At 42.1% G+C, this 57671-nt stretch carries 59 protein-coding genes, 1 pseudogene and 1 riboswitch (1 of these 61 cut by a window edge); of the genes and pseudogenes, 50 read left to right on the top strand and 10 right to left on the bottom strand.

Features of this window, described 5'->3' with window-relative positions; genetic code table 11:
- The 19 genes from NST39_RS15800 to sufB all read left to right on the top strand — a co-directional run.
- Positions 1 to 2050: the 3' portion of a 3-hydroxyacyl-CoA dehydrogenase NAD-binding domain-containing protein gene (locus NST39_RS15800; protein ID WP_341029176.1), read on the top strand. 338 nt of this gene lie to the left of the window's left edge; only the last 2050 of its 2388 coding nucleotides appear in the window; its start codon lies off the left edge, out of view; it ends in the stop codon at positions 2048 to 2050.
- A gap of 12 nt (positions 2051 to 2062) precedes the next feature.
- Positions 2063 to 3238 carry an acetyl-CoA C-acetyltransferase gene (locus tag NST39_RS15795; RefSeq protein ID WP_217012153.1) on the top strand — a complete coding sequence of 392 codons (1176 nt, stop codon included), beginning with the start codon at positions 2063 to 2065 and terminating at the stop codon, positions 3236 to 3238.
- Positions 3239 to 3252: 14 nt separating this feature from the next.
- Positions 3253 to 5034 carry an acyl-CoA dehydrogenase family protein gene (locus NST39_RS15790; protein ID WP_341029172.1) on the top strand — a complete coding sequence of 594 codons (1782 nt, stop codon included), beginning with the start codon at positions 3253 to 3255 and terminating at the stop codon, positions 5032 to 5034.
- Between the two features lie 308 nt (positions 5035 to 5342).
- Positions 5343 to 5699, top strand: a complete 357-nt coding sequence (locus NST39_RS15785) for an arsenate reductase family protein (protein ID WP_341029169.1) — start codon at positions 5343 to 5345, stop codon at positions 5697 to 5699.
- Positions 5700 to 5765: 66 nt separating this feature from the next.
- Positions 5766 to 6149, top strand: coding sequence for a glycine cleavage system protein GcvH (gene gcvH, locus NST39_RS15780; RefSeq protein ID WP_003213614.1), 384 nt, complete (start codon positions 5766 to 5768; stop codon positions 6147 to 6149).
- A 44-nt stretch (positions 6150 to 6193) separates the two neighbouring features.
- A complete protein-coding gene (locus NST39_RS15775) occupies positions 6194 to 6430 on the top strand; it encodes a YusG family protein (RefSeq protein ID WP_106066273.1) in 237 nt (78 codons plus the stop codon).
- Between the two features lie 128 nt (positions 6431 to 6558).
- Positions 6559 to 6903: a toprim domain-containing protein gene (locus NST39_RS15770; RefSeq protein WP_341029985.1), complete on the top strand. Its 345-nt coding sequence runs from the start codon at positions 6559 to 6561 to the stop codon at positions 6901 to 6903.
- A 12-nt stretch (positions 6904 to 6915) separates the two neighbouring features.
- Positions 6916 to 7218, top strand: coding sequence for a thioredoxin family protein (locus NST39_RS15765; protein WP_341029165.1), 303 nt, complete (start codon positions 6916 to 6918; stop codon positions 7216 to 7218).
- A gap of 120 nt (positions 7219 to 7338) precedes the next feature.
- Positions 7339 to 7680 (top strand): SCP2 sterol-binding domain-containing protein, encoded by a 342-nt coding sequence (locus NST39_RS15760; RefSeq protein WP_003212918.1) that lies wholly within the window; start codon positions 7339 to 7341, stop codon positions 7678 to 7680.
- Between the two features lie 102 nt (positions 7681 to 7782).
- A riboswitch (SAM riboswitch) is annotated at positions 7783 to 7891 on the top strand.
- A 154-nt stretch (positions 7892 to 8045) separates the two neighbouring features.
- Positions 8046 to 9071 (top strand): methionine ABC transporter ATP-binding protein, encoded by a 1026-nt coding sequence (locus tag NST39_RS15755; RefSeq protein ID WP_341029163.1) that lies wholly within the window; start codon positions 8046 to 8048, stop codon positions 9069 to 9071.
- A complete protein-coding gene (locus tag NST39_RS15750) occupies positions 9064 to 9732 on the top strand; it encodes a methionine ABC transporter permease (RefSeq protein WP_044140880.1) in 669 nt (222 codons plus the stop codon). The genes NST39_RS15755 and NST39_RS15750 overlap by 8 nt, the downstream gene beginning before the upstream one ends.
- Before the next feature lie 14 nt (positions 9733 to 9746).
- Positions 9747 to 10568 (top strand): methionine ABC transporter substrate-binding lipoprotein MetQ, encoded by an 822-nt coding sequence (metQ, locus tag NST39_RS15745; RefSeq protein ID WP_044140879.1) that lies wholly within the window; start codon positions 9747 to 9749, stop codon positions 10566 to 10568.
- A 118-nt stretch (positions 10569 to 10686) separates the two neighbouring features.
- A complete protein-coding gene (locus NST39_RS15740; protein WP_429782132.1) occupies positions 10687 to 11040 on the top strand; it encodes a carboxymuconolactone decarboxylase family protein in 354 nt (117 codons plus the stop codon).
- Positions 11041 to 11255: 215 nt separating this feature from the next.
- Positions 11256 to 11393, top strand: a complete 138-nt coding sequence (locus tag NST39_RS15735) for a hypothetical protein (protein WP_162839378.1) — start codon at positions 11256 to 11258, stop codon at positions 11391 to 11393.
- 210 nt (positions 11394 to 11603) lie between these two features.
- Positions 11604 to 12389 (top strand): Fe-S cluster assembly ATPase SufC, encoded by a 786-nt coding sequence (sufC, locus tag NST39_RS15730; RefSeq protein ID WP_044140878.1) that lies wholly within the window; start codon positions 11604 to 11606, stop codon positions 12387 to 12389.
- An 18-nt stretch (positions 12390 to 12407) separates the two neighbouring features.
- Positions 12408 to 13721, top strand: a complete 1314-nt coding sequence (gene sufD / locus NST39_RS15725) for a Fe-S cluster assembly protein SufD (RefSeq protein ID WP_268453979.1) — start codon at positions 12408 to 12410, stop codon at positions 13719 to 13721.
- Positions 13721 to 14941, top strand: coding sequence for a cysteine desulfurase (locus NST39_RS15720; protein ID WP_106029292.1), 1221 nt, complete (start codon positions 13721 to 13723; stop codon positions 14939 to 14941). Before sufD ends, NST39_RS15720 begins: the two co-directional genes overlap by 1 nt.
- The gene (sufU, locus tag NST39_RS15715) at positions 14931 to 15377 is read left to right on the top strand and encodes a Fe-S cluster assembly sulfur transfer protein SufU (protein WP_003212941.1); all 447 of its coding nucleotides are present in this window, start codon (positions 14931 to 14933) and stop codon (positions 15375 to 15377) included. Before NST39_RS15720 ends, sufU begins: the two co-directional genes overlap by 11 nt.
- A 17-nt stretch (positions 15378 to 15394) precedes the next feature.
- The gene (sufB, locus tag NST39_RS15710) at positions 15395 to 16792 is read left to right on the top strand and encodes a Fe-S cluster assembly protein SufB (RefSeq protein ID WP_003213112.1); all 1398 of its coding nucleotides are present in this window, start codon (positions 15395 to 15397) and stop codon (positions 16790 to 16792) included.
- 64 nt (positions 16793 to 16856) lie between these two features.
- Here the strand turns inward: sufB and NST39_RS15705 are convergent, their stop codons facing one another.
- Entirely contained in the window at positions 16857 to 17507 is a 651-nt protein-coding gene (locus NST39_RS15705; protein WP_341029154.1) for an FMN-dependent NADH-azoreductase, read from the bottom strand.
- An 83-nt stretch (positions 17508 to 17590) separates the two neighbouring features.
- Between NST39_RS15705 and NST39_RS15700 the strand changes: the two genes are divergently transcribed.
- Positions 17591 to 18523 (top strand): helix-turn-helix transcriptional regulator, encoded by a 933-nt coding sequence (locus NST39_RS15700; protein ID WP_341029152.1) that lies wholly within the window; start codon positions 17591 to 17593, stop codon positions 18521 to 18523.
- 76 nt (positions 18524 to 18599) lie between these two features.
- Here NST39_RS15700 and NST39_RS15695 read toward each other — a convergent pair whose 3' ends face one another.
- Positions 18600 to 19799 (bottom strand): DUF418 domain-containing protein, encoded by a 1200-nt coding sequence (locus tag NST39_RS15695; protein WP_341029150.1) that lies wholly within the window; start codon positions 19797 to 19799, stop codon positions 18600 to 18602.
- A 247-nt stretch (positions 19800 to 20046) separates the two neighbouring features.
- Between NST39_RS15695 and NST39_RS15690 the strand changes: the two genes are divergently transcribed.
- The 9 genes from NST39_RS15690 (at position 20047) to NST39_RS15650 (ending at position 30352) form a co-directional block, all read left to right on the top strand.
- Complete coding sequence (locus NST39_RS15690) at positions 20047 to 20742, top strand: response regulator transcription factor (RefSeq protein WP_341029148.1); 696 nt, start codon at positions 20047 to 20049, stop codon at positions 20740 to 20742.
- Positions 20729 to 22036 carry a HAMP domain-containing sensor histidine kinase gene (locus NST39_RS15685; protein ID WP_341029146.1) on the top strand — a complete coding sequence of 436 codons (1308 nt, stop codon included), beginning with the start codon at positions 20729 to 20731 and terminating at the stop codon, positions 22034 to 22036. Before NST39_RS15690 ends, NST39_RS15685 begins: the two co-directional genes overlap by 14 nt.
- A 37-nt stretch (positions 22037 to 22073) precedes the next feature.
- Complete coding sequence (psiE, locus tag NST39_RS15680; protein ID WP_065098066.1) at positions 22074 to 22502, top strand: phosphate-starvation-inducible protein PsiE; 429 nt, start codon at positions 22074 to 22076, stop codon at positions 22500 to 22502.
- A 582-nt stretch (positions 22503 to 23084) separates the two neighbouring features.
- Entirely contained in the window at positions 23085 to 24968 is a 1884-nt protein-coding gene (locus NST39_RS15675) for a glycosyltransferase family 2 protein (protein ID WP_341029144.1), read from the top strand.
- A 497-nt stretch (positions 24969 to 25465) separates the two neighbouring features.
- Positions 25466 to 26374 (top strand): alpha/beta fold hydrolase, encoded by a 909-nt coding sequence (locus NST39_RS15670; protein ID WP_341029142.1) that lies wholly within the window; start codon positions 25466 to 25468, stop codon positions 26372 to 26374.
- 139 nt (positions 26375 to 26513) lie between these two features.
- On the top strand, positions 26514 to 27470 hold the full coding sequence (locus tag NST39_RS15665; protein WP_226803994.1) for an ABC transporter substrate-binding protein: 957 nt from the start codon (positions 26514 to 26516) through the stop codon (positions 27468 to 27470).
- 70 nt (positions 27471 to 27540) lie between these two features.
- A complete protein-coding gene (locus NST39_RS15660) occupies positions 27541 to 28557 on the top strand; it encodes a FecCD family ABC transporter permease (protein ID WP_065098069.1) in 1017 nt (338 codons plus the stop codon).
- Positions 28550 to 29587, top strand: a complete 1038-nt coding sequence (locus NST39_RS15655) for a FecCD family ABC transporter permease (RefSeq protein WP_003212627.1) — start codon at positions 28550 to 28552, stop codon at positions 29585 to 29587. The genes NST39_RS15660 and NST39_RS15655 overlap by 8 nt, the downstream gene beginning before the upstream one ends.
- A gap of 21 nt (positions 29588 to 29608) precedes the next feature.
- Positions 29609 to 30352 (top strand): IucA/IucC family C-terminal-domain containing protein, encoded by a 744-nt coding sequence (locus NST39_RS15650; protein ID WP_341029141.1) that lies wholly within the window; start codon positions 29609 to 29611, stop codon positions 30350 to 30352.
- A 15-nt stretch (positions 30353 to 30367) separates the two neighbouring features.
- Here NST39_RS15650 and NST39_RS15645 read toward each other — a convergent pair whose 3' ends face one another.
- On the bottom strand, positions 30368 to 31246 hold the full coding sequence (locus NST39_RS15645) for an endonuclease I family protein (protein ID WP_341029140.1): 879 nt from the start codon (positions 31244 to 31246) through the stop codon (positions 30368 to 30370).
- Between the two features lie 169 nt (positions 31247 to 31415).
- Here NST39_RS15645 and NST39_RS15640 point away from each other — a divergent pair, with 169 nt between their 5' ends.
- The 3 genes from NST39_RS15640 (at position 31416) to NST39_RS15630 (ending at position 35280) form a co-directional block, all read left to right on the top strand.
- Positions 31416 to 32651 (top strand): pyridoxal-phosphate-dependent aminotransferase family protein, encoded by a 1236-nt coding sequence (locus tag NST39_RS15640; RefSeq protein WP_341029984.1) that lies wholly within the window; start codon positions 31416 to 31418, stop codon positions 32649 to 32651.
- Between the two features lie 160 nt (positions 32652 to 32811).
- Positions 32812 to 34002 carry an MFS transporter gene (locus NST39_RS15635; RefSeq protein ID WP_065098072.1) on the top strand — a complete coding sequence of 397 codons (1191 nt, stop codon included), beginning with the start codon at positions 32812 to 32814 and terminating at the stop codon, positions 34000 to 34002.
- A 127-nt stretch (positions 34003 to 34129) separates the two neighbouring features.
- A protein-coding gene (locus NST39_RS15630; RefSeq protein WP_341026768.1) for an IS3 family transposase occupies positions 34130 to 35280 on the top strand; the annotation gives its coding sequence in 2 pieces (ribosomal slippage) (positions 34130 to 34403 and positions 34403 to 35280; 1152 coding nt in all).
- Positions 35281 to 35347: 67 nt separating this feature from the next.
- Here the strand turns inward: NST39_RS15630 and NST39_RS15625 are convergent.
- Positions 35348 to 36505 carry an oxalate decarboxylase family bicupin gene (locus tag NST39_RS15625; RefSeq protein WP_185106789.1) on the bottom strand — a complete coding sequence of 386 codons (1158 nt, stop codon included), beginning with the start codon at positions 36503 to 36505 and terminating at the stop codon, positions 35348 to 35350.
- Positions 36506 to 36569: 64 nt separating this feature from the next.
- Positions 36570 to 37724 carry a PucR family transcriptional regulator gene (locus NST39_RS15620; protein ID WP_341029137.1) on the bottom strand — a complete coding sequence of 385 codons (1155 nt, stop codon included), beginning with the start codon at positions 37722 to 37724 and terminating at the stop codon, positions 36570 to 36572.
- A 314-nt stretch (positions 37725 to 38038) separates the two neighbouring features.
- Here NST39_RS15620 and NST39_RS15615 point away from each other — a divergent pair, with 314 nt between their 5' ends.
- The 5 genes from NST39_RS15615 to NST39_RS15595 all read left to right on the top strand — a co-directional run bounded on the left by NST39_RS15615 (position 38039) and on the right by NST39_RS15595 (position 41899).
- Complete coding sequence (locus NST39_RS15615) at positions 38039 to 38890, top strand: DUF72 domain-containing protein (RefSeq protein ID WP_044140858.1); 852 nt, start codon at positions 38039 to 38041, stop codon at positions 38888 to 38890.
- 63 nt (positions 38891 to 38953) lie between these two features.
- On the top strand, positions 38954 to 40327 hold the full coding sequence (locus NST39_RS15610; RefSeq protein WP_341029133.1) for a bifunctional metallophosphatase/5'-nucleotidase: 1374 nt from the start codon (positions 38954 to 38956) through the stop codon (positions 40325 to 40327).
- A gap of 66 nt (positions 40328 to 40393) precedes the next feature.
- Positions 40394 to 40699, top strand: a complete 306-nt coding sequence (locus NST39_RS15605) for a YunC family protein (RefSeq protein ID WP_012011159.1) — start codon at positions 40394 to 40396, stop codon at positions 40697 to 40699.
- A gap of 75 nt (positions 40700 to 40774) precedes the next feature.
- On the top strand, positions 40775 to 41539 hold the full coding sequence (yunB, locus tag NST39_RS15600) for a sporulation protein YunB (RefSeq protein WP_044140941.1): 765 nt from the start codon (positions 40775 to 40777) through the stop codon (positions 41537 to 41539).
- Between the two features lie 129 nt (positions 41540 to 41668).
- A complete protein-coding gene (locus tag NST39_RS15595) occupies positions 41669 to 41899 on the top strand; it encodes a hypothetical protein (RefSeq protein WP_341029132.1) in 231 nt (76 codons plus the stop codon).
- 56 nt (positions 41900 to 41955) lie between these two features.
- Here NST39_RS15595 and NST39_RS15590 read toward each other — a convergent pair whose 3' ends face one another.
- Positions 41956 to 42900 (bottom strand): M23 family metallopeptidase, encoded by a 945-nt coding sequence (locus NST39_RS15590; RefSeq protein ID WP_223250688.1) that lies wholly within the window; start codon positions 42898 to 42900, stop codon positions 41956 to 41958.
- 327 nt (positions 42901 to 43227) lie between these two features.
- Here NST39_RS15590 and lipA point away from each other — a divergent pair, with 327 nt between their 5' ends.
- Positions 43228 to 44124: a lipoyl synthase gene (gene lipA / locus NST39_RS15585; RefSeq protein ID WP_034317455.1), complete on the top strand. Its 897-nt coding sequence runs from the start codon at positions 43228 to 43230 to the stop codon at positions 44122 to 44124.
- A gap of 39 nt (positions 44125 to 44163) precedes the next feature.
- On the opposite strand, the gene NST39_RS15580 is transcribed toward lipA, so the two are convergent.
- Positions 44164 to 44799 (bottom strand): YhcN/YlaJ family sporulation lipoprotein, encoded by a 636-nt coding sequence (locus tag NST39_RS15580; RefSeq protein WP_185106880.1) that lies wholly within the window; start codon positions 44797 to 44799, stop codon positions 44164 to 44166.
- Between the two features lie 120 nt (positions 44800 to 44919).
- Between NST39_RS15580 and NST39_RS15575 the strand changes: the two genes are divergently transcribed.
- From NST39_RS15575 to NST39_RS15565, 3 genes are read left to right on the top strand one after another with little or no spacing between them, the layout of a single operon-like run.
- Entirely contained in the window at positions 44920 to 45195 is a 276-nt protein-coding gene (locus tag NST39_RS15575) for a YutD family protein (protein WP_003213192.1), read from the top strand.
- A gap of 19 nt (positions 45196 to 45214) precedes the next feature.
- Complete coding sequence (locus NST39_RS15570; RefSeq protein ID WP_268485311.1) at positions 45215 to 45649, top strand: DUF86 domain-containing protein; 435 nt, start codon at positions 45215 to 45217, stop codon at positions 45647 to 45649.
- An 18-nt stretch (positions 45650 to 45667) separates the two neighbouring features.
- Positions 45668 to 46435 (top strand): TIGR01457 family HAD-type hydrolase, encoded by a 768-nt coding sequence (locus NST39_RS15565; RefSeq protein WP_341029982.1) that lies wholly within the window; start codon positions 45668 to 45670, stop codon positions 46433 to 46435.
- Between the two features lie 46 nt (positions 46436 to 46481).
- On the opposite strand, the gene NST39_RS15560 is transcribed toward NST39_RS15565, so the two are convergent.
- Positions 46482 to 46982 (bottom strand): phosphatidylglycerophosphatase A family protein, encoded by a 501-nt coding sequence (locus NST39_RS15560; RefSeq protein WP_113768044.1) that lies wholly within the window; start codon positions 46980 to 46982, stop codon positions 46482 to 46484.
- 132 nt (positions 46983 to 47114) lie between these two features.
- On the opposite strand from NST39_RS15560, the gene yutH reads away from it, so the two are divergent.
- The 6 genes from yutH (at position 47115) to NST39_RS15530 (ending at position 54767) form a co-directional block, all read left to right on the top strand.
- Positions 47115 to 48125: a spore coat putative kinase YutH gene (gene yutH / locus NST39_RS15555; RefSeq protein ID WP_065099109.1), complete on the top strand. Its 1011-nt coding sequence runs from the start codon at positions 47115 to 47117 to the stop codon at positions 48123 to 48125.
- An 85-nt stretch (positions 48126 to 48210) separates the two neighbouring features.
- Positions 48211 to 49194, top strand: a complete 984-nt coding sequence (locus NST39_RS15550; protein WP_341029129.1) for a 2-hydroxyacid dehydrogenase — start codon at positions 48211 to 48213, stop codon at positions 49192 to 49194.
- Positions 49195 to 49402: 208 nt separating this feature from the next.
- The gene (locus NST39_RS15545; protein WP_126740857.1) at positions 49403 to 50704 is read left to right on the top strand and encodes a homoserine dehydrogenase; all 1302 of its coding nucleotides are present in this window, start codon (positions 49403 to 49405) and stop codon (positions 50702 to 50704) included.
- The gene (gene thrC / locus NST39_RS15540) at positions 50704 to 51765 is read left to right on the top strand and encodes a threonine synthase (RefSeq protein ID WP_341029128.1); all 1062 of its coding nucleotides are present in this window, start codon (positions 50704 to 50706) and stop codon (positions 51763 to 51765) included. The genes NST39_RS15545 and thrC overlap by 1 nt, the downstream gene beginning before the upstream one ends.
- Entirely contained in the window at positions 51762 to 52694 is a 933-nt protein-coding gene (thrB, locus tag NST39_RS15535; protein ID WP_341029126.1) for a homoserine kinase, read from the top strand. The genes thrC and thrB overlap by 4 nt, the downstream gene beginning before the upstream one ends.
- Positions 52695 to 52796: 102 nt before the next feature.
- Positions 52797 to 54767 carry a S9 family peptidase gene (locus tag NST39_RS15530; RefSeq protein WP_341029124.1) on the top strand — a complete coding sequence of 657 codons (1971 nt, stop codon included), beginning with the start codon at positions 52797 to 52799 and terminating at the stop codon, positions 54765 to 54767.
- A gap of 211 nt (positions 54768 to 54978) precedes the next feature.
- On the opposite strand, the pseudogene NST39_RS15525 reads toward NST39_RS15530, so the two are convergent.
- A pseudogene (locus NST39_RS15525) lies at positions 54979 to 55278 on the bottom strand (NifU family protein).
- A 121-nt stretch (positions 55279 to 55399) separates the two neighbouring features.
- Here NST39_RS15525 and NST39_RS15520 point away from each other — a divergent pair.
- Together NST39_RS15520 and NST39_RS15515 are read left to right on the top strand one after the other, a co-directional pair.
- Positions 55400 to 55729 (top strand): YuzD family protein, encoded by a 330-nt coding sequence (locus NST39_RS15520; protein WP_106029275.1) that lies wholly within the window; start codon positions 55400 to 55402, stop codon positions 55727 to 55729.
- Positions 55730 to 55828: 99 nt separating this feature from the next.
- On the top strand, positions 55829 to 56059 hold the full coding sequence (locus NST39_RS15515; RefSeq protein ID WP_058013767.1) for a hypothetical protein: 231 nt from the start codon (positions 55829 to 55831) through the stop codon (positions 56057 to 56059).
- Between the two features lie 38 nt (positions 56060 to 56097).
- Here NST39_RS15515 and NST39_RS15510 read toward each other — a convergent pair whose 3' ends face one another.
- The gene (locus tag NST39_RS15510; RefSeq protein ID WP_341029123.1) at positions 56098 to 57165 is read right to left on the bottom strand and encodes an NAD(P)/FAD-dependent oxidoreductase; all 1068 of its coding nucleotides are present in this window, start codon (positions 57163 to 57165) and stop codon (positions 56098 to 56100) included.
- A 255-nt stretch (positions 57166 to 57420) separates the two neighbouring features.
- On the opposite strand from NST39_RS15510, the gene NST39_RS15505 reads away from it, so the two are divergent.
- Positions 57421 to 57657 carry a YuzB family protein gene (locus NST39_RS15505; protein ID WP_003213414.1) on the top strand — a complete coding sequence of 79 codons (237 nt, stop codon included), beginning with the start codon at positions 57421 to 57423 and terminating at the stop codon, positions 57655 to 57657.
- Positions 57658 to 57671 lie beyond the last annotated feature (14 nt).

The following is a 57671-nucleotide window of genomic DNA, read 5'->3' as shown; positions in this document are numbered from 1 at the left end:
CATTAAACAACATGTATTCTCTCTCATCGACGAACACCGCAAAGAAGGCAGTATCGTATCAAGTAACACATCTGGAATTTCGGTTGAAAAAATGGCAGAAGGCCGATCAGAGGATTTTAAACGTCACTTTTTAGGCACACATTTTTTTAACCCAGCTCGTTATCTAAAGCTTTTAGAAATCATTCCTATTCAAGAAACAGATCCAGAAGTACTCCAATTTATGAAAACGTTTGGCGAGGATGTACTTGGTAAAGGCGTCGTTGAAGCGAAAGATACGCCGAACTTTATTGCCAATCGTATTGGTACTTATGGACTCCTTGTGACAGTGCGTGAAATGCTTGAAAACAAATACACCATTGGAGAGGTTGATTCTGTCACAGGACCCCTCATTGGAAGACCGAAAAGCGCGACTTTCCGTACACTTGATGTTGTAGGGCTCGACACGTTTTTCCATGTAGCCCGCAACGTATATGACCAAGTAGAAGGAAAGGAAAAAGATATTTTCCAGCTGCCTGAGTTTATTGAACGAATGCTTGAAAAAGGATGGATTGGCAGCAAGGCAGGGCAAGGATTTTATCAAAAAAATGGAAAGACCATTTTAGAACTTGACCCTGTGACGCTCACATACGGAGAACGAACGAAGCTTAAAGATCCAGGCATTGAGATGGCAAAGCAGCAAAAGGGAACGAAAGCGAAATTGAAAGCGCTTATTTATCAAGGTGGCCGTGCAGGACAATTGCTATGGAACATGACGGCACCTGTGCTCCTTTATTCAGCTCAGTTAACAGGCGAAATTGCGGATGATATTCAGTCCATCGATAACGCAATGAAATGGGGATTTGGCTGGCAGCACGGTCCATTTGAGCTATGGGATGCAATCGGTGTGAAAAAAGCAGTCGAACGCATGGAAGCAGAAGGACACAGCATCCCGCAGTGGGTGCAAGACATGCTGTCAGAAGGACACGATACATTCTATCAAGAGAATGCTGATGGAGAGCGTGCGTTTTATCACAATGGGGCTTATGAACAGGAAAAAGGAAACGACAAGAATATTTCCTTAGCGAGATTGAAAAAGAAGCAGGGCGTGATTTTTAAAAATGCTGGTGCGAGCTTGATTGATATCGGTGATGATGTCGCCTTGCTTGAATTTCACTCCAAGAGCAATGCCATTGGACTAGATGTCATTGACATGATCAATCGCGCTGTCGATGAGGTGGAACAGAATTATAGAGGGCTTGTCATCGGAAACCAAGGGAAGAACTTCTGTGTTGGTGCTAACCTTGCTTTGATTTTAATGGAAGCTCAGGATGATAATTTCTTTGAAATTGACTTTGTGATCCGCCGCTTCCAGCAGGCAATGATGAAGGTGAAATATAGCGACCGTCCAGTCGTTGCTGCACCGTTTGGTATGACACTTGGAGGCGGAACAGAAGTTTGTCTGCCGGCAGCAGCTATTCAGGCGTCCAGTGAAGCATACATGGGTCTTGTCGAAGCGGGAGTTGGGCTGATTCCAGGCGGCGGTGGAAACAAAGAATTATATCTTCGCCATCTGAAAGGGTCAGCTAAGCCGTCACAGACCGCTATACAAGATGCTACGCTGAAAACATTTGAAACGATAGCAATGGCGAAAGTATCCACTTCGGCAGAGGAAGCGCGGGATATGAACATGCTGCGCGCGAGTGACCGAATCAGTATGAACGGTGATCACCTGATCTATGATGCGAAACAACTTGTGCTCTCTCTTGATGAAGCAGGTTATCGTGCGCCGCTCAAGCAAAAGGTGCCCGTCATGGGAGAAACAGGCTATGCAGCAATGATATTGGCGGCTGAAAATATGAGATTATCTGGATACATTTCAGAGCATGACATGACCATTGTTAAAAAATTAGCTCATGTTATTTCCGGCGGGAAACTGCCATTTGGAACAGAGGTAGAGGAGCAATACTTATTAGAGCTTGAAAGGGAAGCCTTTTTAAGTCTTGTAGGAGAAGTGAAATCACAAGCACGCATGCAGCACATGCTCGTCAAAGGAAAACCTTTACGTAACTAAGGGGGAGTCAAAATGAGAGAAGCAGTCATTGTCGCTGGCGCGAGAACACCAGTAGGGAAGGCGAAAAAAGGATCGTTAAAACATGTTAGGCCTGATGATATGGGCGCATTGTGTGTAAAAGAAACATTAAAGCGTGCCGGTGATTACGACGGACAGATAGATGATTTGATCATCGGATGTGCAACACCAGAAGCAGAGCAGGGGTTAAATGTGGCTCGTAATATTGGAGCATTAGCAGGGCTTCCGTATACAGTACCTGCGATCACCATTAACCGCTACTGCTCATCTGGTCTTCAGTCAATCGCTTATGCGGGTGAACGAATCATGCTCGGTCAGGCAGAAACAATCTTAGCCGGTGGAGTCGAATCGATGTCACAGGTGCCAATGATGGGTCACTCCATTCGTCCGAATGCTCATTTGGCAGAGCAAGCGCCTGAATACTATATGAGCATGGGACACACGGCAGAGCAGGTGGCGCAAAAGTATCAGGTCACACGTCAAGATCAGGACGCCTTTGCGGTAAGAAGTCATCAAAAGGCAGCCAAAGCATTACAGGAAGGAAAGTTTTCAGATGAAATTGTATCCGTTGATGTAACAGAGCGGCGGGTAGGGGAGCAATATCAATTAGAAGAACATCAATTCAAGTTTTCACAGGATGAAGGCGTGAGAGCAGGGACAACGGAAGAGATTCTTTCTACTTTGCGTCCGGCTTTCTCGACAAAAGGCACGGTGACCGCAGGAAACTCTTCACAAACAAGTGATGGCGCTGCTTGTGTGATGATGATGGACCGTGAGAAAGCATCCTCACTTTCCCTTCAGCCACTCGCCAAGTTCAGGGCGTTTGCTGTTGGTGGTGTACCGCCTGAGGTGATGGGAATTGGTCCAATTGAAGCCATTCCGCGTGCGCTGAAAATCGCTGGACTTGAGCTGAAGGATATCGGGCTGTTTGAATTAAACGAAGCGTTTGCCTCTCAGGCCATTCAAGTCATTCGTCATTTAGGGATTGATGAAGAGAAAGTGAATGTCAATGGCGGGGCAATCGCGCTAGGACATCCGCTCGGCTGTACAGGAACGAAACTGACACTGTCACTCATTCATGAAATGAAGCGGCGAAACGAACAATTTGGCATCGTCACAATGTGTATCGGCGGGGGCATGGGAGCAGCAGGAATTTTTGAATTGATCTAAAGGGGGAAATCAGAATGAAAGCAATGGAAGAGGTAAAAAAGGGTGGAAGCTTCTTAATTGATGAGACGAATTATGAGCATATCTTTACACCAGAGGATTTCTCTGATGAGCATCAAATGATTGGAAAGACAACAGAGGATTATATTTTACAAGACGTTGTTCCATATATAGATCAAATTGAAAACCATGAATTTGAGCATTCCGTCAGGCTTCTCAAAAAGGCTGGAGAGCTTGGGCTGCTAGGAGCTGACGTGCCTGAAGAATTCGGCGGACTCGGATTAGATAAAATTAGTTCAGCCATTATTACCGAGAAATTCTCCAGAGCAGGGAGCTTCTCGCTTTCCTATGGCGCCCATGTCGGCATTGGATCTCTGCCCATCGTGCTGTTTGGAAATCAAGCACAAAAGGAAACATATCTTCCTGGACTCGCTTCTGGAGAAACGATTGCAGCGTACGCCCTCACTGAACCAGGATCAGGCTCTGACGCCCTTGGAGCAAAGACAACTGCGGTCTTAAATGAAGCCGGAACTCATTATGTGCTGAATGGGGAAAAACAATGGATCACAAACTCCGCATTTGCCGACGTCTTTGTCGTATATGCGAAAATTGATGGTGAACACTTCTCTGCTTTTATCGTAGAAAAGGATTTTCCAGGTGTCAAAACGGGACCTGAAGAGAAAAAGATGGGCATTAAAGGGTCATCGACAAGAACGTTAATTCTCGAAGATGCTCAAGTGCCGAAGGAGAATTTACTAGGTGAGGCTGGCAGAGGTCACGTCATTGCCTTTAACATTTTGAATATCGGACGCTACAAGCTGGCTGTCGGAACAGTTGGTGCGTCAAAACGTGTCATTCAATTATCGGCAGAATATGCAAATCAGCGTAAGCAATTCCAAACGCCAATTTCTCGATTTAGCTTAATTGGTGAAAAAATAGCCAACATGTCGGCAAAGCTCTATGCGATGGAAAGTGCTGTTTACCGCACAGTCGGATTATTTGAACAGCGCATGGGCCTATTAAGTGAAGAAGAGCAAAAGGACGGCAAAAAAATCGCCCAGTCCATTGCAGAATATGCGATTGAATGCTCTCTTTGTAAAGTGCTTGGCTCTGAAACTTTAGACTATATTGCGGATGAAGGTGTACAGATTCACGGCGGATATGGATTCATGCAAGAATACGAGGTCGAAAGAGCCTATCGTGACTCGCGGATTAACCGTATTTTTGAAGGGACAAACGAAATCAACCGTCTGCTTGTACCAGGCACATTCTTGAAGAAAGCGATGAAGGGAGAGCTTCCGCTGCTTCAAAAAGCGCAAACCTTACAGGAAGAGCTCATGATGATGATGCCGGAAGAGCCGGGTGATCAGCCGCTCGATCAAGAAAAATACTTGCTCGCCCATGCGAAAAAGATCGCCTTAATGGTATCTGGAATGGCGGCGATGAAGTATGGAAAAGCATTAGACAAAGAGCAAGAGATTCTTGTGAACATAGCGGATATCGTCAATGAAATTTTTGCTGCTGAATCGGCGATTCTGCGTACTGAAAAGGCAATCGCTGCATCAGGGCTAGATAAGAATACTCAAAAGCTTGCTTACACACAAATTTTCACGCAGGAAGCCTTCTTAAAAATTGAAGCCCATGCAAAAGAATCCTTGATCGCGATGGAAGAAGGAGATGCACTCCGCATGAATCTGTCAGCTCTTCGCAAACTGACAAGATTCACCCCGATCAATGTCATCGCCAAAAAGCGCGAAGTGGCGAAACGAATCTTTGAAGCAGAGAAATATATCGTATAAGACGGCTTAAAAGGTGCGGATATCACTCCGCACCTCAGCGTGTAGACAAACCCTCGCATTCTTTGTCAGTTCTGCGCTCCGGTGCTCACGAATGTCAAATTCGCTCCGCTCCGTTGCTCGTCCTTCCTAGACTTCAAAGGTTTTCTATCACGCTGAAAAGAAGACAAAGGGCTAAAATAAAATCATTTTAGCCCTTTGTCAACAATCTGAGGTGCGGGTATCACTCCGCACCTTTTTGTAAGCATACATTTAGGTTTTTAAAATATTTTGTGATAAAATGTTCTCACTACTTGCAGGAGGTGAAAATAGTGGCTTTAGATTTTTATGAATACCCATCTTGCGGTACATGCCGAAAAGCAAAAAAATGGCTGGAAGAACACAATAAAGATATCAACAGCATACATATCGTCGAAGAGACGCCTGATAAAGAAACATTAAAAGCGCTTTACGAAAAAAGCGGCTTAGAGCTGAAGAAGTTCTTTAATACAAGCGGACAGAAATACCGAGAGCTACAGCTGAAAGATCAACTTCCTGCAATGGCAGAAGGCGAGCAGCTCGAATTACTCGCATCTAACGGAATGCTGATCAAGCGTCCGATTACAACAGACGGTAAACGAGTCACAGTTGGATTTAATGAAGATACATTTAAAAGCGTCTGGAAATGATGTAACTTTCATTCAGATTGTGGTATCTTCAATATAGATTGAAAGAAAAGACTGGAGGGGTATTGAATGAGCACACCAAAAGATTTACGTTATTCAGAAGAACATGAATGGGTCAAAGTAGAAGGAGATAAGGTGCGTATCGGTATTACGCATTTTGCTCAATCTGAGCTAGGAGATATCGTGTTCGTTGAGCTTCCTGAAGTAGGAGACAAAATTACAGCGGACGAGCCTTTCGGAAGTGTAGAATCAGTGAAAACAGTTTCTGAGCTTTACGCACCGATCAACGGTACAATCGTCGAAGTGAACGATGAGCTGGATGACAGCCCTGAATTCGTCAACGACTCTCCATACGAAAAAGCATGGATGATCGTGGTAGAGCCAGCTGATACATCTGAAATTGAGAACTTGATGACTGCTGAGCAATATGAAGAAATGACAAAAGAAGACTAATTCACGTGAAATTGGACACTCTACCTTTATGGGGGGTGTCCAATTTGTCTTTTCAAAAAGAACATGTGGATATAACAGATCATGTCACTGGACGATTCAAAGAAAACGGCATGGTGCTGTATCATCAAAATGAAGAGATTGGCACGATGATTAGTGAAAACCAATATGAGTTAAAATCAGGTTATTCCTATGATCAAAATCGTTTTTATCGTCTGACGGATACATTGACCCACGGGACAGAAAAATATGTAGACTGTGATGATGAAAATGGCTGGTGCTAATCACAGATGAGGCTGCAGTGAGCATAAGCTGCAGTCTTTTTAGTGCAAGCGCCTAATCTTTACAACCTGAATGAAAAATTGTAATCTAAGGGAGAAGTGAACAACGTCAAAAGGGCCGGGTGATCGTGATGAATTTAGAGGTAGAAAAGGTCATCATTGTAGAAGGTAAAACAGACAAACAAAAGCTAAAAGAAGTCATAAGTGAACCTGTTACCATCATTTGCACCAATGGCACGATCAGTACATCGAAGCTGGATCAGCTCGTAGACGAATTATTGGGGAAAGACGTTTACATATTAGCAGACAGTGACGATGCAGGCGACAAACTGCGGAAGCAATTTCGAAAAGAATTCCCTGAAGCACTTCATCTTTTTGTCGACAGAACGTACCGCGAAGTGGCCGCTTCACCGTCAGCCCACATTGCATCTATCCTATTAGCTGCAAACATTGATGTTCATTCGAAATATATATGAGGGTGGACGTATATGAAAGAGATTGAAGAACACGAATTCAAGGAGATAAAGGACGATTTATTTCTTTTATACTTATATACACCGTTTTGCGGAACATGTCAGCTGGCAAAGAAAATGCTGACAGTCGTAGACACCATGCAGCCGGATGTACCATTTTACGAAAACAACTTAAACTACTCACCAGACTTTGCGAAGGCTTTTGAGATCGAAAGTGTTCCTTGCTTTCTACTGTTTAAAAAAGGTGAGCTGGTGCAAAAAGGCTATGCCTTTCACTCCGTTCCGTATCTTCATGAAATGATTGAAACCGCTAAATAAAGCGGTTTTTTGTCATATTTCAAGCACTTCATCTGAAAATTTGTCGAGTTATTTATAAAGGACAAGCGAATGTTTGTAGAGAAATGTTATGTATAACCAAATGACAGGGAGGTTATACATGTGGAAAAAGTGAAAACCCATGGAAACACAGGGCAGCGATTATTGCTAAAGCCGCTGCTCTCATCATCATCCTTGAAGATTACATTTGAGGCGGAAACTGACTCTTGTACATTGATTGTGGATGAGCGTGGTGAAGTGAAGAAACTACCTGCAATTGAGTTATCGGATCTCATCTTTTATGGTGAGAGAAAAGAAATACTTCAATTATTAGATGGAGATATGTCCTTACAGCAGTTAATTAGCAGGGGACAAGTGAAAGTAAAAGGGTCATTCCGTGCGCTCCTAAGACTAGAGGCGGTACTTTGGCTGACGAACGGTTTTTTTCGAAAAATGATAACTTAGTCGTTTACTTGGAAATTAGCGATTTACAGCGTTGACATATCTCGGGTAGCATGATATTCTACGTTAGTAAAAACATGAACATCACATAAAACAACATATTTTCTCTTATTAAGAGAGGTGGAGGGACGTGCCCTATGAAACCCGGCAACCGTCAGCATAGCTGAAATTGGTGCCAATTCACTCAAAGCCGCAATGCTTTGAAAGATGAGAGAAAGGCGTATTGAACATAAAAGGCCTTTCTGCTTGCATTGCAGTTAGGTCTTTTTTACTGACCTCACGTCAGGCACGAGGCATGGCAGCAGGAAGAATAAATAACGTATGTGATGGCAACCTATAGATTCAGCAAGAAAGCAGGTGAACAGACTGTGATCCATTTACAGAATGTATCAAAAACGTACCACTCAAAAAGCGGAAATGTTGATGCCGTGAAAGACGTCAACTTGGATATTGATAAAGGTGAAATATTCGGAATTATCGGGTATAGCGGTGCCGGAAAAAGCTCGCTTATTCGCCTATTAAACGGTCTGGAGCTGCCAACAGCAGGAATTGTTGAAGTGGCAGGCAACCGGATCAATGAAGTATCGAATGCGAAACTTCGGATAGCAAGACAAGAAATCAGCATGATTTTCCAGCACTTCAACCTACTTTGGTCAAGAACGGTGAGACAAAATATTATGTTCCCGCTTGAGATCGCAGGTGTAAAGGCATCAAAACAAAGAGAACGTGCGAATGAACTGATTAAATTGGTCGGTTTAGAAGGAAAAGAAAATGCGTATCCGTCTCAGCTAAGCGGCGGACAAAAGCAGCGTGTGGGAATTGCGAGAGCATTAGCAAATGATCCAAAGGTTCTTCTTTGTGACGAAGCGACATCAGCGCTTGATCCGCAAACAACGGATTCTATCCTTGAGCTTTTAGCGGATATCAATAAACGACTAGGGCTCACGATTGTGCTGATTACGCACGAAATGCACGTCATTCGTAAAATTTGTCATCGCGTGGCGGTGATGGAGAATGGACGCATTGTCGAAGAAGGCGAAGTATTACGCGTCTTCAGACAGCCGAAGGAAGAAATGACGAAGCGATTTGTACAGCAGCTTGCTGAACCAGAGGAAGCGAAAGAAACAATCGAGCACGTCTTAGAGCGTGTAAAAGAAGGTCAGGTCGTACGGTTGTCCTTTATTGGCGATTCTGCCGAGCAGCCGCTCATCACTGAAATCGTTCGATCCTTCCAGGTCGATGTGAACATCCTTCAAGGAAAGATTTCTCAAACGCAGGAAGGCGCGTTTGGAACACTCTTTATCCATATTAATGGAGAAGAGACCGAGGTAGAAAAAGCCATCGCCTATATCCAAAGTAAACAGGTTGAAATTGAGGTGATGACACATGTTTGAGAAATGGTTTCCGAACGTTGATTTAGATGTCATTTGGAATGCAACGGGTGAAACAGTCTATATGACACTCATTTCATTGGCGTTTGCATTTGTCATCGGAATTATTCTTGGACTCCTGCTTTTTCTTACAGGAAAAGGCGGTCTTTGGGAAAATAAACCGATCAATGCTGTCATCGGTGCAGTCGTCAACATTTTTAGGTCGATTCCTTTTATCATTTTAATTATTCTTTTATTAGGGTTCACGAAATTCTTAATGCATACAATTCTAGGTCCAAATGCAGCACTCCCTGCCCTTGTCATTGGGTCAGCTCCATTCTATGCACGTCTTGTCGAAATTGCACTGCGTGAGGTAGACAAAGGAGTCATTGAAGCAGCACGGTCAATGGGAGCGAAAACGTCGACCATTATATTCAAAGTATTGCTGCCAGAATCATTGCCAGCCCTCATTTCAGGTATTACCGTAACAGCGATTGCTTTAATTGGCTCAACTGCGATTGCAGGTGCAATTGGAGCAGGCGGACTTGGTGACCTTGCTTATGTGGAAGGATACCAATCTGGTAATACAGATGTCACACTTGTAGCCACTGTGTTTATTCTCATCATCGTCTTTATTATTCAAATAATCGGTGATTTGATTACAAATAAAATTGATAAACGTTAAGGGAGGATTTATTCATGAAGAAATTGATTTTAAGTGCACTATTTCTAGCATTTGCAGGTATTTTAGCTGCATGCGGTTCATCTAATAACGCAAGTGATAGCAAAACCATTACGGTTGCGGCTTCAAAAACACCACATGCCGAGATTCTTGAAGAAGCAAAACCACTTCTAAAAGAAAAAGGCTACGATCTAAAAGTGAAAGTACTTAGTGATTATAAAATGTACAACAAAGCGTTAGCTGAAAAAGAAGTGGATGCAAACTTTTTCCAACATATCCCTTACTTAAACGAAGAAAATAAATCAAACAAAGATTACAACCTAGTTAGTGCCGGTGCGGTTCACCTTGAGCCATTCGGTATCTACTCTAAGAAGTACAAATCAGTAAAAGATATTCCAAACGGCGGCACGATTATCATGACAAACAACGTAGCTGAGCAAGGACGTATGCTTACCCTGCTTCAAAATGCAGGTGTCATCAAGCTTGATCCGAAGGTTGATACAATCAATGCAACGGTAAAGAACATCAAAGAAAACCCAAAGAATCTAAAGTTCAAAAAAATCGCTCCTGAACTAACAGCGAAAGCTTATGAAAACAGTGAAGGTGATGCTGTGTTTATCAACGTCAACTATGCGATTCAAAATAAATTGAATCCGAAAAAAGATTCAATTGAACTTGAGCAAACAAAGAACAACCCATATGCAAACATCGTGGCTGTTCGTAAAGGTGAGGAAAAATCAGATAAGATCAAGACATTAATGGAAGTTCTTCACTCTGATAAAATCAAAGAATTCATCGACAAAAAATATGACGGTGCTGTACTACCGGTATCTGAATAACCATGTGTTAACCTCGCTTTCATCAAAGCGAGGTTTTTTGTGTATTTTTTCAAATCTCGCTCATAATAAAAATGTACAAATGACCTGAAGGGATGGAATGAAGATGAATGAACAGCATATGAGTAGATCCATGCAGCAATCACTGACTGATTATAAAACGGCAATGGGTGAATTTCAGAAGAAAATGCCGGTGTTTGGGAAGAAATTCAATGAATTCACGGAGCAGTGCTTTCAGAGCGATTCATTAACGCAAAAGGAAAAACAAATGATTGCCCTTGGCATCAGTATTCATGCACAGGATGAATACTGCATGATTTATCATACAAAGGGAGCGCTCGACCAAGGCGCGACAGAAGAGAATTTGCTAGAGGTCGTCAGTGTGGCGGCAGCATTTGGCGGCGGGGCAGCACTGAGCCAAGGGATTACTGTCGTTCAGCAATGTATTGACGAATTTGGAGGACAGACGCATTAAGGGAAGGATAAGATGGCATTTATCCATATCAGGGAGTTGAGTCCTTCTCAGCCGATTGTGTGAGAAAATATGCCAGCATAGCGCGTCATATCCCTTTTGAGTGAAGCCGCATGCCTTTGATATAATAAAGCTACACTCAAAGAAGGGAATGGTTTATTATTTGTTCGGACCATAGTACACTGGGATTGGATTATACCGCCGAGATGGAAAAGGCCATGCATAAGGCTCATGGCATGAGCTATGCAGAGTACGAAAGAGACCATGACTTACGGATGAAAGTGGAATATAAACGAGAGCAGTCCTATCGAGATGAGAAAAGGCAGCTCGCAAAAATGAATATACGAGGCTATTGATAGCTAAGGGGCGGGGAGAACAGTTTCCCGTCCTTTCTTTATGGAAACAGTCTTTTCGACATAAATCCTTTTATCCACCTGCATTTTTTGTTAGAATTTTGAGAGCATCCTCTCACGTATATCGTGAATGTGTTGTATTCAGTTTTAATTTGTTATAAAATTAGAATGAGAATAAATTGAGAATAATGATTATTTTGGAGGTATCGATATATGACTGCTTCGACATTAACAATTAAGGACTTGCACGTTGAGATTGAAGGGAAAGAAATCTTAAAGGGTGTAAACCTCGAGATAAAAGGTGGAGAATTCCACGCAGTAATGGGACCAAACGGTACAGGTAAATCAACTTTATCTGCTGCCATTATGGGTCATCCTAAATATGAAGTAACAAAAGGCAGCATTTTGCTTGATGGCGAAGATGTACTTGAAATGGAAGTAGATGAGCGCGCTCAAGCAGGTCTTTTCCTTGCGATGCAATACCCATCTGAAATTAGTGGTGTGACAAATGCGGACTTCCTTCGTTCTGCTATTAACGCTCGCAGAGAAGAAGGCGATGAAATCTCTCTCATGAAATTCATCCGCAAAATGGACGAAAACATGGAGTTCCTTGAAATGGACCCAGACATGGCGCAGCGCTACCTAAACGAAGGTTTCTCAGGCGGGGAGAAAAAACGCAACGAAATTCTTCAATTAATGATGATTGAACCCAAAATTGCGATCCTTGACGAAATCGATTCTGGTCTTGATATCGATGCGTTGAAAGTGGTTTCTAAAGGGATTAACAGATTGCGCGGCGAAAGCTTCGGCTGCTTAATGATCACTCACTATCAGCGTCTACTGAACTACATCACACCAGATCACGTTCATGTCATGATGCAAGGACGTATCGTGAAATCTGGCGGACCAGAGCTTGCACAACGTCTAGAAGCAGAAGGCTATGACTGGATTAAAAAAGAGTTAGGAATTGAAGACGAAACTGTTGGTCAAGAAGCGTAAGCGTTAGGAGGATTATTGATGACATTAGAAACGAAATTATCAGTAGATCAAGATTATGTCAAAAGCTTCTCCGAGAAGCATCAGGAACCGGCATGGATGAGTTCCCTTCGCTTACAGGCTCTTGAAAAAGCAGAAGACCTTCCAATGCCAAAGCCTGACAAAACGAATATTTCTAAATGGAATTTAACCAATTTCAAACAGCATACAGTCGAAAGTGCGCCATTTGGATCATTAGAAGAGCTTCCTGAAGAAGTGAAATCTCTCATTGATTTAGAGGACGCGGATAAGACAGTCTACATTCAGCGTGATCAAACGCCAGCATACTTGTCCCTTTCAACGGAAGCGAAAGACAAAGGCGTGATCTTCACTGATCTTCATACAGCGCTTCGCGAACATGGAGATCTAGTGCAGAAATACTTCATGACTGATGCAGTGAAAGTAGATGAGCATAAACTAACCGCTTTACATGCTGCTTTAGTGAATGGTGGAGCTTTCCTCTATGTACCAAAAAATGTAGAACTTGAAGCGCCAATTCAAGCCATCTACCTGCATGAAAATGACGACACGACTTTGTTCAACCATGTCATCGTCGTAGCAGACGATCATAGTGCAGTGACATATGTAGAAAACTACATTAGTACAGCAAAACCTGAAGAAGCAATCTTCAATATCGTGTCCGAAGTGTTCACGGGAGCTAATGCCCGCGTCACTTACGGTGCAGTAGATAACCTTTCAGAAGGTGTCACAGTCTATGTGAACAGACGCGGTATGGCCAATGGCCGTGACAGTAAAATCGAATGGGCGCTTGGCTTGATGAATGATGGAGACGTCGTGTCTGAAAACATCACAAAGCTTATGGGCGACGGGACATTCGGTGATACAAAATCAGTTGTTGTCGGCCGCGGGAATCAAACGGAAAACTTTACAACAAGCATCATCCACTTCGGTAAAAACTCTGAAGGGTATATCTTGAAGCATGGTGTGATGAAGGATCAAGCATCCTCTATCTTTAACGGAATTGGTAAAATCGAGCATGGCGCAACGAAGTCAAATGCCGAGCAGGAATCACGTGTTCTCATGCTGAGTGAGAAAGCACGCGGTGACGCAAACCCGATTCTATTAATTGATGAAGATGATGTAACAGCAGGGCATGCTGCTTCTGTTGGACGTGTCGATCCAATTCAACTGTATTACCTCATGAGCCGCGGGATTTCCAAAGAAGATGCAGAAAGACTTGTGATTTATGGCTTCTTAAATCCAGTCGTCAAAGAACTGCCGATTGAAGGAGTTAAAAAGCAGCTCGTTTCTGTGATTGAAAGGAAAGTAAAATAATGAATATCAAAGACGTTCGTGAGCAGTTTCCAATCCTTCATCAGCAAGTGAACGGACATGATTTGGTGTATTTGGACAGTGCGGCGACTTCTCAAAAACCAAGAGTGGTCATTGATGCAATGAATGAGTATTACCGGTCTTACAACTCGAACGTCCACCGGGGTGTTCATACCCTTGGAACAAAAGCAACGGACGCATACGAGGGTGCCAGAGAGAAAGTTCGTGCATTCATCCGTGCTTCATCTGTCCAGGAGATTATTTTTACTAGAGGTACAACAACCGCACTGAATACAGTGGCGATCAGCTATGCCAGAGCAAACCTCAAAGAAGGCGATGAGATTGTCATTACGCACATGGAGCATCATGCGAATATCATCCCTTGGCAGCAAGCGGCAAAAGCAACTGGCGCCACATTGAAATATATTCCGTTACAGGAAGACGGCACGCTATCGCTTGAAGATGTGAAGCAAACGATCACACATCAAACGAAAATCGTCGCTGTCACACATGTCTCAAACGTACTAGGAACCATCAACCCGATTAAAGAAATCGCCAAAATTGCACACGATCATGGTGCCATTATTGTCGTCGATGGTGCGCAAAGCACGCCGCACATGCAAATTGATGTTCAAGATCTAGATTGTGACTTTTTCGCATTCTCTGGGCATAAAATGTGTGGACCGACTGGCATTGGTGTGCTTTACGGGAAGAAGGACCTTTTGAATAATATGGAGCCTGCTGAGTTTGGTGGTGAAATGATCGACTTTGTGGATCTGTATGATTCCACTTGGAAAGAGCTCCCGTGGAAATTTGAAGCGGGAACACCGATTATTGCCGGAGCAGTTGGACTAGGAAAAGCGATTGATTTCTTAAATGAAATCGGTATGGAGGAAGTCAGCCGTTACGAGCATCAGCTTGCCACTTACGCGCTTGAGCGCTTTAAGGAGCTAGAAGGTGCGACTGTTTATGGACCGCAGCACCGGGCTGGACTTGTGACGTTTAACTTAGACGACGTCCATCCGCATGATGCGTCAACTGTTCTGGATACAGAAGGTGTCGCCATTCGTGCTGGACATCACTGTGCACAGCCGCTCATGAAATGGCTTGGTGTATCAGCGACTGCAAGAGCAAGCTTCTATCTGTACAATACAGAAGAAGAGATTGACGAGCTCATTGCAGCGCTCCGTAAGACAAAGGAGTATTTTACGAATGTCTTTTAATGTAAACTTAGACACACTGTACAGACAAGTGATTATGGATCATTATAAAAATCCGAGAAACAAAGGTGTGTTAAACGACAGCATTGTCGTCGATATGAACAACCCAACGTGTGGTGACCGCATTCGTCTCACGATGAAAATCGAAGACGAAAAGGTCATGGATGCGAAATTTGAAGGAGAAGGATGCTCGATTTCAATGGCATCTGCCTCTATGATGACGCAGGCGATTAAAGGGAAAGATATTGAAACAGCTTTGAAAATGTCTCAGATTTTCTCCGATATGATGCTAGGAAAAGAATACGACGATTCCATTGATCTTGGTGACATTGAGGCGCTGCAAGGAGTGGCAAAATTCCCTGCCCGCATCAAATGTGCAACATTATCCTGGAAGGCGCTTGAAAAAGGCGCATCTGCCGAAGATAACGGCAAATCATAAGATTGGAGTGAAAATGGATGGCTAAAAAAATGCCAGATGTTGGTGAATATAAATACGGCTTTTCTGATAAAGACGTTTCCATTTTCCGTTCAGAGCGCGGACTGACAAAAGAGATCGTTGAAGAAATTTCTCGTATGAAAGAAGAGCCTCAGTGGATGCTCGACTTCCGTTTGAAATCTCTTGAGCTCTTTTACAACATGCCGATGCCACAATGGGGCGGAGATTTAAATGCATTAAACTTTGATGAAATTACGTACTACGTAAAGCCATCAGAGCGCTCTGAGCGTTCTTGGGATGAAGTACCAGAAGAAATCAAAGAAACCTTTGATAAGCTTGGGATCCCTGAAGCAGAGCAAAAGTACTTAGCAGGTGTATCTGCTCAGTATGAATCTGAAGTTGTGTATCACAACATGAAGCAAGACCTTGAAGATCTAGGCATTGTGTTTAAAGATACAGACAGCGCATTAAAAGAGAACGAAGACATCTTCCGTGAGCACTGGGCAAAAGTCATTCCTCCGACTGACAACAAATTTGCTGCGCTTAACTCGGCTGTATGGTCTGGTGGTTCATTTATCTACGTACCAAAGGGCGTCAAAGTAGATACACCACTTCAAGCATACTTCCGTATCAACTCTGAAAACATGGGTCAGTTCGAGCGTACACTTATCATCGTTGATGAAGGCGCACATGTGCATTACGTAGAAGGCTGTACAGCACCAGTTTACACAACAAACTCACTTCACAGTGCGGTTGTTGAAATCGTCGTGAAAAAAGGCGGCTACTGCCGTTATACAACGATTCAAAACTGGGCAAACAACGTCTTCAACCTTGTCACAAAACGTACAGTATGTGAAGAGAATGCGACAATGGAATGGATTGATGGAAACATCGGTTCTAAGCTGACAATGAAATACCCAGCGGTCATCCTAAAAGGTGAAGGCGCTCGTGGTATGACATTAAGTATTGCCCTAGCAGGTAAAGGTCAGCACCAAGATGCAGGTGCGAAAATGATTCACCTTGCACCAAACACATCTTCAACGATCGTATCGAAATCGATTTCCAAACAAGGCGGTAAAGTCACATACCGCGGAATCGTTCACTTCGGACGTAAAGCAGAGGGTGCACGCTCAAACATCGAGTGTGACACACTCATCATGGATAACAAATCAACATCTGATACGATTCCTTACAATGAAATCTTAAACGACAACATTTCATTAGAGCACGAAGCCAAGGTTTCAAAAGTATCAGAAGAGCAGCTATTCTACTTGATGAGCCGCGGAATTTCTGAAGAAGAAGCAACAGAAATGATCGTCATGGGCTTCATCGAGCCATTCACAAAAGAACTGCCAATGGAATACGCCGTTGAAATGAACCGCTTGATTAAGTTTGAAATGGAAGGTTCAATCGGTTAATAATAAAAGACCAAAAACGTGAAATCAAACGTTTTTGGTCTTTTTGTTTTTGAAAAAATCCAATTCACATCTCGCTAGGCGAGTAAAACTCATCAAAGGCTTTAGACAAATCGTCAGCTGCAGATGACAAGATCGTTTCTTCCTCTAAAATCGCTGTTCCTTGTGCTCGGACAATATGAAATTGTTGAAAGCCCATCAAGTTTTGGAATATTTCTTTTAGGTAGAAATGTGAAAATTCCAGAGGTGTGTATCGATCGTTATTTGTGAAAATTGAGCCACTTGCTTGAAGCAAAAGTACACGATAATCGTCAGTCATCAGACCAACTGAACCATCTTCTGTATATTTAAACGTTTCTCTAGCAATAAAAATATTATCTATATAATCTTTCATACGTGACGTCACATTGAAATTATGAACAGGTGATACAATGACGATTCGATGATGTGCTTTGAATTGAGCCAATAAAGCAGAGGAAGCAGCAGCGATGTTTTCGTCGGTAGCTGTTAATGTTTGTTCGGATGCTTGCTTATCCCAAATACGTAGCAGCTGGTCTTTTTCGATACGAGGAATTTCAGTTTCATGTAAATGTAAAATTGTTGGTTCATCATGAGGGAATCTTTCTTTAAACTGTTCTAAAAATAGTGTTTGCAGTTTGTTTGAATAACTTTCTCGATGAGTGAAATCAGGGTGCGCGTTAATGATTAATGTTTGCATATACATGCTCCTTTTCTTTTGATAAACTGAGTATAAAATATAAAGGTGACAAAACATGTCACCTTTTTCAAAAGGAAAATCAAATGAAAAAATCAGAACGATTAAACCAAGAGCTTATTTTTTTAAGTGATAAATTCTCATTTCAGTTAAAGGATTTAGAAACCGAATTTGGCATATCGAAACGTACGGCTTTGAGAGATATGGAAGAGCTAGAGTCCATGGGTTTAGCTTTTTATGTTGAACCTGGCAGACATGGTGGATATCGACTGGTGAAACAATCTCCATTGGTTCCTATTTATTTCAATATCGATGAAGTTCAAGCTATTTTTTTCGCGCTTAAAGCGCTAGACCTGGTGTCAGCAACACCATTTAAAAAATCCTACTCACAAATTCGGCAAAAGCTGTTTGCCACAATGTCTGATGAGAGAAAACAAATGATCTCAGAGACTTTGGATGTGATTCATTACTATAATGTCGCACCAGTTAGTGAACAAAATCATTTGGAATTGATTTTACAGGCGATGATGGAAGATCAAATCGTGAGGATGACGTACACTCAATATGAAAATAAATGGATCAGGCTGCAATTTCTTGAGTTGTTTTATCGAAATGGGATTTGGTTCACCAAAGCATATGATGTTCAAAATAAAAAGTGGGGCATCTATAGATGTGACTTTATGAAGGACTTGATCATTGAAGAAGAAGGCAGAGGCACCTTTACGAAGGAAGAATTAAAAGCACTGCAGCTCGAGTACGAAAAAACTTATCATGATATCTCATTTAAATGTCGATTAACGGAACAAGGAAAAGAAAAGTTTTTGAAGAATCATTATCCGAATATGAGATTGGAGATCGTTGATGATACTCCTTATATTATGGGTGGGTACAACCTAGAAGAATTATCGTATATGACTCACTATTTGATCTCATTTGGGAAACATGTGAAAATTGAATACCCAGATGAATTAAAAGAGAGTTATTTGACTCAATTACAAGAAATGATTGAGCAGTATTGAAAGTGAATGGATTGTCTCTGAATCACAAACTTAACATATTAAAAAAGGCGAACTGTAGCCATTCGCCTTTTTTCTTTTACTTCGCCGCATGAAATGTATTGGTTTTCGATCTGTCATTGACCTTCCCATACGTCAGCTGCCGCCAAATAAATTCCATCGGTCCATACTTAAACCGCTTTAACCAAAACGTACTGAAAAGCACAAGCAAGACATACACGCCAATGCTAATGAAAAACGTACCAGCCGGCTGAAGATGATCGACAAGCCCCGCTCCATATTTTAGAAATAGCAAGGTTCCAATGATCGAGTGAAGCAAGTAGCAGGTTAGTGACATCCGCCCGACTTTGGTAAATACCATCAAAGCACCTCGCAGCTGAGGAACGTGTAGAAATAGCATCGCGAGTGTACTCATATAAAACATACTACCAGTTAATCCCCCGTTTTGTTCAAGGGCAGAAATCGTGTTCATCCAGAGTGCATTTTCAAAAGGATTGACCGCCGTAATGATCGTACTGCCTTGGGTGATGAGAAAAGCGATTGTACAGATGATCCAAATACGATTCCAAATCGCTTTTTTCGCCTCCATGTTTTTGAAAAATTCCATTTTCACAAAATACACACCAAGTAAAAACATGAAGAACATAGAATAGACAGTGAAAAATGAACTGGAAGCCATCGTCACCATATCAGCCCACCTGTCTCCGATGGATGCTAAATAATTCAGACTGTTGTGGCTGTTCAGCTCGAAATCAGCAAAATCCGGCTTGCCTGATGATCCTGTACTGATGGTATTGAGCAGCATCGTGAAAAAAGGTGTAAGCAATTGAATCACAAAGAGTGTGATCAGCCAGTTTCGGATGGTTTTGGCTGTGCGTTTGTAAAAGAAAAGCAATAAAAAGCCAGCGACTGCATAATAGGCCAAAATATCACCAATCCAAACAAAAGTTAAATGCAGAAGGCCAAACCCTAAGAGAATGGTTAACCTGCGGGCAAACAGCTTGTTCGGACTGTCCACCTTTTGGGCAGCGCGATCCATAAAAATCATAAAACCAACCCCGAATAGGAAGGAGAACAACGTAATGAATTTCCCTGAGGCAAACCAATTCACCAAGTTGTGAAAGACATCATTTGATTCCATATCGAACCCCTTCGCCGAATCCACGATTAAAAAGTAATTGACCAGAATAATTCCCATTAAGGCGAATCCTCTTACGATGTCTAAGAAATGAACTCGATCCTTCAAATTCATCGCGTGTGCTACTTTGTTTGCATTCATATCCATGCTCCTTTTCTTGTTATAATAGATGTGATTCGGATCTAATCATTGATCCTTACAATGAATTAATATAAAGACCAATTCTTAACAATTTATGAAGAAGCAAATTTTGGGAAATGAATGTGACAAATTGATGGCAGACCTTCACTTTCATATCCTGTTAAGATTTATACCGTATTCTTTTCACGTTGTTAGATGATATATAGTAAAGACATAAGAAATTCACGTATCATGAGGTGAGAGAGACATGACGCATCGAATATTAATCGTAGAAGATGATCAAGATATTGGAGACCTTTTGCAGGAATCTCTTACACGCGCAGGATATGAGGTGCTGAGAGCAATGAATGGCGAGCAAGCATTGAAGCTTGTGAACGATTCGCTCGATTTGGTGATTTTGGATGTGATGATGCCAGGTATTTCAGGCATCGAAACGTGCCAGCAGATGAGAGCCTCCTCTAACGTCCCGATTCTATTTCTGACAGCCAAATCAAGTACATTCGATAAAACCGAAGGCTTACTCGCCGGCGGGGATGATTATATGACAAAACCTTTTTCACAAGAGGAGCTTCATGCTAGAGTCATTGCACAATTACGCAGGTATACTGTCTATCAGGAAAAGAAGGAACAGGAAGAAACTTTTCTTGTTGGGGGCAAGCTAAGGGTGAGCGAAGAATTTAATGAAGTGTGGAAAGAAAATCAACAAATCAAGCTATCTGATTTAGAATATCGTATGTTGAAGCTGTTCATGAGCAGGCGAAACAAAATCTTTTCAGCCCAAAATATTTATGAGAGTGTGTGGGGACAGCCTTATTTCTATTGTTCCAACAATACGGTGATGGTGCATATTCGAAAGCTACGTGCCAAAATTGAAGATGATCCGGCTCGTCCCGTGTATATCAAAACGGAATGGGGAAGAGGTTATCGATTTGGCACATCGTAAATATACGCTGACCAAAAAGCTGATACTGCTCATTTTGGTGGCTGCCATTGTGAGTGGAACTGTCTTTTTGACGTTGCAAAAGATGACCGATCACCTGATCGAAGGATATTTGAGTTCAGACGAGTATTACGAGGAGGAGTCAGCCAAGTACATTCAAAAATTCAGCCGCTACGTGTCAGAGAATGAGCTGTCTTCTACAAATCGAAAAGCGTTTGGTGAGTGGGTGAAAAAAGAGAATTACATTAATTTGACCATCTTCAAGGATGAAGTGCTGCAATATAACTCTATCTATTCAGCTGCTGATGAATCGGCGTATGGAAAAGAAAAGGTGACCCAGTACGCTGAGCATCATTCGTATCCAGTTCAGTTTAGCGACGGTGAAGGCCGCGTCATGGTGGATGGTTTCTATTCATCTCGTTACCACGATCTTGCCTTTACACTCGAGCTGCTCGGAGCGACACTTATTTTTCTCCTCATTGTTCTGCTTGGCATTCGCAAAAGTTTACGCTACCTGCAAACGATTCACCAAGACATTCATATTCTTGAAGGCGGCGAGCTGGACTATGAGATGACGGTGAAAGGGCATGATGAATTAGCAATGATTGCCAAAAGTATTGAGGATCTTCGTAAAGCTTTTCTGGACAAGCTCCAAGCCATTGACGAGCTGCAAGAAGAGAGTCGCAGTCTGGTGACCGAAATGTCACACGATATGAGAACACCGCTGACGTCGCTGATGATGAATTTAGAGTTTGCGAAAAAAGAGGAGGCTGGAGCGGATACACGTAAAGATCAATATATAGTAAGTGCTTATGAAAAAGCACTGCAATTGAAAAATCTATCTGATAATCTGTTTGCCTATTTTCTACTTGATAAAGAACATGAACCTGAGCTTGAGACCGTTGCAGTCAAAGAGGTCATTTACGATCTCTTATCAGATCAGGTGGCGATCTTGCAGCAAGAGACATTCAAGGTTCATCTTTTAGGAGAGCTGCCCGACAGCTATATCAATGTGAATGTCGAGGAGCTTGGCCGAGTGTTTGATAATCTGATGTCGAACATACTGAAATACGCCGATCCGAAAAAAGACATCAATCTCACGTTTCTATCCGATCAAGAAATCTTTGAGATCCATGTGAGCAATGCGATAAAAGAGACAAATGACACGCAGGAAAGCACTGGACTTGGTGAACGAAGCATAAAACGAATGATGTCCCGCATGCACGGGCAGTTTGAAAGGATGGAAAAGAACGATGTTTACTACATCGTGCTGCGATTCTGGCACATCAAAATATAGATCACAAATGAATAACATGGAATGGAGAGACAATCTAATGAAACGATTCAACAACTTCCAAAAGGTACCCGATCTCTTGCAAGGTCTTCTGAATATCTGTCTGTTCTTTCTGGCCATTGCATTAAGCGTCCTCTTAATTAGTGAAACTTGGTATATTGTCCAATTCGTCTACAAGAATGTGGTCAACAAAGGAGATAGCTATTATGAAATGCTTGGTGAGCTGCTGATCTTCTTTATGTACTTTGAGTTTATTGCCTTAATTATTAAGTACTTTAAATCAAACTTTCATTTTCCGCTTCGCTATTTTATTTACATTGGCATCACAGCCGTCATCCGTTTGATTATCATCGATCATGAAGAGGCTGTATCGACCTTCTGGTGGGCGCTGACCATTCTAGCCATGACCGTTGCACTCTTTATCGCCAGTAAACGACATGCGGTTCAGGAGCATGAAGAAGTGAAGTGAGGGAAGAAGACGAACGATGACCGTTCGTCTTTTTTCGTGTAAGGGTATTGACGAGGTGAACACTTAGTCGTCATCTGTCTATTAATGAATAGAAGTGTATTTAGTTGAGTGATCAGCGGGATGAAAAAGGTTTTTAAAAAGCAATTTATCTGATGTACGTATTCTTATATGCTTTAGAAGCGTTTTCCTTCCAACGACATTCATCATCATGATTCTAGGAACAGGTGGCGATTGTATGCAAAGTTTTTAGTAGAACAATTCCCTATACTTGAAACAAACAAGCGTTAAAATAAGTCATTGGTATTATACAAAGTCAGGATTTTCTTATAAAATAGGTATATATGAATCATTTAATATGTTAATTTATTTGTTGTGAAACTTTTTTTGGAGTGTGCTTTCTTCTACACAATCATTTTCTATGGTAAAATACTCTAAAATACTATTTTATTGCTATAGAAAATCTTTATCTTTATTTAACAATAAAATTTTTGTTGGATTTCTTATAAAGGTATATAATTTAAAATAGGAAACTAAATTTAGAAGATTGTCTGGAAGCAAGATGATTGAAAGTAGAGGTCTTATATGGAGAAATTATTATCGATAATCATTCCTGTATACAATAAAGAAAAATTCTTAAAGAATTGTGTTAACTCCATTATCAATATTAATTTTGATAAAGAGAAAGTAGAAGCCATTTTTGTAGATGATTGCTCAACAGATTTATCTGTTGATATTTTGAAAGAATTTCAAAAACAACATTCATTTATAAAATTAATTCAATTAAGTAAGAACTCGGGCAGTCCTTCCTTACCGCGAAATGTAGGAATTTCAGAAGCAAAAGGAAAGTTTATAACACTTCTTGATGCAGATGATTGGCTAGATAAAGAGGGCTTTCCGAAATTATTACTTCAAGCAGAAAAAAATGATGCCGATATAGCTTTTGGTCTACTAGTAAAACATACAGATCATGCAATCAAAAAAGGAGCAAGGTTTACTTCCTTCGAAGAAAAAAATAGGTTAATTCCATATGAAATAGACAAAATTTTTAGATCTGTAGGTCCGCCTGCAAAAATCTTTAAAAAATCGATTGTGGACAATCATCAAATTGAGTTTAAACATATGAAGTATGGAGAAGATAAATTATTCTTTATTGAACTCATCTCTAAATGCAAAACAGCGTCTATGAATACAATTCCTGTATACCATATTAATCGATATAAATATAATCAATCTCTTGTTGGAGAGACAAGTATATTTGAAAAAACAGAATATAATTTAAAAGTACTAGAAGCAGTCTTGAAATTAGACATCCCAAAACAAGCAGCATATAATGCCATAAATAGAATTATTGAGCTTGATTTTTTAATTAGACTTTTTAAGAGAAAACGATTTATCATAAGTGAAGAAAAAAATAAATATTATGAACTCTTTTTCCGTTTAGTTAAATTAATGAAAAGAAATGGATTGAATATTGAGGATTTTATTCAATGTGATAAACTTGCTCTTTTGTTTCAACTTATTTCAAATCAAGAAGAAGAACAATTGTTAGATTATCTTCTTATCTTAACAAATGAAGGAGCAGCTAATAAATATATAGAAGATAATAAGGTTTATTATACTTTGCCGCCTTCAATCTCATATGATAAACGAATATGTGAACCTTTTTTTGCAGTATATGATGGAACTAAAAGAGTAGATGGGGAAATGTATGAAACCGTCCGTATTTATTGTGATTCACAGAAGCTTGTAAATAAAGTGTTATTAGTTGAACTAGGTAACGATTTAAATGAAAAAGAAGTACCAACAATTATAAAAGACAATATAGTTTATATTAAATTGAACGACCTCGATAAAATTGATTATGACTATAATATTGTCATAATATATGATCGTTATAATCCTGTCATAGTTAATGCAACATACCCTAGTGCGAATCCATTACATCAATTAAATAGGCAAAAATTCAAAATTGAATTTATACAAGAAAAAAATCATAAAAATATAAATCTTGACCTTTATATAAACAAAGCACCTGTATCAGTTGTTACAACTTCAAAGATTAAAGTTTATGATGATCGTGATTTTAAACACTTTATAGGGCATGAAATTGAAAAGGGACAACTTTTAAAAATTAAAGATATTACCTATAGTAAAAAAGGTACTCCTAGATTAATTTTAAATACGAATCAATTTATTACAGCTAATAAAAAGTTTATACAAGAAATAGAATTGGATCAGTTAGTGAATTACATTACTGACATTCCGCGAAGAGTAAAAATATTAAAAAAATGCAATTTGTATGAAACTAAAAACTTCAAAAAAGATCCTATTTCTGTTTTGAAAAAAAACGATTTAATTGAAGTACACTCTATAGAATTTACAAAGAATTTAATCCCGAGACTCAAAACATCAGAAGGTTTATATCTAACAGCAAATAAAGAATTTGTGAATCAAGTTATTGAATAAAGATAAAAGGCTATAAGTAAAAAACTTATACTCTAAGATTGTAGAGAACTCATGTTTTTCTACAATCTTTTTTATTTGTTAACTTTTGTATGAAGAATTAAAGTATTTAAAAAGGTCTATTACCTGCTTAGTCTCGCTAAGCAGGTGTGTGGTAATCTGACTCTTAGCTGAATTTCGCACACTGGCATTTTGTTTTCCTGTCAATCAGTAGTAGTGAAGTCTTTCTTTTCATCGACATTCATCGTCAGTATTCTACCAACAGGGAGCGATCGTATGAGAACTATTCAAAGTTTATTACGAAAAAGAAATTTCATATAGTTGGTTATTTTAATCTATTCTTATAAGTTGAAATCAAATATCCAGATAAAGAGTCCAAATCTTCGGCATCATTGAAAGTAAAACCTTCCCATTGCGGAATATCACTCATTAGGATATAGGAATGAGGATGACTAGCGCTTGCTGGCCATTCTCGCTTCTGTTTGAAGGAGCGAAAAAAATTGAAAGATATCGAGACAGAACCGTTCTCATTTGCAAGTATGCAGCAGGCAGCTCCTGTTCATATTCCAGAAAGACAATTCATGCCATCACACGACGGCACAAGCCTTGCGTATTATCCGTTTTTAGCAGAAAAAAAGAACGTGGCAAATGTCATTTTGATCCATGGCGGAGGCGCTCACAGCCTAGCTGGTTACGAGCATATCGCCGATACGCTGCAACATGATTTTCATGTGAATACGTTTTTAATCGATTTAAGAGGTCACGGCCATTCGGAAGGGAAAAAGGGTGATACACCTAGTGTCACAGATGTGTGGCACGATATTTCGCAGTTTGTGGATACGGTCAAACAGCAGCATAAAGGAGCCGTTTATCTCTGCGGTCATTCATCTGGAGCGGGATTACTGCTAAACTACCTATCTTGGCCGAAAAAAAGAGAAGTAGACGGTTACTTTTTTATTGCCCCTGAATTTGGCTATCAATCAGGCACTTCGAGCCCTAATCAAATCCCTTTTGCAACCGTTCAAGTATGGAAATTCGTTCTGTCTGCCATGACAAAAGGATTGCTGATGAGTCATTCTGAAGCCGTTCGTTTTCACTATCCAATATGGGCAGTCGAGCAGGATCCGCTTTTGTTGACAGCCATCACCGTCAATCTAGCACTTGCCTTAACCCCATCTGCACCTAAAAAACAATTTGCGATGATGGATCGGCCATATGCGATGTTAGTAGGAAGTGAGGATGAGCTGTATGATATAGAAAAATTTCCTGCCTATCATGAACTGCCTGATGAAACGATTAGAAAACAATCAGTCTATGAAGTGATGGATGGACATACCCATTTGTCGGTGTTACTAGAAGCGGGAAAACGGATTGGAAGGACCATCCAAATGTGGAATCGTTCTATTTAGTATGAACAACTAGTCAACTCTCTCCCTTTTTCTTAAAAATTTACATTGACACCATCCTTTTCTATGATAAAATCATAGTGTGATAATGAGAATCGTTATCAAACGATATGACTACATATAGAATGGATAGGTGAGGTACATGTTCAAAAAATCTTTTTGGTCGTTGTTAGTTGTGCTTTCCATCGTTTTACTTGCAGCTTGCGGCAGCAATAGCAGTGAAGGCAAGTCAGCTAATAAAGAAAAAACAAGAACCGTTGAAAGCGCTATCGGTTCAACTGACAATATTAAGGATAAACCAAAGCGTATTGTGACGCTGTACCAAGGAGCAACCGATGCAGCAGTCGCGATGGGCATTAAACCAGTGGGTGTTGTTGAATCATGGCTTGAGGCACCTACGTATAAATATTTAAGAGATGACTTAAAGGATGTCAAAATTGTTGGGCAGGAAATACAGCCAAACTTAGAGGAAATTGAAAAACTGAACCCAGATTTGATCATTGCATCAAAAGTCCGTCACGAGCAAATTTTTGATCAACTGCAAGAAATCGCTCCAACTGTTGCAACAGAAACAGTGTTCACATTTAAAGATACAGTGAAATTAATGGGTGAAGCGTTAAACCAGCAAGACAAATCAAAAGAATTGCTAACGAAGTGGGATGACCGCGTCGCTGACTTCAAAGAAAAAGCGAAAAAAGACATCAAAAACTGGCCAATGAGTGTGTCTGTAGTGAACTTCCGTGCAGATCATGCTAGAATCTATCAAACTGGATTCGCAGGGTCAATTTTAACAGAGCTAGGCTTTGAAGGACCTAAGAATGTCAAAGATAAAAAGCAAGACATCATTACACTGACAGACAAAGAGAGCATTCCGCAAATGGATGCAGATGTGATCTATTACTTCATGGATGATCAGGATAAAGCGGTTGAAAAAGCATATAAAGAATGGACGAGTCATCCTTTATGGAAGCAGCTTGACGCAGTGAAAGCGAAACAAGTGCATAAAGTCGATGAAATCACTTGGAACATGGGCGGAGGTATTATCGCTGCAAACATGATGCTTGATGATATTGATGATCGTCTCGGAATTGATAAATAAGGATAACAGAGGAGAAAATGTGAAAAACCATTTTCTCCTTTTTCCATAACAGATTGAAAGCGGGAATCAGATGAGAAGTTTATTAAAAAAGGATTCGAGCAAGGCGCTGCTGTTTGCTGGATTCGTCGTATTGATGGTGGTCTTTTTTATACTCAGCATTTCTCTTGGGCAAACCTCGATTTCCCTCAAAGCCACCATCCATGCGTTTCTTCATTTTGATGAATCGGATCCAAACAGTGTCATTGTCATGACATCCAGATTATCAAGAGCTTTAATTGCAACAGTTGTTGGATCAAGTCTAGCGATTTCAGGTGCATTGATGCAGGCATTAACGAGAAATCCGCTTGCAGCGCCAGATTTGTTAGGAATTAATGCAGGTGGACTATTTTTTATCGTCATTTCGATTGTTTTCTTTTCAACAGAGTCATTAACAGGCTATATGTGGACAGCCTTTTTAGGTGCGGCAATTGCAGGGATGCTCGTTTTTCTTTTGGGCTCCATTGGAAGAGATGGATTGACACCGGTCAAAATTGTCCTTGCAGGTGCGGCGATATCTGCACTGTTTGCGTCCTTTACACAAGGTCTTTTAATCGTGAATGAACAGTCGATTCAAAGCATCCTGTTCTGGATGGCGGGTTCAGTGTCTGGAAGAAGCATTGATATGCTGCTGCCTGTTTTGCCTTATATTTTAGGTGCGACAGTTGTGGCGCTGCTTCTTGGACGCTCCATCAATGTCCTTTTGTCAGGAGATGATATTGCAAAGGGGCTTGGTCAGCGTACCCTGGTGCTGAAAATCACGATGGGGGTACTCGTCGTCTTTTTAGCGGGTGGTTCCGTCGCTGTCGCAGGATCGATTGGGTTTGTTGGTTTTCTAGTGCCGCATATTGTGAAAAAGCTTGTCGGACCTGACCACCGCTGGGTACTGCCGTATTGTGCCGTTGTGGGGGCGTCGCTTTTACTTGTCGCAGACCTTGCGGCTCGTTTTCTGATCATGCCGCAGGAAGTACCGATTGGTGTCATGACGGCGGTAGCAGGAGCGCCTCTATTTGTTTATCTCGTGCGCAAGGGGTTGAAGACAGGTGGCTAAAACATATACAGTGCGTTCAAAGGGCGGGCGCATTTCATTTCAATTTTCAAAGCGGACGTTTTTGATTTTACTTTTATTGACGGCCATTGCTTTTGGGTTATTTATTCTCAGTCTCTGTATGGGCAGCCGATTTATTTCGCCTGTGGATGTGCTTCTTCATATAATCGGTCAGGGAGAGGGAAATACTTTTGTGCTCAATACACTGAGGATTCCAAGAACACTGCTGGCTGTCTTAGTGGGGGCCGCGCTTGCGGTATCAGGGCTTATTTTGCAAGGTTTAATTCGCAATCCGCTTGCATCGCCTGACATCATTGGGATTACTAGTGGTGCTTCGTTCGGTGCGATTATGTTTATTGTTTTTTGGATGGGCACTGTGCCTATTGCGTATCAATCCTTATGGGCGATTGCAGGGGCGTTTGCTGTCTCTTGTCTGATTTATTTGCTTTCATGGAAAAAAGGGGTCAAGCCGATTACACTTGTCCTAATGGGGATCGGAATTTCTGCCATTATGAAGGCATGTGTGACATTTACTCTTGTTCTTAGTGATACGATGACGACGACAAAGTCATATATTTGGCTGACGGGCAGTTTATATGGTTCTACGATGAAGGACGTCACGTCGATGCTTCCTTGGATCATGATCATTTTACCGATTGTCATGGTGTTAGCAAGAACGATGAATGTGAAGGAGCTTGGAGATGATCTCGCAACAGGTCTCGGGGTGAAAGTGCAGGCAAAACGATTATTCTTTCTGCTGATGAGTGTGACATTGGCGGGGATTGCCGTTGCTTTTGCTGGCGGTATTGAATTCGTTGGACTCATGGCGCCGCATGTTGCACGGATGATCATCGGCCGTTCGTTCATTGCGCTGGTCCCGGCATCTGCGCTTGTTGGAAGTATTCTCGTGATGCTCGCAGATTTAGTTGCTAGAACGGCTTTTCTACCGTTAGATGTACCAGCAGGTGTATTCACGGCCGCAATTGGGGCACCGTTCTTTATTTATTTGTTATACCAGCAGAGAAATCGATAAACAAAAGATGGAGGTTTTGATATGAGGCCAGAGTGGGTTGAGAGAGAATTACTTGATTTCGGGGTACACATCACAAATGAACCAATGACATCTGATCGCACACTTGCTGCGCTTTTTTCAGAAGCATCTGTCCTGCGTTTATTAGAGGCTGAAAAGGAAGCTATGCATGCACCGAATTTAGCTGTAGCGGCGTCGATGTTTTCAAAGCGTTATGCCTACTTAGCCGTCAGTTCCTCTTTGTACATGATGACGCTGTATGACGGTGTCTATCAGTTTCCACCAGAGGCATGTGTCTTTAGAGAGGATCGGAAAATTGAAATTGATGAGTCATTGTGTTCATTTGTTCCATTAGAAGGAGATCGGTATGAATGGAGAGAGCAGGTTGTGCATGCGCTGTTTACGGAGTGTGTCACACCTCTTTTAGATGTACTGAAGCGTACGTCAAGACTTCCGTATACCATTTTGTGGGAGAATATAGCGGTTCGTATCAATTCTCTTTATCGCAGCATGATGCGGGAGGCTGAAGACCCTGCGATGAAGCAGCGCGTGCGGGAGGATTATCTGTATCTGAAGCAAGCAGCTGGTGATGTATTCGGAGCAAAACAAAATCCATTTCATCAAAGCTTAAACTTAGATGACAGTTTACTAGAAACATCCAACCGAAAGACTTGCTGTATGTATTATAAGCTCGAGAAAAAATCGGAGAGTCTCGATTATTGTCTTGTCTGTCCTCTTGATAAAAAGAAAGGCACTGCTTGTTCGTAGCAGTGCCTTTCTTTTTTATTCCCAAATCTCACTTGCCCATTCTGGGTGATCGATAAAGGGATTGCGGTTGTTCTGGTATGTTTGATAAATGATCTCGTTGCGGTTCCGTTCGATTTGATCGACAGGATCTTGTTTGTGCCACTTGAGAAGTACGGACATTTTGCCGTGAAGAGGGGCGCTACCATTATTCACTTTGTCGTTTAATTCTAAATCTGGAAAGCGGTCATCTCCTTCGTACCGCACCGCCATATAAAAGAGCATTCTTGCCACATCCCCTTTCACCCGGCTATGAGGTTCGAATGAGTCGCTATCGTAGAAGTTGCCCGGCGCTCCCTTGTATTCATTTCCGCCCAGATCAAAATCTAAATTTCCTCGTGTGCTATTCGTTTGCACGTCTGTTGCTCGCAGATGATGGAGATCTGTACCTGGGCCTTGGCTTGTCCCAAAATTGCCGTGTGACTTAGCCCAGACATGCTCCCGGTTCCACTGGCCAACATTTCCGCCATTCGATTGCTTTGAGCGAGAGACACCGCTATAGAGCAAGAGCACGTTGTTTGGATTTTTTGGATCTTCATCTGTTTTCTTTAAGGCATCCCAAACTTGGCTGTAGGATAGCTGCTTATGATGATCAATAATATCGTGTAAAGCTTTCTTTAAAGCGGGGCCTGATTTGCCATTAGCAGATTGATAATAGGAATCGATTTGACTTGCAGCGGCTATTTTTGCTTGTTGTGCAGATGTTTCGTTTTGAAGCTGTAACGGGGAAAATGTGATGGTTTGGCTCGGTTCATTCAGAGTAAAGCTTTGAGCATTCGCAGCTTGCGGCAGTGGGGCGGCTAACGTACCGAATATCATGATTCCGGCAGCCACAGTTCCAAATAAGGTTCTCTTCATTCGATTTCCTCCTTGATAGGGAATGTATTCTCTTTATTTCTATCATAATGCCAGAAAGAAATAAATGGATTTCTCGTAAATTTTATGTAATGAGTTCATAGGAAAAGAGATTGCTATTTTATCAGCATTACTGTATAAGTGGGCATATAGGATGACAGCAAGGGAAAGGATGGATAACGTGAAAGAACTGCAAATACCTTCAAGAACGATTATGACACCAGGACCTGTTGAAGTAGATCCCAGGGTGCTCCGTGTAATGAGTACGCCCATTCTCGGTCAATTTGATCCAGCATTTACACATATTATGAATGAGACGATGACCTTATTGCGGTCCCTTTTCCAAACAGAAAATGAATGGGCTTTTCCAATTGACGGCACGTCTCGTTCAGGGCTTGAAGCTGTGCTTGCCAGTGTTATTGAGCCGGGAGATTCAATGCTTGTGCCTGTTTTTGGCCGGTTCGGTCATCTTCTCATTGAAATAGGACAGCGCTATGGTGCTGAGGTACATACAATGGAATGTGAATGGGGAACCGTTTTTGACCCTAGCGATATCATTCAGGAAATGAAGCAGATCAGGCCTAAAATCGTTGCGATGGTCCATGGTGAAACATCCACCGGACGAATGCAGCCGCTTGAGCAAATTGGTGAAGAGTGCCGAGCACTGGATGCATTGTTCATTGTAGACGCTGTAGCAACCATTGGCGGGGTCCAGGTGAAAGTGGACGAATGGAAGATTGATGCGGCAATTGGTGGTACGCAGAAGTGCTTGTCAGTTCCATCAGGTATGTCACCTATCACGTATAATGAACGGGTGGCAGCTGTCGTTGAATCGAGAAAGAAAGTGGAAAAGGGAATTGCGACTCAGGATGAATTGCAAGAGCAAATGGATATTTCTCCAATTAAAAGCAATTACTTTGATCTCAGCCAGCTCCAGGATTATTGGAGCCCTAGGCGATTAAATCATCATACAGAAGCGACAACGATGCTCTATGCACTTCGTGAAGGGGTTCGTGTTGTGCTGGAAGAAGGTCTGTCTGAGCGTTTCCAAAGGCACGCATTTCACGAGAAAGCCTTGATGAAAGGCCTTGAAGCGATGGGACTTGAATTGTTCGGTGATCCACATTGTAAAATGCCAGTTGTGACATGTATTGAAATTCCAAGTGGTATGGATGGAGAAGCGGTACGTGCCGATCTGCTTAAGCATTTTGGTATTGAAATTGCCAGCTCCTTTGGACCGCTAGCCGGACGTATATGGAGAATTGGCACAATGGGCTATAGCTGCCGAAAAGAAAATGTGCTGTTTGTGTTAGCAGGGCTGGAAGCAATTCTAATCAAACACGGTGCATCTATCCATTGCGGCGCAGGGCTTCAGGCGGCTCTTTCTATCTATGAACAAGATGAATAAAGTCAGACGGATACTCGCTATTTGCGGGTATTTTTTTATTTGGAAAAGAAAACTAAATTTTGAAAAACTAGACTTATAGACAGTGATATCGCTATACTGAAGAAGTTCTGATCATTTTTGTCATCATTTTCATTTATTTTGCAGAAAGAGGTTTTTTGATATGAAGAAAATGGGCAGATTATATATTTTGATGCTCAATATTTTTATTGCCATGCTTGGGTTTGGCCTCATTGTCCCTGTCATGCCAAGTTACATTGAAGCCTTTGGCGCAACTGGAAAAACACTCGGTTTTCTTGTCGCTGCAACTGGTCTTACACAGTTTGCTTTATCGCCGGTTGCAGGCGCATTGACCGATCGATTTGGACGTAGAAAATTGATCATTGCCGGGATTGCCGGCTTTACCATTGCCCAGTTTATTTTTGCATTTGCAGATCAGCTTTGGATGCTGTTTGTGTCTCGGTTTTTAGGTGGTGCAGCCGGGGCTTTACTCATGCCAGCCATGTTTGCATACATCGCTGATATCACAAGTGAGAAGGATCGAGGGAAAGGAATGGGGCTATTTAGTGCAGCAATGACGTTAGGCTTTGTCATTGGACCAGGCGTAGGCGGCTATTTGGTCGAGTACGGAATCGCTTTTCCTTTTCTCATTGCAGGTTCCTTTGCAGCTCTTTCTACCCTATTATCCATCCTGTTTTTACCTGAAACATTAACAAAGGAAAAGCAGGAAGAAGCACGGTTAAACAAAGACATTCATTTCAACCCGTTTGTACAAATGATGCAAGCTTTAAAGACATCGTACGGTTTTTTGTTTATATTGGCGTTTGTCCTCAATTTTGGCATCATTCATTTTGAATCGATTTTTGGCTTATATGTAGACCAAAAACATGGATTTACACCGAAGGATATTGCGTTTGTGATTACGGTTGCGGGTCTTGCTGGCGTGCTTGTCCAAGGTGCGTTGGTGAATGCCTGTGTGAAACGATTTGGTGAAATGCGCGTCGTGCGTTATGCACTGCTAGGAGCGGCTTTGATGCTCATCGTCTGCCGTGTTGCGCCGTCCTTTTGGCTGATCTTTGCAGGCTCTATTTTATTTTTGTCGGCTACTTCATTTGTTCGTCCAGCCCTCAATACATTGCTGTCCAAAATGGCAGGTAATCAGCAAGGAGTAGCGGGCGGCCTCAATACATCATTTATGAGCCTTGCCAATATTGTCGGACCGAGCCTTGCGGGGATTTTATTTGATGTGAATATCGAGTTTCCTTTTATGCTCGGAACACTGGTGCTTTGCATAAGCTTCATTGCATCCATCGTGTGGGGAAAAAAAGTGCAGCATCCTTCTGCAATTTCTTAAAATTCAATTATAAAAAACCGATCAGCACAGATGGAACTGACCCCGTAAGATGAGACAAATAAAAAACACCTTCAAGTTTGAAAATGGATCGTTGTGATCCGAAATAAAACATGGAGGTGTTTTTTCTATGGGGACAAGAGTGAGTTATCCGGTTGAAGTCAAACAGAAGGCTGTAGAAATGAGATTGGCAGGCGTACCTATGAAAGAGATCATGCAGAAATTGAATATCAAGAATAAGACGCAGGTTCAGACATGGGTGAGGTGGCATAAAGCTGGGGATACACACCGGTTCGAACAGCCTGTTGGAAAACAATATACCTATGGAAAGGGTCCCGAGTACTCTTCCGAATTAGAGAGACTGCAGGCAGAAAATCGCTATTTGAGTCAACAGAATGAAGTTTTAAAAAAGTACAACGAATTGGAAAGGAAGTTGATAAGGAAACGTCAATCAAACTGGTAGAAGAATTTCACAAAACGATGACGGTACTGGACATCTGTGTCCATTTAGGCGTCTCACGCGCTTCGTATTATAGATGGAAAAAGAATCTGACTCAGAATCATTCTAAAAGACAACTAGAGAAACAGATCGGCACGTTGTGCCGAAAGCACAAATATCGATATGGTTATCGAAAAATCACAGCCATACTAAAAAGGAGAATGCATATTAACCATAAAACTGTTCAACGTATCATGCAGAAAAACCAGTGGCAATGCCGGGTTAAAATGAAAAAGCGTAAGAAGAATGGGCAGCCCTATGCCGTGGCCGGTAATATACTGGATCGGAACTTTCAGTCTGATCGCCCTCTTGAAAAACTAGTAACGGACATCACGTATTTGCCTTATGGACAGAAACAATTGTACCTTTCCAGTATATTGGATTTATATAATGGAGAAGTGATTGCTTTTACGATTGGTGATAAGCAGGACACAGACTTTATCTTAAACACACTTAATCAGCTCCCAGCACTGCCTGAGAATTGCGTGTTACATAGCGATCAAGGTTCTGTGTATACATCTTACGAGTATCAGAAAGCTGTTCATATAAAAGGCATTACCATGAGCATGTCCCGTAAAGGGACGCCCGCTGATAATGCCTCCATCGAATCGTTTCATTCCTCACTAAAGTCTGAAACGTTCTATCTTAACAGGATTGACCGCACTACGACCAACATCGTAGAACGCACTGTCAAAGAATACATTTATTATTATAACAACATTCGTATTCAAACGAAACTAAACAACCAATCACCGATAAACTATCGGCAATTGGCTGTATAAAGGTGTTTTGATCCCTGTCTCAAAAACGGGGGTCAGTCCCGATGGATCGGTTTTTTTATAATGGTCATCACCTTTTATATGTCACGACAGGTGATTTTTCTTTATGAAGTGCACGAATCATGGCATCATCTACATGCAAATGCTCTTTCACTAATTGAGGAGGGGTTAAGGCCATCCACTGGTTCAACGAAATATCTGCAAAGCGATCACTTTTAAAAATTTCTAAAAACCAAAGGCTCGTTTGGCCGATATTTTGGATGTAATGTCCCATACCAAAAGGAACATATCCAACATCACCTGCTCTGTAATTAAAGGTGCGGGCAGTGCCCCCAGCTCCAAAGACCGTCATTTTGGCTGTACCGGTTAAATAGTATTGCCACTCATCATTATTAGGGTGCCAGTGCATTTCTCTCATGCCGCCAGGCTTTACTTCAACAAGCGCAGCTGCAATGGTTTTTGAAACCGGGAAATTTCGTGAATCGACGATGCGGACAGTTCCACCAGAGGTCGTCAGCGGTTTTTGGCGAAGCAGCTGGTACGTAAATGACGGCTCGATACTTCCGTATGGATCAGATACCGTTTGGCTTTCTAATGATGCTGGCGGAGAGCCTTGAAACATGTAGCGCTGCTTATTCGGAATATCATCAAACAGCTTCTCAGGAACGCCAAAATTGTCGGAGAGAATGTTTTTCGGTGTATGGGCAAACCAGTCTGTGATGGTGAACGTATCAAATTCAGAAAAAGCGCCATCATCAAAGACTAAAAGAAATTCACACCCGTCCTCAAGTCCTTGAATGGAGTGCGGAATACCTGGGGGGAAATACCATAAATCTCCTTCTGCTACATCAGCGATCATATTTCGCCCTTCTGCATCTACAGAGGTGATGCGGGCTTTTCCTAAAATCATATACGCCCATTCAGCCTGCTTATGCCAATGAAGCTCTCGCACTCCGCCTCGAGTCAGCCGCATGTTGACACCCGCAATCGTTGTGGAAACAGGCAGCTCTCGCTTCGTAATTTCTCTCGACCAGCCGCCATGATTCAAATGCATATGTGTATCGGAATATGAAAATTTCAAATTGGGAATGGTTCCGGCATCTGTTTTAGGTGGAACAAGCATATCCGGGTTCTCAATATCTCGAAGGACGTCCCGCGGGCCTAGATCGGTGGCACCAGCACCATCCTCTCGAATTGGCTGCGGGATGTGACGCAGCTCATCATCCATTTATCATCCCTCCTTGTGTATCACATTTCTCCTCCAAACTATATGAAGCTTCGGAAGAAAACATTCAATCAGGATGGGGTGAAAGAAGCATCTGAATACGTAATGCTAAGCGCAGCCTTAATGTGGTTTCAGGGTCTTTTAAGCGGATCCGAAGCAGCTTCTCACACTTCTCCAATCGATAAATGACCGTGTTGCGATGAATAGACAAACGTTTTGCTGTTTCTGAAATGTGGCAATGCGTTTCTAAATAGACAGATAAGGTGTGGAGGAGATTTTGACCGGCTTCATATAACGGGTGAAGGTGCATCTGGTGAAACGTGACTAAGTCCTTTCTTGGAATAAGCTTTAATAAATCTGGCACATCCTTTGCCTGATAGAACTGAATATATTCCGACTGCGCCGAGAGATGTCCGGCTTGAAGCGCTTCTAATGCTTCACTATAGCCCTCAGACAGATGGGTGATGCGACAACTAGTCAAGCTCGCGCCAAAGGAAATGGTGTGATTTACTTGAATGCTAACGAGCATCTGCAGCTGTTTCAAAAAAGAAAGGAGCCTTTCACTCATCTCTGACCAACTGCTCGTCTCTTCCATTAATACAATGCCCATATCACCTTTGACAAATAAAAAGGAAGGGAAAGGAGAGCTTGGAAGTGCGCTGTCGAGCAGATCAACGACTTGTTCTAACATCAGTTGCTGCTTCAAAAAATGAGTGTTCTCATGATACTGATCAAGCTGACAGATCATACATAGATAGCTGCTATCTACATTTAATCCAAACGCCTTCGCAATGTATGCAGCGTCTTGCTGAGAATACGATGAACCGTCTATCCATCTGCGAAACCCTTCATTTCTGGCACGCTTGGCCGTTTGCTGGGCAGTATATTGTCTCATTCGCGCAATCGAGATTTCGTGTACTGCTTGTTCAATGATGGCTTGCAGTGTTTCATCCAGCGGAAGAATGAAGGAAGGGATGACCACATACTCGCATGTTTGTTCGGTTAGATCAATCGGAAAGACAGAAAAGGTTTGCTTCGTATCTATTATCGAAAAATAATGGGGTATCCTGCTTTGGAAAAAGGAGAGAATGCGAATCCAATCTGGGCTCGTGATGTGCGAGTTGCAGAGAAGACGCCCATGCTGGTTACACAAATAGACAGGCTTGTGAATCCTTTCGGCGATTTTTTGCAATGCTTCAAAATGGTTATCGTCTATGTTCATATCCACTAAGTCTCCTTTATTGAGAACTTAAGTTCTTGGTGAAGATGAATAAATAAATGGACAATCACTGTTCACTTCTCTGATATATATTATGTTATCAGCTCACATCATTTTAGATAGAATGTTGTCAACTAATATGACAAACAGAACTCATAATAAAATCACATACCATCAGTCATCTTCATTCAGAATTACCGGCAAATATGATATGTTGTAGACAGAAGAATTTCTTTCAGAAATATGGGTATCCCAAGAGAAAAAGGCTTTCATGTGAGGAAGCCGTCTATACATGAAAGTGGCAAGAGGTGAGAAACATGATTTATATCGGATTAACTGGCTGGGGAGACCATGACAGTCTTTATCCGCCGAAAATCGGCAGCGCGCAAAAGCTGTTTCACTATTCGTCTACGTTTCCCATTGTGGAGCTGGATGCCAGCTTTTATGCAGTTCAGCCTGAACGTAATCATGAAAAGTGGATCAAGGATACGCCAGATACCTTTCAATTTGTCGTGAAAGCATATCAAGGAATGACTGGTCATCAGAGGGGCGAAATTCCGTTTACTTCGAAGGAAGAGATGTTTGACGCATTTATCCTTTCATTGACTCCGCTCATTCGTGAAGGGAAACTAGCCATGGTTCTATTTCAATTTCCACCATGGTTTGATTGCAAAAAAGAGCACGTCCTTTATTTAAGATGGTGTAAAGAGAAGATGGGGGACATTCCATGTGCCCTTGAATTCCGTAACCGCACATGGTTCTCAGATGAATTTTATGAGCAGACCTTGTCCTTTATGGAAAAAGAAGGATGGATTCATTCTGTCTGTGATGAGCCGCAAGTTGGAGAAGGCTCTATTCCGCCAGTCATACAAGCTACGCACCGTGATAAAACTTTGGTCCGTTTTCACGGAAGAAATAAACAGGGCTGGCTTCACCCAGCAGATCATGAAAATTGGCGTGAAGTGCGCTACTTATATTTATATAATGAAGCTGAATTAAAAGAGTGGAAAAAGAATCTCGACATCCTGCATCAGCAATCAAAAGATGTCTATGTCGTGTTTAATAATAACTCCGGCGGAGATGCAGCGGCGAATGGCCAGCAGATGATTGATTTGCTGGATATTACGTATTCAAGCCTTTCTCCGAAGCAGTTAGATTTATTTAGTTAAATGAGAGCTGCGGCTTTCAATTTGAATGAGACGGTTCAGTGACAACTTGAGGGAGAGATCAACATGCTGCAGAAGCTATGGTTATATCATACAAACGACTTGCACAGCCACTTTGAGAACTGGCCAAAAATCGCAGCTTATATTGAGGAAAAGCGTCAAGTTCACGATCAGATGCTCTTGTTTGATATTGGCGATCATATGGACCGAGTGAACCTTGTGTCAGAAGCTGATTATGGAAAGGTAAACGTCAAGCTTCTCAATCAACTTGGCTATGATGGGGTCACGATTGGGAATAATGAAGGCATTACGCTGCCTCATGATCAGCTCGATCAATTATACGAGCATGCACAATTTCCAGTGATCCTGTCTAATTTATTTGAGAAAGGCAAAAGGCCAGCGTGGGCAAAGCCCTATCATATGATCCAAATGGAAAATGGACTGAAAATATGTCTCTTAGGCGTGACCATTGCGTATACACCCGTCTATGAAAAGCTGGGCTGGGAGATGACAGATCCGTTTGAGAGCATACGGGACATGCTGCAGGAAGTGAAGGGACAAGCGGATATCATTGTGCTCTTATCCCATCTTGGTATCATCCATGATCGGGAGGTCGCCCGTGATTTTCCAGACATCGATATTATCCTAGGCTCACACACGCATCATTTGTTAGAACAGGGTGAAATGGACAATGGGGTACTGCTTGCATGCGCTGAAAAGTATGGGCATTATATTGGCTGTGTCGAGCTGACCATTGACACAGCGAGCAAAGAGTTAATCGAGAAAAAAGCAACGGTGCAGTCAGTGGATCAGCTGAACAGTGAATCAGATGAAGCCATCACTACCTTACAGCAAGCAGAGAGAAGAGCAAAAGCCCTCATGCAGGAAAAAGTAACCGCGATTGAATCAAGGCTAGAAACGAAGTGGTTTGATGAATCCCCGCTTCCGCAGCTCTTAACAGATGCCATTAAAGATTGGTGCGGGGCAGATATCGGCATGATGAATGCAGGCATGGTGCTTGATTCATTAGAGGCAGGAATCGTGACAAGAGAAGAAGTCCATCGAATCTGCCCGCATCCCATTAACCCAATTAGGGTGACGCTTTCCGGTCAACAGCTCATCGAAACCGTTCGGCGTGCATGTGAAGAAAAAATGGAACAGCTACGCATCAAGGGCTTTGGCTTTAGAGGTGAACTGATGGGGAAAATGTTGTATAGCGGCCTCACTTATACAGTAGAAGAAGGCGAAACCAAACGGGTAAAGGATGTTTTTGTGCACGATCAATTGATCAGAAAAGACGCCTTATATACGGTTGGCACAGTCGATATGTATACATTAGGCTCTCTATTTCCTCATATCCGTGACCATGAACACATTGAATATTTCATGCCGGAATTTTTACGTGATGTGCTTACTTGGCGCCTGAAGGAAGCCACATGAAATCCGCTTTAGCCTAACAACACTCGCCCTCTTGTCACATAGATTGTGATGAGAGGAGTGAGGGATTTGGTGAATTTAACACCTATAACAATCGATGGACATTCCTTTACAGCCGTCACCGTCAAACTGCCGAAAACGAATTTTATGGCAGTGACAAATGAACATGGATATATCATGTGCGGTGCACTGGATGTCGGGCTCTTAAATGAAAAGCTTGCAGATAGAGGCATTATCGCAGGGAGAGCAGTTGGTGTGAGAACGATTGAGCAATTGCTTGATGCCCCTTTAGAATCTGTGACATACGCTGCAGAAGCGTTAGGCATTACAGCTGGAACCATTGGAAGAGACGCCTTATTAAAAATGGTCAAATAAAATGGAGAGATGATTCCTATCCCCCCGCCTGTCTGCATACACTTGTAGTGGAGAAGGGGGGATTTTTTATTGAGAATGAACCGCCGCTATCGCCCCTATAAAAAGGGCCCTTTGCCATTCCGATACGTCATGCTGCTTGCCATCTTATTCTTTGTACTCTCAACCGTCATTAGTCTATTTTTTATTAACCGCTCCATTAAACCAACCCTTATTCACATTGCTGAACTAGAAACAGAACGTATCGCCAATCATCTGATTCAATATTCCGTCCAAGACTTTGCAGAAGATCAGGAGAATATGAAGGATATGGTGGTCATGAATACAAGTGAGAACGGAAAAGTAACGACCATCGATTTTAATGCGCAGGCAACATCGAAAGCAATGGCTGACCTGTCACGTCATCTTCAAAAAAATTTAGAGGACATTGAAAAGGGGAACTTTCAAAAAGAGGCAAAAGAAGCATTAAAGGATCAAACAGATGGACATGATGGCATTATATATAACATTCCGCTTGGGCAAGCGTCCGGAAATGCACTCATCGCCAACCTAGGACCAAAAGTGCCTGTACGGTTTAGTGTCATTGGTGATCCGCATACGGACGTTGAAAAAAACATTAAGCCTTATGGCATCAACAATGCCTTGATTGATATTAGTGTTCTAATCGAGGTCAAGGTGAGAGTCATTATCCCGTTTGCATCTGAAACAATCGTGGTCAAAAACTCAGTTCCCGTCTCCATACAAGCCGTTCAAGGAGACGTACCAGATTATTACAATGGCAGCGGAACGAACTCAGGCGCTCCATCGATTGTTCTCCCAGAGAAAAAGGAGAAGAAAGAATAACAGCCCAAGGAATGATTGGGCTGTTTTTTGATGTGCAGTCATTGTAAATAAAAACCTCATTCACTACTTGATTCCATATGGATGAATGTGTCATGATCAATTTTAATTGTTATTAGGGGGAGCAGCTTTATGAAGAAACTTTATGTAAGTGGTATTTGTTTTTTGGTTTTTGCCATAGTATTTAGTGCTAAATATATCACAGCATCCATTTTACTGCTCAGAAATGAAAGTTTAAGTATCGATATTTTTAGAGGTATGTTTGACATGATTCCATTGGAAGTAACCGTTGTGTATGTCATTTTTCTCATCATGGGAATTCTATTTTTAATTTTAGGTTTGAAGGAGAAAAATGAGCAGTAACTTGCTTAGACATGAAAAAGGAGAAGAGTGCGAAAACGCTAAACTTCTCCTTTTCTTTAATGTCGTTTCCGCTCAGCTCTTTCCCACGCCCTTAAATGAGGGTATGGATCAAAAGACCATTCAGTTCTGCCATTGTCTTTATACATGCCATAGTGAAGATGCGGTGGAAATTTTCCTGCTGTGCCTGGAGGGCCATAACCGGAGCTTCCGACAGATCCAATGACCTGTCCGGGTTCAACAATTTGACCTGCTTTGAGTCCTTTTGCAAAGCCATTTAAATGAGCGAAGTAATGATAATGGTTATGAATATCTCGAATCCCAATCCGCCAGCCGCCAAAGCGGTTCCAGCCTTTCATTTCAATCACACCATACGATGTCGCACGAACGGGAAGTCCATAATGGGCAAATAAATCCGTACCCTCATGAATTCTTCGGCCTCCAAATCCTCTTGCATCTCCCCATGTACTCCGGTAGCTGTAGTCAGCTCCGACTGGAAGAGGGAAAGCGTGCTTTCCGAGGTCAAGATGACCATAGTGCTGATATAGCTTCATAAAAGATGAAATGATTCCAACGGTTTGATCTCGTCCATAATAGTCCCATAAAGCAATTTTTAATTGATCAATGCTGTTGCCGTAATGAAGCAAGTATTGAGCAAACGTGAATAATACATCCTCATCGTCATCGCTGTTCGCTTTTCCATCCCCGTTTCCATCAAGTCCAATTCCATCAAACACTTTAATGCTTAAAGGAGAGGTATCCTGCTTATTCGGGTTTTCAGGGCCGATCCACATTTCCCGGGGAATGTAGATACCAATGACGCCTTTTTGTTTCGGTAAATCTCTTCTGCTTTTTCGAATATTGTGCTCATACTGATCAACCGCAGCAAGTACATACCATGGAACCTGTGTCGTGATGGCGACTTTTTCGTATAGTGCCATTCGCTGCTTTAGTACATCTGGCTGCTTGCCTTCCCCTTGTGCATGAACAGGTAAAGGGAGCATTGAAAGAGCGATCATGATGGCTAAAACCACTTTCACAAACGTCCATCTCCTTTCATCAAGCATCGTCTTCTACCGTTTAGTGTGGTTAGATCACCCTATTTCATAAGAAGAAAATGTTAGTAATTTTCTTGTGATTTTTTTAGGAGGCTTTTGGGTATTTTTGCAGCTCATTCCCTTGTTGTTCAATCTGTACTATGTTAAAGTGTCTAAAGAAAAGGCTTTAGGCCGAAGATTCAATTTTTTGCAGCTTCTTAGCTGCATCCATCGTATATAGCAGGAAGATTTTTGTAGATGCACCTTTAACGAATTCATATGGAGATGATGGAATTGGCAAAGAAGGAAGAGCACGTAAGAAAACCGGACTGGCTTAAAATTAAGCTGAATACGAATGAAAACTATACCGGTTTGAAAAAAATGATGCGGGAAAACAACCTGAATACCGTTTGTGAGGAAGCAAAATGTCCGAATATTCATGAATGCTGGGCAGTGAGAAGAACCGCTACATTTATGATCCTTGGATCTGTTTGTACGCGCGCATGCCGTTTCTGTGCGGTGAAAACTGGACTTCCAACTGAGCTAGACCTGCAAGAGCCAGAACGAGTGGCAGATTCAGTGGCTTTGATGAACTTAAAGCATGCTGTCATAACAGCGGTTGCAAGGGATGACCAAAAGGATGGCGGAGCAGGTGTGTTTGCTGAAACCGTTCGTGCCATTAGAAGAAAAAGCCCATTTACGACAATTGAAGTTCTCCCTTCAGATATGGGCGGCAATTACGATAATTTGAAGACGTTAATGGACACACGTCCTGACATTTTAAATCACAATATTGAAACCGTTCGCAGATTAACGCCAAGGGTTCGTGCGCGTGCTACATATGATCGTTCATTAGAATTCTTGCGCCGTGCAAAAGAAATGCAGCCCGACATTCCAACGAAATCAAGCATTATGATTGGACTCGGTGAAACGAAGGAAGAAATCATTGAAGTGATGGATGATCTTCTTGCTAACAACGTCGATATTATGGCGATTGGTCAGTATTTACAGCCTTCGAAAAAACATCTAAAAGTTCAAAAATACTATCATCCGGATGAGTTTGCAGAGCTGAAAGAAATTGCGATGTCAAAAGGCTTTAGCCATTGTGAAGCTGGACCGCTTGTGCGCTCTTCCTACCATGCAGATGAACAAGTAAACGAAGCGTCTAAAAAGCGTCAGGCGCAAGCATAACAAAGAAAACGCCAGAGATCTCTGGCGTTTTTTCTCGTGTTAATTTTGGCCGTAAGGGGCGTTTCTTCTCATGGTACGGTCGGAATTCGTCATACCATTTGCATCTTCTTTCGTAGAAATATCTCCACCTTGAGGAGAATATTTCATTTGTTGAATTGTTTTGGTTAAGATTTGATCAAAATCACGTGAATTGGTTTGAAGACGTGAAAAATTGGTAATGGATTGAAAGTGCTCTGGATTATCAGAGACGTATACATGATAATAACGAGGGAGAACAGAAACCGCCGTTTTCTTTACTTGATCGGCAGATTCATCCCGGTTTTTGTTGCCTGTTCGATACACAATCAGTGCATCCTCATCTGTCACAAGTGTGGCTGCATCTTTGATGTTTGGCAGCTGCACAGTTAAACTTGTAATGACGTGGGCGAGATGCTCGCGATTTAAAGCAGGTGTTCTTTCTTTCTGATCTGTTACTTGCTGGCGCTGATAACGAACATACCCTGCTCTGTTTGTGTCTGCTTCCGGCATGTTGGAATTATTTCCTTCATGACGATCCGACAGACGGATGGTTTTACTTGAAGAATCTTCATCCACTTGCCGGTTCATACCTGATTGAAAGCCGCACCCGCCTAAAAGCATGCTGAGAAGAATCGCGGCTGTCAGTTGTTTCTTCATAAATGTGACCTCCTTTTTTCTTTAGCTTCGGCTAAAACGGAAAAAACATGCTTTAGCAATTGATGGAGTTCTTCCAATGAATTATCATTAAAGATGGATCGTTTAAAAAGAGGTGAGAAGATGATCGTCATTCAAAATGCTACTTTTGATCTTGTAAGAGATATTAAAGACGGTTTTGATGAAGAAGCGTTTAAAGCAAGGTACTCAGATATTTTAAATAAGTACGATTATATTGTGGGGGACTGGGGCTACAATCAGCTGAGATTGAAGGGGTTCTTTGATGACCAAAACCAAAAGGCCACATTTGATACAAAAATCAGCACACTCGATGAATACATTTATGAATACTGTAATTTTGGCTGTGCCTATTTTGTCTTAAAACGAATCAGAAAATAACGCAAAGGGGAGCGTCATGATGTATTTCGTAGACAGAAAAAAAATTGAAGAGACATTACGTTTTTTCGAGGATCAATATGAGTTGATGCGCAGTCATCAAACATGGACAAGTCCACTAGAGAAAAAAGCACTGGAACGAATTGTTCATTTACTCGTCGAATGTATTCTTGATACGGGAAATGACATGATTGATGGCTTTATTATGCGTGATCCAGGAAGCTATGATGACATCATGGATATTCTTGTTGATGAAAAGGTTGTACCCGAAGAGGAAGGCAGTCAGTTGAAAAAGCTTGTCTCGTGCCGTAAAACACTTGTACAGCAATACCAAGAAGTGGTTCATCACGACTTGCTGCAGGTGATCAGCGAGGTTGAGCATGCGCTACAGGTTTTCCCAAGCCGCATCCGTACCTACTTAGAGCAGGAGCTTGGCCCAGTATCAGCGTTTAAATAATCCATTGGAGTTGTGAACATCATGAAATACAAAGGCTATTTAATTGATTTAGACGGGACGATGTATAAAGGAACAGAAAAGATTGAAGAAGCAGGTCAATTTGTTCAAAAGTTAAATGAGCTAAACATTCCCTACTTGTTTGTCACGAATAACTCGTCACGCACGCCGAAGCAGGTAGCAGAAAAACTTGTTTCATTCAATATCCCAGCAACAGAAGAACAAGTCTTTACAACAAGTATGGCAACAGCCAATTATATTGCCGAACAAAAGAAAGACGCGTCTGTTTACGTCATCGGTGAAGAAGGAATCAAGCAGGCCATTGAAGAAAAAGGGCTGACGTTTGGTCAGGAAGACGCTGATTTCGTTGTTGTTGGAATTGACCGCGACATTACATATGAAAAATTCGCAGTCGGTGCGATTGCCATCCGTCAAGGCGCACAATTTGTTTCAACAAATGGAGACATTGCTATTCCAACAGAAAGAGGGCTTTTGCCAGGCAACGGCTCGTTAACATCTGTATTGACCGTTACCACTACAGTCCAGCCAACATTTATCGGAAAACCAGAATCCATCATCATGGAACAAGCCATGCGGGTGCTCGGGACCGATTTGTCTGAGACGCTCATGGTGGGCGATAATTATGATACGGATATTATGGCAGGGATGAATGCAGGAATGGACACATTACTCGTTCATACAGGCGTGACAACAAAAGAGCTGCTTCAGAAATATGACAAACAGCCAACCTATGTCATTGATTCATTATCAGAGTGGATTGAGCGATGATCATAAAAAAGAGGACAAGCGTTATGCGCGCGTCCTCTTTTTTGCTTTATTCCACATTTCTCGCACTATGTGCCAGCCTGCTTGATGCTGCAGCAGCAATGGCGCCGACAATGTCATCTAAAAAGGTGTGGCACTCTCCTGTGGATTTATCGTTGAGTGTCCCGAGAATTCCTGGTTTTTCTTTATCGATATATCCGTAATTCGTAAAGCCGATCGAACCATAAATATTGACGATAGCAAACGATAAAATTTCATCAACACCATACAGGCTTTCGTCTGTTTCTAGAATAGACTGAAGCGGCTCGGTCAGTTTTTTTTGCTCGGCGAGTACGTCTAGTTCGATGCCTGTTAATATCGCATTTTGGACTTCTCGTTTTGCGATGACACGCTCCACATTGTGGATGCATTCTGTCATGTCTAAGCCAGGATGATATTTTTCCTGTAAAAAGTAGACAAGGTCTGCTATATCTTGAATGGATACGCCTCGTTCTTGTAAACGGCGTCTTGCTGTTTTTTCTACTTCGTTCATCTCATGATGATGTGGCATATATTCCTCACCCAATCCTCGTAATTTGTCCACAACGTGTAAAAAGCTTCGGATAGTAAATAGTATTCATAAATTCCTCAACCTGCGACTACGATATGGTAAGAGATCGATCATATGAACGCAGGTGAAAACATGAAAGAAACCATTTATCACACATTTGGTATTGATGTGCGTCAACTTATGCCATATGGCAGTTATCAGAGCTTTCAAACGTCGGAGGCTCTCTTTATCATTGTTCCTGTGTCTCATTTGCGAGAAGAAGAACTCACAGAGCTGTTTCATATCAGTCAGTATTTACTGAATGCCGGAGACCCATACGTCGCTGTGTTTGAATTAACAAATGAAGAGAAGCCCACCTTTACTCATGGAAAGGAGCTGTATGCTTTACTAAAGGCAGCACCGCCGATCTCAAGCCGTTCGTTTCAACAGGCGTCAGAGCTGGCGGCCTTTCATGTAAGGGGAAGAGGATTTCCATATGAGGTGTCTGAAACAAAACGAGTGGGAGCCTGGAAGGAATTGTGGGCAAAACGGTTAGATCAGCTTGAAGGCTTTTGGATGCAGCAAATGCACCAAAAACCACTGGAACGGTTTGAAAAAAAATTCATCGAATCCTTTCCGTATTATCTAGGATTAACGGAAAACGCCATTCAATATTTAGTAGATACTGAGCTGGATGATGAACCGAAAGAATGCGACTCAGGCACTGTCTGCCACCAGCGTTTTTCGCGGAGGACGTGGCCGCATGAGCAGCCGCTTCGTTTACCTGTAGATTGGGTCTTTGATCATCCAACCCGGGATATTGCCGAATACTTAAGAGAAACCTTTGTCCAGCATAAGGAAGATTTAATTGAAGAGGGTTTTTCCTTTCTTCAGCAATATGAGCAGGTGACACCACTTTCTTCTTTTTCTAAGCGTTTGTTATACAGCCGCTTGTTGTTCCCGCTTCATTATTTTGAAATTGTGGAAGGCTACTACATGTCGGGAGAAACTGAAAAATCATATTATGAAGAACGGCTAGATTACGTCTTAAATGATGCCAATCGCTATGAATACTTTCTAAAGGTCTTTCAAGAAATGAGTGCCATGCGAAGCGGCGGGAGCCTCATTCCACCTGTTGGCTGGATCACAGGTCCACTGATTTGAAGTTTCAGTGAACAGATGAAACGTCTCTTTTCTCTTGAGGCGTTTTTCGTTATGCTTAAAGAAATCAATCAAAGGAGTGTTCTTCTTGACGAAACCTTATGTCTATATCACAAGAAAGCTGGATGAAGCATCACTTACACCACTAAAAGAAGTCGCTCATATCGAGATGTGGCCAAGCGAAGATGAGTCGTGTCCACGAGAAGAATTAGAAAAACAAGCAGCGAAAGCGGATGCGCTTCTCACCATGCTGTCAGATCAAGTAGATGAAGCCCTTTTATCAAAGGCTCCACATGTTAAGGTGATCGCAAACCTTGCTGTGGGTTATGACAATATTGATCTTGAAGCCGCTAAAAAGCGCAACATCACCATTTGTCATACGCCTGATGTATTAACGGAATCCACGGCTGATTTAGCCTTTGCCCTTCTGATGGCATCAGCGAGACGGATTGTCGAGGCGAGTGATTGGATTAAGGAAGGAAATTGGACAGGCTGGGGCCCGCTTCTTCTTGCAGGAGCTGATGTTCATCACAAAACCCTTGGAATTGTCGGCATGGGCAGCATCGGAACAGCGCTTGCCAAGCGGGCAGCAGGTTTTGACATGAAAGTGCTGTACCATAACCGGTCAAGAAAGCCAGAGGCAGAAGCGCAGCTCGGCGTGACCTATGCGGCTTTTGAGGACTTGCTCACGCAGTCTGATTTCATTGTCTGCCTGACGCCGTTAACCCCAGAAACGAAAGACATGTTTAATGAAAAGGCATTTGATCTGATGAAGAACTCTGCTTATTTTATTAACGTATCAAGAGGACAGACTGTGGATGAGGATGCTTTATATGAGGCAGTCACGACAGGGAAAATTGCCGGCGCTGGTCTGGATGTATTTAGACAGGAGCCTGTCAGCCCATCTCATCCGCTAACAACATTACGTAACGTCACGGTTCTCCCTCATATTGGCAGTGCAAGTGTCGAAACGAGAAAAACGATGATGCGTTTATGTGCTGAAAATATTGCGCTTATCTTACAAGGTCAGCAAGCTAAAACGCCGGTTCGTTCATCATATCAGGCTCCCTGAGTTTCGGGAGCTTTTCTGACAAAAATATTTTGAAAATATAGAATCTTGATATAAATAGCTATTAAGCGGTTTCATTCTCACAATCTCATATTTTATTACCTTGTCAAAATGAGGATACCCCTTTATAATGTGTGTACATTGAATGTCTGTGTTAGGTTAACAAATGTCTTTTTAGAGAGGACATTGACGGAGAAAGGTGGAATTTCAGGTGAAGGCAATTCGAGTTGGACTATTAGGATTAGGAACTGTGGGGAGCGGTGTCGTCAAGATTATCCAAGATCATCAGGATAAATTAATGCACCAGATCGGCTGTCCGGTATTAATACAAAAAGTGCTTGTAAGCAATCCTGATAAAAAGAGAGATGTGGATGTGGCAAGAGAGGTCTTCACAACTGAAGTATACGATGTGATTAGAGATCCAGAGATTGACGTCATTATTGAAGTGATGGGCGGCATTGAAGAGACAAAACAATATTTAATAGATGCGTTAAATGAGAAGAAGCATGTTATTACCGCCAATAAAGATTTAATGGCACTTTACGGAACAGAGCTTTTACATGTTGCGAAAGAAAATGGCTGTGATCTTTATTATGAAGCAAGTGTCGCCGGAGGAATTCCGATTCTGCGTACGCTGGAGGAAGGATTAGCCTCTGACCGAATTACGAAGATGATGGGGATTGTGAACGGCACAACGAATTTTATTTTAACGAAAATGAACGTCAATAAAAGCGCATATGAAGATGTCTTAAAAGAAGCGCAGGATCTTGGCTTTGCAGAAGCAGACCCAACAGCTGATGTAGAAGGACTAGATGCAGCAAGGAAAATGGCGATTCTTGCAAGACTCGGATTTTCCATGAATGTGGAATTAGAGGATGTAAAGGTCAGGGGCATCTCTGACGTTTCTGATGAAGACATTAATTTCAGTAAACGATTTGGCTACACAATGAAGCTAATCGGAATTGCCCAGCGAGACGGAGAAAAAGTAGAAGTTAGTGTCCAGCCAACCTTACTCCCTGATCACCATCCGTTATCATCGGTCAACAATGAATTCAATGCGGTGTATGTCTATGGGAGTGCTGTAGGAGAAACGATGTTTTACGGACCTGGAGCTGGAAGTCTGCCAACGGCAACCGCTGTTGTATCAGACTTAGTCGCAGTCATGAAAAACATGCGTCTTGGCGTAAACGGAAGCGGATTTATCGCACCGCAGTTTGAGAAAAAGATCAAATCACCATCGGAAGTATTTGCTCAGCAATTTTTAAGAATTCATGTGAGAGATCAAGTCGGGGCATTCTCCCGTATTACATCTATTTTTTCTGAAAGAGGCATCAGCTTTGAAAAGATCCTTCAGCTTCCTGTGAAAGGGCATGATGATCTGGCTGAAATTGTGATTATTACACACCAGACCTCAGAAGAAGATTTCTCAAATATCCTGCAAAAATTAAACGATCTCGACGTGGTGGTTCAAGTGAAGAGCACGTACCGAGTAGAAGGGAACGGTTTAAGCTGATGAAGTGGAATGGACTTATTGAAGAATTCCAAGAATTCTTACCAGTAAACGAATCAACACCAAAACTAACATTAAATGAAGGGAATACCCCGCTGATCCACCTCGCCAAGCTTTCGAAAAAGCTAGGAATTGAGCTTCATGTGAAAACAGAAGGCGTCAACCCAACAGGCTCTTTCAAGGACCGCGGGATGGTCATGGCTGTTGCAAAGGCAAAAGAAGAAGGCAATGATACGGTCATGTGTGCTTCGACAGGGAATACTTCTGCAGCGGCAGCGGCTTATGCAGCCCGTGCTGATATGAAATGTATCGTCATCATTCCAGACGGAAAAATTGCCTTTGGTAAGCTCGCACAGGCTGTGATGTACGGAGCAGAGATCATTGCGATTGACGGTAACTTTGATGATGCACTGAAAATCGTCCGCAGCATCTGTGAAAAATCGCCGATTGCCCTTGTGAACTCTGTCAATCCGTACCGAATTGAAGGACAAAAAACGGCGGCATTTGAAATCTGTGAGCAGCTAGGCTCGGCTCCGGACGTACTGGCGATTCCTGTTGGAAATGCAGGGAATATCACCGCCTACTGGAAAGGCTTCAAGGAATACCATGAGAAAAAAGGAACTGAGCTGCCTGTTATGCGAGGCTTTGAAGCAGAAGGTGCAGCAGCGATCGTGCGAAATGAAGTGATTGAACAGCCAGAAACTGTGGCAACTGCCATCCGTATCGGAAATCCTGCAAGCTGGAAACAAGCTGTGGCAGCGGCAGATGAATCAAACGGAAAGATTGATGAAGTGACAGACGAAGAAATTCTTCATGCATATCAATTGATTGCTCGTGAAGAAGGCGTGTTTGCAGAGCCAGGCTCATGTGCGTCTATCGCAGGTGTGCTCAAGCAGGTGAAATCCGGAGAAATCAAGCCAGGCAGTAAAGTTGTTGCGGTATTAACAGGCAACGGATTGAAAGATCCGAATACGGCCATTGATATTTCACAAATCAAGCCGGTCACACTCGATGCAGATGAAGATCAAATTCTTGAACACTTAGAAAAGGCCGCGCGCGTATGAGTAAAGCCTCCATGCTTTTTTCAATCACAGTACCGGGAAGCACTGCCAATTTAGGACCAGGCTTTGATTCAGTTGGAATGGCGCTCAGCCGCTATTTAAAGCTATCGGTCTATGACCATGATAGCTGGCTGTTTGAAGCAGAATCAGATGTCGTGTCTGGGATTCCATCAGGCACCGACAACCTCATTTATCAAACAGCCAAAAAGGTCGCAGATCACTTTGGAAAAACACTCCCGCCTGTTTATGTCAAAGTGTGGAGTGATATTCCATTGGCACGGGGGCTGGGAAGCAGTGCTGCTGCAATTGTGGCAGCCATTGAGCTAGCCAATCAGCTTCTCGAATTAAATATGTCGGATGATCAAAAGCTCTTTTTTGCAAGTGAGGTAGAAGGCCATCCAGATAATGCGGGTGCCTCTTTATTCGGAGGTTTACTGATTGGTCTTCATGAAGAAGACAAGACACATGCTGTCAAAGTGCAGCATGTGGATATAGATGTTGTTGTCGTGATTCCTTTTTATGAAGTGCTGACAAAGGATGCCCGTGATGTCCTGCCAGAGGATTTTTCCTATAAACATGCCGTCAGTGCGAGTGCTGTGAGCAACGTACTTGTTGCGGCATTAATGACGCAAAACTGGCCGCTTGTTGGAGAAATGATGAATAAGGATTTATTTCATCAACCTTACCGTACAATGCTCGTCCCAGAGCTGTCGAAAGTAGAGCATGTCGCTTCGCTAAAAGGAGCGTATGGAACGGCATTAAGCGGTGCTGGTCCGACAATCTTAACCTTAGTTGAAAAAGGGAAGGGAGAAGCGCTGAAAAAGCAGCTTGCCCAAAACTTCCCGCATTGTGAAGTAGATTTGCTGACAGTACCAGTAGAAGGTGTTGTCGTGGAGCATGATCCTGTCAATCAAGTAAAGAACGTGCTGTAAAAATGCACGTTCTTTTTTTATCCTTGTTTTTATAGGATAAAGCAGGGATTATTATTTAGAGGATCGAACTATTTTTTATGCATAAAAGGAGGAGATACATTCATGAAGAAATTGATGACAGCAGAAGATTTAACGAAGATTGTTTCTGTTTCTCATCCGGTTTATTCACCAGATGGAAAAAAGGCGGTTTTTACAAAGGTCATGGTGAATGACAAAAAGGACGATTACAACATCCATTTATGGGTTCGAGATGAAGAGACAGAGGAGCTGTCACAATGGACATTTGAGGATGGAAAGCATCATCAGCCAGTGTGGTCAAAAGACAGCAGGCAGCTTGCGTTTATTTTGCAAAAGCCAAAGGAAGCTCCTCAGCTTGCACTGATTCAGAGCGAGGGAGGCGGTGTGCGTACCTTAACGTCGATTCCATACGGAGTATCTCATCCTGTCTTTTCACCAAATGGAGCTTTCATTTATGCGGCTGTGTCACTGAAACAAACAGAGTCTATACATGATGAAAAAAAGGAAGAGCGAGATGATTTCGCTCCTGCGGTATATGATGATTTGACCTATAAAGCAGATGGCAGAGGTTTTTTAGATGGGCGTTTTACGCAGATCATTCAAGTGGATACTCACTCAGGAGAGGTAGAGGCTGTCACAAGCGGGCAGCATCATCATGTGAATCACATGCTCTCTCCTTGCGGGAAATGGCTTGCCTATATTCAATCAAATCCTCAGAAACCTTACATAAGTGACGTGTGCCTCCGATCATTAGAGGATGGTACGACAAAGAAAATCACACAATCATCAGGCGCTTATTCTACCATGTCTTTTGCTCCTAATGGAGAAAGCCTCGTGTATATCGGACATGAGCGCGAATTTCAAAATGCTACTTTCCCAGCATTATGGCTGTATGATCTGAAGGAGGGAAATGTCGTTCAGTTGTCAGAAATGCTCGATATGTATGTGGGCAACTGTATGGCAGGGGATAGCGTTATGGGCGAAGCCAATCAGCTTCCGCAGTGGACAAAGGATAGCCAGGGGTTTTATGCACTTGTTTCTGATCAAGGCAGTACAGGGATTTATTATTTCTCTGTTGAAGGCTTAGCCTATCCTGTTCGATTAGAGGCAGAACATATCACAAACTTCAGCCTTCATCCAGATGAATCCAAATTATTGCTTAGCCGACTGTCACCCGTTTCACCAAGTGAGCTGTATGAGCTGACATTAGGGGAGGCGGATCTAAAGCAAATCACGTTCGAGCATGATGAATTCCTCAAGGAGCATGTCCTATCGGTACCAGAGCCATTTTCGTTTCAGTCAAAAGAAGGCGACGAGGTGCAGGGCTGGTTTATGAAGCCCTCCCAAATGGAAGAGGGGAAGACTTATCCGCTTATTTTAGAAATTCATGGCGGACCGCATGCCATGTATGGTTATACGTATTTTCATGAATTTCAAATGCTCGCCGCTGAAGGCTATGCCATCGTATATATCAATCCTCATGGCAGTCATGGATACGGACAAATGTTTACCGACCGTGTGAGAGGGAGCTATGGTGACGTTGATTATGAGGATGTCATGCTGGCTGTTGATCATGTGCTGAAAGCCTATGATTTCCTTGATGAGACAAGACTTGGAGTGACAGGCGGCAGCTATGGCGGTTTTATGACCAACTGGATTGTCGGACAGACCGACCGTTTTCACGCAGCCGTCACACAGCGGTCCATTTCAAACTGGATTAGCTTCTATGGCATCAGTGATATCGGTTATTACTTCACAAGATGGCAGATTGATGGGAATATTTATGATTCAGTCGATAAGCTATGGGATCGTTCGCCGCTCAAGTATGTGAGACAAGTGAATACGCCGCTTCTCATCCTGCACAGCGACGAAGACTATCGCTGCCCAGTTGATCAAGCAGAACAGCTTTTTGTAGCACTGAAGGAGCTTGGGAAAGACACAAGGCTCGTCAAATTCCCGAAAGCTTCTCATGATTTATCCAGAAGCGGACATCCGGGGCAGCGTATTCAAAGACTGACCTTTATAAAGGACTGGTTTAGAGAGAAGTTAAGCTAATAATAAAAAAACGACCCAAATCGGGTCGTTTCAGCGTGATGACAAACCCTCGCATTCCGTGTCAGTCCTGCGTGCTGGTGCTCACGAATATCAATTCGCTCCGCGCCAGTACTCGTCCTTCCTAGAATTCAAGGGTTTTCATATCACGCTGAAAAAGGCTAATACTGAAAAAAACGACCCGAATTCGGGTCGTTTTCATGTCATATATGAATTAGAAAACCTGTTCAACTTCTACAACGCCAGGCACTTCTTCTAATAATGCGCGCTCAATACCGGCTTTCAATGTAATGGTTGAACTTGGGCAGCTGCCGCATGCACCAAGAAGACGTAATTTCACAATGCCATCTTCAATGTCTACAAGCTCACAGTCTCCACCATCACGTAATAGAAATGGACGAAGTTTGTCCAGTACTTCCTGTACTTGGTCTTTCATTTCGACTTCAGTCATTGGATATAATCGCTCCTTTCACAACATATCACCATTATATTCATCTGGACGATAAAAATCTATTGATTGGTTTCAAAGTTTCCTTCTCATTATAGCACAAACTCATCTTGAAACAAAAAGTGATTTTGACTTTTTTCATACAGAAAATTCAGCTAAAATAAAGAAAGAATAGGGGGCTTGCCAAATGAATCAAACCGTCGATCTTTATGTATATGGAAGAGATGTACTTTGCGCTAGCTGCGTGAATCTGCCTTCTTCAAAAGATACATTTGAGTGGTTAGATGCAGCATTAAAACGAAAATATCCGAATCAGCCGTTTCGCATCACATATATTGATATTGAGCACCCACCAGAAAACGAACACCAAAAGGAATTGTCTGAACGAATTCTTGATGATGAATTCTTTTATCCGCTTGTCTTAGTAGAAGATCAAATTGTCGGAGAGGGCAATCCAAAATTAAAAGACATCTATCAAGAAATGGAGAAATACGGATACAAGAAGAGCAGTGAATAAACTGTTCTTTTTTTCAAAAATAAATCGAACAAACGTTCCTTTTTAGGTTGAAAAAGAACGTTTGTTCGATTATAATCAAATGAAAGGAGCGTGAGCATCATGAATTATTTACTGAAACAATCTCTTCATCAGCAAATACCAATTGAGATGATTTATATGAAGAAAAACGGAGAGTGCACGAAGCGTAAAATCATTGTCCACCGTCAAACGGACCAGCTCATTCAAGCGTATTGTTTATCAAAAAAGACGATGAGAACGTTTCGTAAAGACTGCATCCTTGCCCTTGCTCCGATTAAATTGACCCGTTCATCGGCACATGCCGTTTCATAGAAAAAAGCTCCCTCGTCATGAAGGAGCTTCACATGATGTTAGCCATTGTGATGCTTGTACATCCAAAGGAGTCCGGATTTTAGAAGTCTTGGTACACGGCCAATAAGTGGACGATCTGCTACTAAGCCAAAGCCGGCTTTTTTCCCTAAAGAGCCTAAGACACCTTTTAGCTTAAACTGAGGATAAGCCTCAGGAAGCGGCTCGTTTTTCCAGCGTTTTTGCAGAGATTGGACAATTTGTTCTGCCTGCGCCTCGGCAAGCTGTGCACTTGGGGCATGCGGCAAGCTTGCGCAATCACCCACGACATAGACGTGCTCATCTCCAGGGAGATTGTGATGAGGTGTTAGTACGACGCGGCCTTGTGCGTCTTTTTCAACATCCATCTCTCGTATCACTTTGCTTGGCTGAATGCCTGCTGTCCATACGGTGACCTCTGCTTCAATGGCGTCACCATGGTTGTAAACAACACCTTCTTCAACCTTCGTAATATTGGCACAGTTAATGATCTTTACGTCATTTTCTTCAAACCACTTTTGCACATATAAACTTAATCTTTTTGGGAAGCTTGATAGAATCAGCTCTCCGCGGTCAAAAAGAATAATGTTTAAATCAGCACGGCTTTCTCTCAATTCACTGGCTAGCTCTACCCCGCTAAGTCCAGCACCGACGATACCAACCGTTGCACCTGCACCCAAATTGTTTAATTTGTTATACGTATGTCTTGACTGATCAATGGTTTGAATGCTGTATGTATGTTCTTTCGCACCAGGGACATTATGATACTTGTCCTCACAGCCGAGTCCAATCACCGTGTCGTCATAAGGAATGGGTTCACGGTCGCTGAATAAGATCTGTTTGTTTTCAATATCAATTTTTTCTACTTCCCCATATTGAATATCCAGCTTCGGATGCTCTGGAAAAGATACTCGGATGTGATGATCAGAGATCGTTCCAGCAGCGAGTGCATAATATTCTGTTTTTAAACAGTGGTAAGGATTTCGATCAATTAATGTGATAGTAACATCATCAGGTAATTGATTTGGCAATAAGCGGTGGAGAACCCGCATATTCCCGTAACCTCCGCCGATCAAGACTAAATTTTTCATGACGATTCTCCTTTTCCCCGTAGACATTGAAAAACACTTATACTAAAAAACTTTAAGTTAAAATACCAAATAAAATTATATCGAATTTACTGTGAAACCACAATAATTGTTTCAAAATAACCTACATATTCATTAGTTAGTCCTAAATAGTAAAACATTTTACGAGGAATAGGCGTAACGATACAGGTGAAGCTCATGTTTTGACTAATAGAAGGAATTTCGGTAGGATGGTAAAGCAATGTGAGGTGAAGCAAAGTGTTCCCACTGATCGAATTTTGTGTAAGTAATCTTGCGCAAGGGTCTCAAGAAGCAAAAGAGAAGCTTGATAAAGACCCAAACCTAGACGTTATGGAATACGGCTGTTTAAGCTACTGCGGCAAATGTATGGACTCCCCATTTGCACTCGTGAATGGAGAATTTGTTTCAGGAGAAAATGCAGAGCAGCTAGTCGAGCGTATTTATGCTTTTATAGAGGAAAATGAGATGTTTTAAATGCACCACATGGG

The organism is Bacillus sp. FSL W8-0645 (genome assembly GCF_038007905.1).
In the GTDB taxonomy this organism is placed as follows: domain Bacteria; phylum Bacillota; class Bacilli; order Bacillales; family Bacillaceae; genus Bacillus; species Bacillus pumilus.
This window is presented reverse-complemented; position numbering and strand designations above follow the sequence as displayed.

Excerpts from the sequence above, each read along its gene's own strand:
- NST39_RS15795 (WP_217012153.1), top strand. The coding sequence starts at position 2,063 with ATGAGAGAAGCAGTCATTGTCGCTGGCGCGAGAACACCAGTAGGGAAG.
- NST39_RS15790 (WP_341029172.1), top strand. The coding sequence starts at position 3,253 with ATGAAAGCAATGGAAGAGGTAAAAAAGGGTGGAAGCTTCTTAATTGAT.
- gcvH (WP_003213614.1), top strand. The coding sequence starts at position 5,766 with ATGAGCACACCAAAAGATTTACGTTATTCAGAAGAACATGAATGGGTC.
- NST39_RS15770 (WP_341029985.1), top strand. The coding sequence starts at position 6,559 with ATGAATTTAGAGGTAGAAAAGGTCATCATTGTAGAAGGTAAAACAGAC.
- NST39_RS15765 (WP_341029165.1), top strand. The coding sequence starts at position 6,916 with ATGAAAGAGATTGAAGAACACGAATTCAAGGAGATAAAGGACGATTTA.
- NST39_RS15750 (WP_044140880.1), top strand. The coding sequence starts at position 9,064 with ATGTTTGAGAAATGGTTTCCGAACGTTGATTTAGATGTCATTTGGAAT.
- metQ (WP_044140879.1), top strand. The coding sequence starts at position 9,747 with ATGAAGAAATTGATTTTAAGTGCACTATTTCTAGCATTTGCAGGTATT.
- NST39_RS15740 (WP_429782132.1), top strand. The coding sequence starts at position 10,687 with ATGAGTAGATCCATGCAGCAATCACTGACTGATTATAAAACGGCAATG.
- NST39_RS15735 (WP_162839378.1), top strand. The coding sequence starts at position 11,256 with ATGCATAAGGCTCATGGCATGAGCTATGCAGAGTACGAAAGAGACCAT.
- sufC (WP_044140878.1), top strand. The coding sequence starts at position 11,604 with ATGACTGCTTCGACATTAACAATTAAGGACTTGCACGTTGAGATTGAA.
- sufD (WP_268453979.1), top strand. The coding sequence starts at position 12,408 with ATGACATTAGAAACGAAATTATCAGTAGATCAAGATTATGTCAAAAGC.
- NST39_RS15720 (WP_106029292.1), top strand. The coding sequence starts at position 13,721 with ATGAATATCAAAGACGTTCGTGAGCAGTTTCCAATCCTTCATCAGCAA.
- sufU (WP_003212941.1), top strand. The coding sequence starts at position 14,931 with ATGTCTTTTAATGTAAACTTAGACACACTGTACAGACAAGTGATTATG.
- sufB (WP_003213112.1), top strand. The coding sequence starts at position 15,395 with ATGGCTAAAAAAATGCCAGATGTTGGTGAATATAAATACGGCTTTTCT.
- NST39_RS15705 (WP_341029154.1), bottom strand. The coding sequence starts at position 17,507 with ATGCAAACATTAATCATTAACGCGCACCCTGATTTCACTCATCGAGAA.
- NST39_RS15700 (WP_341029152.1), top strand. The coding sequence starts at position 17,591 with ATGAAAAAATCAGAACGATTAAACCAAGAGCTTATTTTTTTAAGTGAT.
- NST39_RS15695 (WP_341029150.1), bottom strand. The coding sequence starts at position 19,799 with ATGAATGCAAACAAAGTAGCACACGCGATGAATTTGAAGGATCGAGTT.
- NST39_RS15690 (WP_341029148.1), top strand. The coding sequence starts at position 20,047 with ATGACGCATCGAATATTAATCGTAGAAGATGATCAAGATATTGGAGAC.
- psiE (WP_065098066.1), top strand. The coding sequence starts at position 22,074 with ATGAAACGATTCAACAACTTCCAAAAGGTACCCGATCTCTTGCAAGGT.
- NST39_RS15675 (WP_341029144.1), top strand. The coding sequence starts at position 23,085 with ATGGAGAAATTATTATCGATAATCATTCCTGTATACAATAAAGAAAAA.
- NST39_RS15665 (WP_226803994.1), top strand. The coding sequence starts at position 26,514 with ATGTTCAAAAAATCTTTTTGGTCGTTGTTAGTTGTGCTTTCCATCGTT.
- NST39_RS15660 (WP_065098069.1), top strand. The coding sequence starts at position 27,541 with ATGAGAAGTTTATTAAAAAAGGATTCGAGCAAGGCGCTGCTGTTTGCT.
- NST39_RS15650 (WP_341029141.1), top strand. The coding sequence starts at position 29,609 with ATGAGGCCAGAGTGGGTTGAGAGAGAATTACTTGATTTCGGGGTACAC.
- NST39_RS15645 (WP_341029140.1), bottom strand. The coding sequence starts at position 31,246 with ATGAAGAGAACCTTATTTGGAACTGTGGCTGCCGGAATCATGATATTC.
- NST39_RS15640 (WP_341029984.1), top strand. The coding sequence starts at position 31,416 with ATGGATAACGTGAAAGAACTGCAAATACCTTCAAGAACGATTATGACA.
- NST39_RS15635 (WP_065098072.1), top strand. The coding sequence starts at position 32,812 with ATGAAGAAAATGGGCAGATTATATATTTTGATGCTCAATATTTTTATT.
- NST39_RS15625 (WP_185106789.1), bottom strand. The coding sequence starts at position 36,505 with ATGGATGATGAGCTGCGTCACATCCCGCAGCCAATTCGAGAGGATGGT.
- NST39_RS15620 (WP_341029137.1), bottom strand. The coding sequence starts at position 37,724 with ATGAACATAGACGATAACCATTTTGAAGCATTGCAAAAAATCGCCGAA.
- NST39_RS15615 (WP_044140858.1), top strand. The coding sequence starts at position 38,039 with ATGATTTATATCGGATTAACTGGCTGGGGAGACCATGACAGTCTTTAT.
- NST39_RS15610 (WP_341029133.1), top strand. The coding sequence starts at position 38,954 with ATGCTGCAGAAGCTATGGTTATATCATACAAACGACTTGCACAGCCAC.
- yunB (WP_044140941.1), top strand. The coding sequence starts at position 40,775 with ATGAACCGCCGCTATCGCCCCTATAAAAAGGGCCCTTTGCCATTCCGA.
- NST39_RS15595 (WP_341029132.1), top strand. The coding sequence starts at position 41,669 with ATGAAGAAACTTTATGTAAGTGGTATTTGTTTTTTGGTTTTTGCCATA.
- NST39_RS15590 (WP_223250688.1), bottom strand. The coding sequence starts at position 42,900 with ATGCTCCCTTTACCTGTTCATGCACAAGGGGAAGGCAAGCAGCCAGAT.
- NST39_RS15580 (WP_185106880.1), bottom strand. The coding sequence starts at position 44,799 with ATGAAGAAACAACTGACAGCCGCGATTCTTCTCAGCATGCTTTTAGGC.
- NST39_RS15575 (WP_003213192.1), top strand. The coding sequence starts at position 44,920 with ATGATCGTCATTCAAAATGCTACTTTTGATCTTGTAAGAGATATTAAA.
- NST39_RS15570 (WP_268485311.1), top strand. The coding sequence starts at position 45,215 with ATGTATTTCGTAGACAGAAAAAAAATTGAAGAGACATTACGTTTTTTC.
- NST39_RS15560 (WP_113768044.1), bottom strand. The coding sequence starts at position 46,982 with ATGCCACATCATCATGAGATGAACGAAGTAGAAAAAACAGCAAGACGC.
- yutH (WP_065099109.1), top strand. The coding sequence starts at position 47,115 with ATGAAAGAAACCATTTATCACACATTTGGTATTGATGTGCGTCAACTT.
- thrC (WP_341029128.1), top strand. The coding sequence starts at position 50,704 with ATGAAGTGGAATGGACTTATTGAAGAATTCCAAGAATTCTTACCAGTA.
- thrB (WP_341029126.1), top strand. The coding sequence starts at position 51,762 with ATGAGTAAAGCCTCCATGCTTTTTTCAATCACAGTACCGGGAAGCACT.
- NST39_RS15530 (WP_341029124.1), top strand. The coding sequence starts at position 52,797 with ATGAAGAAATTGATGACAGCAGAAGATTTAACGAAGATTGTTTCTGTT.
- NST39_RS15520 (WP_106029275.1), top strand. The coding sequence starts at position 55,400 with ATGAATCAAACCGTCGATCTTTATGTATATGGAAGAGATGTACTTTGC.
- NST39_RS15515 (WP_058013767.1), top strand. The coding sequence starts at position 55,829 with ATGAATTATTTACTGAAACAATCTCTTCATCAGCAAATACCAATTGAG.
- NST39_RS15510 (WP_341029123.1), bottom strand. The coding sequence starts at position 57,165 with ATGAAAAATTTAGTCTTGATCGGCGGAGGTTACGGGAATATGCGGGTT.